The organism is Stenotrophomonas sp. STEN038 (assembly GCF_056759895.1).
Genome location: NZ_JBRRDW010000021.1, coordinates 1 through 57,671, shown reverse-complemented (window position 1 = coordinate 57,671; position 57,671 = coordinate 1). Strand labels below are relative to the sequence as shown.

51 protein-coding genes and 2 tRNA genes (1 of these 53 running past the window's edge) are annotated in these 57,671 nt (G+C 63.2%); 24 read left to right on the top strand and 29 right to left on the bottom strand.

The features are described 5' to 3' along the window. Together ACVOLS_RS10595 and ACVOLS_RS10590 are read left to right on the top strand one after the other, a co-directional pair. Window positions 1–73 carry the end of a phosphoglycolate phosphatase gene (locus tag ACVOLS_RS10595; RefSeq protein ID WP_481545577.1) on the top strand. It extends 617 nt beyond the left edge of the window, so the window shows 73 of its 690 coding nt (coding positions 618–690); its start codon lies beyond the left edge, outside the window; the stop codon is at window positions 71–73. Between the two features lie 19 nt (window positions 74–92). After that, a complete protein-coding gene (locus ACVOLS_RS10590; RefSeq protein WP_481545576.1) occupies window positions 93–773 on the top strand; it encodes a phytoene/squalene synthase family protein in 681 nt (226 codons plus the stop codon). Between the two features lie 292 nt (window positions 774–1,065). On the opposite strand, the gene ACVOLS_RS10585 is transcribed toward ACVOLS_RS10590, so the two are convergent. Genes ACVOLS_RS10585 through yidD form a run of 3 tightly spaced genes read right to left on the bottom strand, consistent with a single transcriptional unit; the run spans window position 1,066 to window position 3,537 of the window. After that, window positions 1,066–1,917, bottom strand: coding sequence for a M23 family metallopeptidase (locus ACVOLS_RS10585; protein ID WP_481545575.1), 852 nt, complete (start codon window positions 1,915–1,917; stop codon window positions 1,066–1,068). Continuing rightward, window positions 1,917–3,263, bottom strand: coding sequence for a dihydroorotase (locus ACVOLS_RS10580; protein ID WP_481545574.1), 1,347 nt, complete (start codon window positions 3,261–3,263; stop codon window positions 1,917–1,919). The genes ACVOLS_RS10585 and ACVOLS_RS10580 overlap by 1 nt, the downstream gene beginning before the upstream one ends. A 1-nt stretch (window position 3,264) precedes the next feature. After that, entirely contained in the window at window positions 3,265–3,537 is a 273-nt protein-coding gene (gene yidD / locus ACVOLS_RS10575; RefSeq protein ID WP_481512077.1) for a membrane protein insertion efficiency factor YidD, read from the bottom strand. A gap of 259 nt (window positions 3,538–3,796) precedes the next feature. On the opposite strand from yidD, the gene dksA reads away from it, so the two are divergent. Beyond that, a complete protein-coding gene (gene dksA, locus ACVOLS_RS10570) occupies window positions 3,797–4,942 on the top strand; it encodes an RNA polymerase-binding protein DksA (protein WP_481545573.1) in 1,146 nt (381 codons plus the stop codon). A gap of 386 nt (window positions 4,943–5,328) precedes the next feature. Then, the gene (locus ACVOLS_RS10565; protein WP_481545572.1) at window positions 5,329–8,256 is read left to right on the top strand and encodes an ATP-binding protein; all 2,928 of its coding nucleotides are present in this window, start codon (window positions 5,329–5,331) and stop codon (window positions 8,254–8,256) included. Between the two features lie 220 nt (window positions 8,257–8,476). Here the strand turns inward: ACVOLS_RS10565 and ACVOLS_RS10560 are convergent, their stop codons facing one another. Beyond that, complete coding sequence (locus ACVOLS_RS10560) at window positions 8,477–9,142, bottom strand: TetR family transcriptional regulator (RefSeq protein WP_481545571.1); 666 nt, start codon at window positions 9,140–9,142, stop codon at window positions 8,477–8,479. A 435-nt stretch (window positions 9,143–9,577) separates the two neighbouring features. On the opposite strand from ACVOLS_RS10560, the gene ACVOLS_RS10555 reads away from it, so the two are divergent. From ACVOLS_RS10555 to ACVOLS_RS10545, 3 genes are all read left to right on the top strand, one after another. After that, window positions 9,578–10,945, top strand: a complete 1,368-nt coding sequence (locus ACVOLS_RS10555; RefSeq protein WP_481545570.1) for a carbohydrate porin — start codon at window positions 9,578–9,580, stop codon at window positions 10,943–10,945. Window positions 10,946–11,142: 197 nt separating this feature from the next. Further along, window positions 11,143–13,464, top strand: a complete 2,322-nt coding sequence (locus ACVOLS_RS10550; protein ID WP_481545569.1) for a beta-glucosidase — start codon at window positions 11,143–11,145, stop codon at window positions 13,462–13,464. 678 nt (window positions 13,465–14,142) lie between these two features. After that, on the top strand, window positions 14,143–16,476 hold the full coding sequence (locus ACVOLS_RS10545; protein ID WP_481545568.1) for a beta-glucosidase: 2,334 nt from the start codon (window positions 14,143–14,145) through the stop codon (window positions 16,474–16,476). Between the two features lie 65 nt (window positions 16,477–16,541). On the opposite strand, the gene ACVOLS_RS10540 is transcribed toward ACVOLS_RS10545, so the two are convergent. The 3 genes from ACVOLS_RS10540 to cysS all read right to left on the bottom strand — a co-directional run bounded on the left by ACVOLS_RS10540 (window position 16,542) and on the right by cysS (window position 19,776). Beyond that, window positions 16,542–17,777 (bottom strand): MFS transporter, encoded by a 1,236-nt coding sequence (locus tag ACVOLS_RS10540; RefSeq protein WP_481545567.1) that lies wholly within the window; start codon window positions 17,775–17,777, stop codon window positions 16,542–16,544. Beyond that, entirely contained in the window at window positions 17,774–18,211 is a 438-nt protein-coding gene (locus ACVOLS_RS10535) for a SufE family protein (protein ID WP_481545566.1), read from the bottom strand. Before ACVOLS_RS10535 ends, ACVOLS_RS10540 begins: the two co-directional genes overlap by 4 nt. 197 nt (window positions 18,212–18,408) lie before the next feature. Further along, window positions 18,409–19,776 carry a cysteine--tRNA ligase gene (gene cysS, locus ACVOLS_RS10530; protein ID WP_481545565.1) on the bottom strand — a complete coding sequence of 456 codons (1,368 nt, stop codon included), beginning with the start codon at window positions 19,774–19,776 and terminating at the stop codon, window positions 18,409–18,411. A 164-nt stretch (window positions 19,777–19,940) separates the two neighbouring features. Between cysS and ACVOLS_RS10525 the strand changes: the two genes are divergently transcribed. From ACVOLS_RS10525 to ACVOLS_RS10475, 11 genes are all read left to right on the top strand, one after another. After that, complete coding sequence (locus ACVOLS_RS10525) at window positions 19,941–20,498, top strand: hypothetical protein (protein WP_481545564.1); 558 nt, start codon at window positions 19,941–19,943, stop codon at window positions 20,496–20,498. Between the two features lie 302 nt (window positions 20,499–20,800). After that, a complete protein-coding gene (locus tag ACVOLS_RS10520; protein ID WP_481545563.1) occupies window positions 20,801–21,811 on the top strand; it encodes an N-acetylornithine carbamoyltransferase in 1,011 nt (336 codons plus the stop codon). Between the two features lie 147 nt (window positions 21,812–21,958). Then, window positions 21,959–23,149, top strand: a complete 1,191-nt coding sequence (locus tag ACVOLS_RS10515) for an argininosuccinate synthase (RefSeq protein ID WP_282269815.1) — start codon at window positions 21,959–21,961, stop codon at window positions 23,147–23,149. A gap of 206 nt (window positions 23,150–23,355) precedes the next feature. Beyond that, a complete protein-coding gene (locus tag ACVOLS_RS10510) occupies window positions 23,356–24,453 on the top strand; it encodes an acetylornithine deacetylase (RefSeq protein ID WP_481545562.1) in 1,098 nt (365 codons plus the stop codon). A 72-nt stretch (window positions 24,454–24,525) separates the two neighbouring features. Next, the gene (locus ACVOLS_RS10505) at window positions 24,526–25,854 is read left to right on the top strand and encodes an acetylglutamate kinase (protein WP_481545561.1); all 1,329 of its coding nucleotides are present in this window, start codon (window positions 24,526–24,528) and stop codon (window positions 25,852–25,854) included. 2 nt (window positions 25,855–25,856) lie between these two features. Beyond that, entirely contained in the window at window positions 25,857–26,465 is a 609-nt protein-coding gene (locus tag ACVOLS_RS10500; protein ID WP_481545560.1) for a GNAT family N-acetyltransferase, read from the top strand. Beyond that, window positions 26,462–27,415 carry an N-acetyl-gamma-glutamyl-phosphate reductase gene (gene argC, locus ACVOLS_RS10495; RefSeq protein WP_481545559.1) on the top strand — a complete coding sequence of 318 codons (954 nt, stop codon included), beginning with the start codon at window positions 26,462–26,464 and terminating at the stop codon, window positions 27,413–27,415. The genes ACVOLS_RS10500 and argC overlap by 4 nt, the downstream gene beginning before the upstream one ends. An 81-nt stretch (window positions 27,416–27,496) precedes the next feature. Beyond that, the gene (gene argH / locus ACVOLS_RS10490) at window positions 27,497–28,795 is read left to right on the top strand and encodes an argininosuccinate lyase (RefSeq protein ID WP_481545558.1); all 1,299 of its coding nucleotides are present in this window, start codon (window positions 27,497–27,499) and stop codon (window positions 28,793–28,795) included. A 404-nt stretch (window positions 28,796–29,199) separates the two neighbouring features. Next, window positions 29,200–29,457: a YciI family protein gene (locus ACVOLS_RS10485; RefSeq protein WP_481545557.1), complete on the top strand. Its 258-nt coding sequence runs from the start codon at window positions 29,200–29,202 to the stop codon at window positions 29,455–29,457. Window positions 29,458–29,460: 3 nt separating this feature from the next. After that, the gene (gene proB / locus ACVOLS_RS10480; protein WP_481545556.1) at window positions 29,461–30,609 is read left to right on the top strand and encodes a glutamate 5-kinase; all 1,149 of its coding nucleotides are present in this window, start codon (window positions 29,461–29,463) and stop codon (window positions 30,607–30,609) included. A gap of 30 nt (window positions 30,610–30,639) precedes the next feature. Then, complete coding sequence (locus ACVOLS_RS10475; RefSeq protein ID WP_481545555.1) at window positions 30,640–31,896, top strand: glutamate-5-semialdehyde dehydrogenase; 1,257 nt, start codon at window positions 30,640–30,642, stop codon at window positions 31,894–31,896. Window positions 31,897–32,106: 210 nt separating this feature from the next. On the opposite strand, the gene ACVOLS_RS10470 is transcribed toward ACVOLS_RS10475, so the two are convergent. The 6 genes from ACVOLS_RS10470 to ACVOLS_RS10445 form a co-directional block, all read right to left on the bottom strand. Next, a complete protein-coding gene (locus ACVOLS_RS10470) occupies window positions 32,107–33,318 on the bottom strand; it encodes a CynX/NimT family MFS transporter (protein ID WP_481545554.1) in 1,212 nt (403 codons plus the stop codon). 80 nt (window positions 33,319–33,398) lie between these two features. Continuing rightward, window positions 33,399–33,475: transfer RNA gene (locus tag ACVOLS_RS10465), tRNA-Pro, on the bottom strand. A gap of 162 nt (window positions 33,476–33,637) precedes the next feature. After that, window positions 33,638–33,714, bottom strand: a tRNA-Pro gene (locus ACVOLS_RS10460). A gap of 60 nt (window positions 33,715–33,774) precedes the next feature. Then, window positions 33,775–33,885 carry a cytochrome bd-I oxidase subunit CydX gene (gene cydX, locus ACVOLS_RS10455; RefSeq protein ID WP_282269734.1) on the bottom strand — a complete coding sequence of 37 codons (111 nt, stop codon included), beginning with the start codon at window positions 33,883–33,885 and terminating at the stop codon, window positions 33,775–33,777. Window positions 33,886–33,915: 30 nt separating this feature from the next. Continuing rightward, a complete protein-coding gene (gene cydB / locus ACVOLS_RS10450) occupies window positions 33,916–35,067 on the bottom strand; it encodes a cytochrome d ubiquinol oxidase subunit II (RefSeq protein WP_481545553.1) in 1,152 nt (383 codons plus the stop codon). A gap of 15 nt (window positions 35,068–35,082) precedes the next feature. Further along, entirely contained in the window at window positions 35,083–36,669 is a 1,587-nt protein-coding gene (locus ACVOLS_RS10445; protein ID WP_481545552.1) for a cytochrome ubiquinol oxidase subunit I, read from the bottom strand. 200 nt (window positions 36,670–36,869) lie between these two features. Here ACVOLS_RS10445 and cydD point away from each other — a divergent pair, with 200 nt between their 5' ends. Together cydD and cydC are read left to right on the top strand one after the other, a co-directional pair. Continuing rightward, window positions 36,870–38,591: a thiol reductant ABC exporter subunit CydD gene (gene cydD / locus ACVOLS_RS10440; protein WP_481545551.1), complete on the top strand. Its 1,722-nt coding sequence runs from the start codon at window positions 36,870–36,872 to the stop codon at window positions 38,589–38,591. Beyond that, window positions 38,588–40,255, top strand: a complete 1,668-nt coding sequence (gene cydC / locus ACVOLS_RS10435) for a thiol reductant ABC exporter subunit CydC (RefSeq protein ID WP_481545550.1) — start codon at window positions 38,588–38,590, stop codon at window positions 40,253–40,255. Before cydD ends, cydC begins: the two co-directional genes overlap by 4 nt. A 66-nt stretch (window positions 40,256–40,321) precedes the next feature. On the opposite strand, the gene ACVOLS_RS10430 is transcribed toward cydC, so the two are convergent. The 16 genes from ACVOLS_RS10430 to ccmA form a co-directional block, all read right to left on the bottom strand. After that, complete coding sequence (locus ACVOLS_RS10430) at window positions 40,322–40,594, bottom strand: hypothetical protein (protein WP_481545549.1); 273 nt, start codon at window positions 40,592–40,594, stop codon at window positions 40,322–40,324. Window positions 40,595–40,632: 38 nt separating this feature from the next. Next, a complete protein-coding gene (locus tag ACVOLS_RS10425) occupies window positions 40,633–41,235 on the bottom strand; it encodes a GyrI-like domain-containing protein (protein ID WP_481545548.1) in 603 nt (200 codons plus the stop codon). 57 nt (window positions 41,236–41,292) lie between these two features. Continuing rightward, the gene (locus tag ACVOLS_RS10420; protein WP_481545547.1) at window positions 41,293–43,266 is read right to left on the bottom strand and encodes a PEP/pyruvate-binding domain-containing protein; all 1,974 of its coding nucleotides are present in this window, start codon (window positions 43,264–43,266) and stop codon (window positions 41,293–41,295) included. Between the two features lie 262 nt (window positions 43,267–43,528). Next, the gene (locus tag ACVOLS_RS10415) at window positions 43,529–44,137 is read right to left on the bottom strand and encodes a DUF1294 domain-containing protein (RefSeq protein WP_481545546.1); all 609 of its coding nucleotides are present in this window, start codon (window positions 44,135–44,137) and stop codon (window positions 43,529–43,531) included. 192 nt (window positions 44,138–44,329) lie between these two features. Continuing rightward, the gene (locus ACVOLS_RS10410; protein ID WP_481545545.1) at window positions 44,330–45,166 is read right to left on the bottom strand and encodes a DNA ligase; all 837 of its coding nucleotides are present in this window, start codon (window positions 45,164–45,166) and stop codon (window positions 44,330–44,332) included. A gap of 92 nt (window positions 45,167–45,258) precedes the next feature. After that, window positions 45,259–46,383 (bottom strand): homoserine O-acetyltransferase MetX, encoded by a 1,125-nt coding sequence (gene metX / locus ACVOLS_RS10405; RefSeq protein WP_481545544.1) that lies wholly within the window; start codon window positions 46,381–46,383, stop codon window positions 45,259–45,261. A 236-nt stretch (window positions 46,384–46,619) separates the two neighbouring features. Further along, a complete protein-coding gene (locus ACVOLS_RS10400; RefSeq protein WP_481545543.1) occupies window positions 46,620–47,636 on the bottom strand; it encodes a tetratricopeptide repeat protein in 1,017 nt (338 codons plus the stop codon). Further along, window positions 47,630–48,088: a cytochrome c-type biogenesis protein gene (locus ACVOLS_RS10395; RefSeq protein WP_481545542.1), complete on the bottom strand. Its 459-nt coding sequence runs from the start codon at window positions 48,086–48,088 to the stop codon at window positions 47,630–47,632. The genes ACVOLS_RS10400 and ACVOLS_RS10395 overlap by 7 nt, the downstream gene beginning before the upstream one ends. Beyond that, window positions 48,085–48,711, bottom strand: a complete 627-nt coding sequence (locus ACVOLS_RS10390; RefSeq protein WP_481545541.1) for a DsbE family thiol:disulfide interchange protein — start codon at window positions 48,709–48,711, stop codon at window positions 48,085–48,087. The genes ACVOLS_RS10395 and ACVOLS_RS10390 overlap by 4 nt, the downstream gene beginning before the upstream one ends. Continuing rightward, a complete protein-coding gene (locus ACVOLS_RS10385) occupies window positions 48,708–50,642 on the bottom strand; it encodes a heme lyase CcmF/NrfE family subunit (RefSeq protein WP_481545540.1) in 1,935 nt (644 codons plus the stop codon). Before ACVOLS_RS10385 ends, ACVOLS_RS10390 begins: the two co-directional genes overlap by 4 nt. Next, window positions 50,643–51,110 (bottom strand): cytochrome c maturation protein CcmE, encoded by a 468-nt coding sequence (gene ccmE, locus ACVOLS_RS10380; protein WP_481545539.1) that lies wholly within the window; start codon window positions 51,108–51,110, stop codon window positions 50,643–50,645. Continuing rightward, window positions 51,107–51,280 (bottom strand): heme exporter protein CcmD, encoded by a 174-nt coding sequence (ccmD, locus tag ACVOLS_RS10375; RefSeq protein ID WP_481545538.1) that lies wholly within the window; start codon window positions 51,278–51,280, stop codon window positions 51,107–51,109. Before ccmD ends, ccmE begins: the two co-directional genes overlap by 4 nt. Beyond that, a complete protein-coding gene (ccmC, locus tag ACVOLS_RS10370; RefSeq protein ID WP_481530683.1) occupies window positions 51,277–52,029 on the bottom strand; it encodes a heme ABC transporter permease CcmC in 753 nt (250 codons plus the stop codon). Before ccmC ends, ccmD begins: the two co-directional genes overlap by 4 nt. A 378-nt stretch (window positions 52,030–52,407) precedes the next feature. Beyond that, entirely contained in the window at window positions 52,408–53,040 is a 633-nt protein-coding gene (locus ACVOLS_RS10365; protein WP_481545537.1) for a TetR/AcrR family transcriptional regulator, read from the bottom strand. Window positions 53,041–53,139: 99 nt separating this feature from the next. Continuing rightward, entirely contained in the window at window positions 53,140–53,835 is a 696-nt protein-coding gene (gene ccmB, locus ACVOLS_RS10360; RefSeq protein ID WP_481545536.1) for a heme exporter protein CcmB, read from the bottom strand. After that, a complete protein-coding gene (gene ccmA / locus ACVOLS_RS10355; RefSeq protein ID WP_481545535.1) occupies window positions 53,832–54,491 on the bottom strand; it encodes a heme ABC exporter ATP-binding protein CcmA in 660 nt (219 codons plus the stop codon). Before ccmA ends, ccmB begins: the two co-directional genes overlap by 4 nt. A gap of 171 nt (window positions 54,492–54,662) precedes the next feature. Here ccmA and ACVOLS_RS10350 point away from each other — a divergent pair, with 171 nt between their 5' ends. The 4 genes from ACVOLS_RS10350 (at window position 54,663) to ACVOLS_RS10335 (ending at window position 57,481) form a co-directional block, all read left to right on the top strand. After that, on the top strand, window positions 54,663–55,811 hold the full coding sequence (locus ACVOLS_RS10350; RefSeq protein ID WP_481515500.1) for a pyridoxal phosphate-dependent aminotransferase: 1,149 nt from the start codon (window positions 54,663–54,665) through the stop codon (window positions 55,809–55,811). 13 nt (window positions 55,812–55,824) lie between these two features. Then, a complete protein-coding gene (locus ACVOLS_RS10345) occupies window positions 55,825–56,136 on the top strand; it encodes a hypothetical protein (RefSeq protein ID WP_481545534.1) in 312 nt (103 codons plus the stop codon). 5 nt (window positions 56,137–56,141) lie between these two features. Continuing rightward, entirely contained in the window at window positions 56,142–56,957 is an 816-nt protein-coding gene (locus ACVOLS_RS10340) for an amidohydrolase (RefSeq protein ID WP_481545594.1), read from the top strand. A 92-nt stretch (window positions 56,958–57,049) separates the two neighbouring features. Further along, window positions 57,050–57,481, top strand: coding sequence for a hypothetical protein (locus ACVOLS_RS10335; protein WP_481545533.1), 432 nt, complete (start codon window positions 57,050–57,052; stop codon window positions 57,479–57,481). Window positions 57,482–57,671: the final 190 nt, after the last annotated feature.

Sequence of the window (57,671 nt, the reverse complement as noted above, 5' to 3'; positions counted from 1 at the left end):
CAGCATTTGCGAGCTACCGCAGGAACTTTGGCAGCCAGCCGCATGGCCAGCTACCCAACCGGCTTCGGCCTGATTCAATAACGAGGTTTGATGTGAGCAGTGCGCTGGACAGCTTCCTGGACAAGTGGCGTGAGCGTTGGCCCGAATGGGCCTTCGTGGAGCGCTTTGTCGACGAGGCCGATCGTGAGCGCAGCGTGGCTTGGTTCGCGCTGCTGCAGGAATTCGACGACATCTTGAACGCCAGCGGCGATACCACGCCGCAGGACGCCAAGCTGGCCTGGTGGGGCGAGGAGCTGCGCAGTTGGGAGCTGCAGCGCTCGCGGCACCCCTTGGGCCGCGTGCTGGAGCCGGTGCGCGCGCCGTGGGCGCAGCTGGCGGACGCTTTACCAAGCTTGATCGACGCGCGTGATCGTGTGGCCGATGGTGCCCAGGCGCGCAAGGTGTTGGCGCAGTACGCGACCGCCGCGTCGGCGGTGGAAGCGACGATGTTCAACAGCAAGCCTTCACCGGCGGCTGCGGAGGCGCTGACCACGCAGATGTTGGCACTGCGCGTGCAGGAAAATGCCGCTTCGGTGCCGCAGGCCTTCAGCAATGAAATGGAATGGGACAAGGCGTTGCAGGCGGCGTGGCCGTCGCGCGTAGCCGGTCCGCGTCCGCGCCGTGTCTATGCCGTGTTGGCGCGTGGGCGCCAGCAGGCGCGCATCCGCGGCGGGGAGTACCAGCCGAGCCCGGCGGGCCTGCTGTGGCGCAGCTGGTGGGCTGCGCGAGGGTAAACCTGGCGAAGCTCGCCGGAGCCACTCCCTTCTCCCGCGAGCGGGAGAAGGTGCCCGAAGGGCGGATGAGGGCAGCTTTGCGCTGTTGATCCATCAGCTTCGCGGCTTACGCCGCTCCCACAAGCAATGTTGGAAACGCCCTGTAGAGCCGAGCCATGCTCGGCTGAGGCTCTACCGGTAAGGCCTTTGCCGAGCATGGCTCGGCACTACAGGTGAAGCCTCTGCCGAGCATGGCTTGGCACTACAGGTGAAGCTCTTGCCGAGCATGGCTCGGCACTACAGTCGCTTTGCTTTATTTGCCGCGCTCCAGCACCAGCAGGGGGTCGATGCGGGTATCGAACCAGTTCATGCCCCAGTGCAGGTGCGGACCGGTCGCGCGGCCGGTTGCGCCAACTGCGGCGATGTTCTGCCCCTGCTCGATCCGGTCGCCGACCTTCACGTCGATCCGTGACAGATGCAGGAAGTTGGAGCTGATGCCGAAGCCGTGGTCGAGTACCAGGGTGCCGCCGGTCAGGTACAGGTCCGGGCCCGCAAACGTCACGATTCCAGCTGCCGGCGCCTTCACCGGCGTTCCGGTGGGCACGGCGATATCCATGCCGGAATGGCCGCTGCCTGGCTGCCCGTTGTAGACGCGGGCATTACCAAAGCGGCCGCTGATGCGGCCCTGTACCGGCCAGATGAAGGTCTGGGTGAAGTCGGTGCGGTTGTCGTCACGCTTGCGCGATTCGGTTACCTGTGCCTGCTCACGGGCAATGCGTTCGGCGATTGCCGGCGGCGGATTCACGGTCTTTGGCGGTACGCCGTTGACCCGTTCCACTGGCCAGTCGCGCGCAGTTACTGCAATTGGAATGGTTTCGCTGCCGCCATCCGGGCGCTGCACCTGTACCTGCAGCGGGCCTTTTTCGTCGCGGCCGATGCCGAGCACCACGCTGCCATAGCTGCTGACCCGCAGCTCGCGGCCTGCATAACGGACGCTACTGCCAGCCGGCACCTTGCCGATCACCATTGCGCCCTGCGAGGCGCTGGCGGGGAACACTACGCGGTTGTCGAGCAGGTTGCCGATGCCATCCTGGGCCTGCGCCGGCAGGGCGGTAAGCAGGGGCGCTGCCAGCAGCAGTGCGCCCATCATCAGGACCGAACGCATCAACGGTCGTAGGTCATGCGCTGGCCGGCCGGTGCGCCCACCAGCTTGCTGCCGTCCCACACCTGCTGGCCGTTGACCCAGGTGGAGGCGATGCGCGAGCGGAAGGTGGTGCCTTCAAACGGTGACCAGCCACACTTGGACAGCACGTCCTCGCGCTTGACCGTGAACGGCACGTCCTCGACCAGCACCAGGTCGGCAAAGTAGCCCTCACGCAGGAAGCCGCGCTCTTCGACGTCAAACAGCTGCGCCGGGGCGTGGGCGAACTTCTGCACCACCTGTTCGCGGCTCAGCTTGCCTTCGTGCACGCGCTCCAGCGCGGCGACCAGCGCGTACTGCACCAGCGGCAGGCCGGACGGCGCCTGCGCATAGGGCTTCTGCTTCTCTTCCCAGGTGTGCGGCGCGTGGTCGGTGGCCAGCACATCGAGCACGTCATCGGCCAGCGCGGCGGTGATCGCCTCGCGATCGGCCACTTCCTTGATCGCCGGGTTGCACTTGATCAGGTTGCCCTTGGTTGCGTAGTCCGGGCGCGCGAAATGCAGGAAGTGCACGCAGGTTTCGGCGGTGATCTGCTTGCGGCTGCCGTCAGCGCGGATCAGCGGGCCCTTCTCGAACAGCGCCAGCTCATCGGCGGTGGAGATATGCAGCACGTGCAGGCGGGTGCCGTGCTTCTTCGCCAGCGACATCGCCAAGCGGGTGGACTTGATGCAGGCCTCGCGCGAGCGGATGTCCGGGTGCATGTCCGGGGTCAGCGCGTCACCGTATTTTTCCTGGAACGCCTTCATGTTGGCGTCGATCATCGGCGTGTCTTCGCAGTGCGTGATGATCGGGGTCGGGCATTCGCGGAAGATCGCGTCCAGGGTTTCCGGATTGTCGACCAGCATGTTGCCGGTCGAGGCGCCCATGAACACCTTCACGCCGGGTGCCTTCTTCGGGTCGAGTACGCGGATCGCTTCCAGGTTGTCGTTGCTGGCGCCGTGGTAGAAGCCGTAATTGGCCCAGGCGCGGCCCTTGGCCAGCGCGTACTTGGCTTCGAGGATGGTCGAATCCAGGGTCGGCGGGTTGGTATTGGGCATGTCCATGAAGCTGGTCAGGCCGCCGGCCACCGCTGCAGCCGATTCGCTGGCGATGTCGCCCTTGTGGGTCAGGCCGGGCTCACGGAAGTGGACCTGGTCATCGATCATCCCGGGCAGCAGCCAGCGCCCGCCTGCGTCCACCACCTGCTCGCCGTCGCGCGGAGTCAGGCCGCTGCCGATCTGCGCGATTCGGTCGTTCTCGATGCGCAGGTCGCCGTAGAAGGTACGGCCTTCGTTGACCATGCGGGCATTGCGGATAAGCGTGGAGGACATGTCAGTGTTTTCCTGTGCAGCGGCAAGAGGGGGAGTCGGCGCGCTCCGGGACCGGATCCAGTCCACCCGGATGGAACGGATGGCAGCGCCCCAGCCTGCGCAGGGTAAGCCAACACCCCCGTAGCGGACCGTGTATACGGATCGCGTCCATGGAGTATTCCGAACAGCTGGGATAGAAACGGCAGCGCGGCCCAAGCAGGGGGCTGATGAAGCGCTTGTAGGAGCGCAGTACGGCAATGAGGAGTCGGCCGATCACGGTTAAATGATAAGCCACTTGGCAAGCGAGCAGGATTTGTCGCAGGATGCGGGATGGCGCCGGTAAACACTACGTGCTTTCCGCTGCCAGCCAGGGGCGATGGCGCGCCTGGTTACGTTCCGAACTGCGCGAAACGGTCCGGTGACGCCACCGGACCTGTACTGCACGGGTCGGGCATCCGTTCACATACGGTGCCCGGCGCGGTTGCTGCTGCTGGTCGGGTAGGCTATAAAGGCCCGCTTTCCCGGGCCCCGGGGGAAACAAGGAAGAGCGTTTCGTGGCTGCTAAAAAACCTGCAAAAAAGGCCGTCAAGGTCGCCAAGAAAACCGCCAAACCTGTAGTCAAGAAGGCGGTGTCGAAGCCGGTTGCAAGCAAGCCGGTCGCCAAGGCTGCAAAGCCGGCCGCGAAGAAAGCACCCGTCAGCAAGGCGGTTGCGAAGAAAACGCCGGTCAAGCCAGCAGCTCCTGCCAGCAAGCCCGTAGCCAAGAAGGCTGCGGTTAAGACGGTAGTCGCTAAAAAGGCGGCCCCTGTCGCCAAGAAGGCTGCGGTCAAGAAGGTGACCAAGCCGGTTGCCGCGCCAGTTGCCAAGAAAGCAGCTGCGCCGGTTGCCAAGGCCACCAAGCCCGTTGCCAAGCCAGTAGTCAAGAAGGTGGCCGAACCAGTGGCTGCCAAAACGCCCAAGACGCCTGTTAAACCCGTGGTCAAGTCCGTACCGAAGCCAGCTGCAAAGCCGGCGGCGGCCAAGTCTGTCTCGGTCGAAGTCGCCAAGACGGCCCCAGCTCCGGCACCTGCGCCGGTTGCTGCCAAGCCGGCTCCAGCGGCCAAGGCCCCGCAATCCAAGAATCCCGTGCCTGTTTCGAAATCCAACGTCAAAACTCCCGTCAAATCCACCGCTCCTGTCGCCGTTCGTCCGGTTGGCAAAGTGGCAGTCGCTGTCACCGCGCGTTCGACCGCTCCGGCGCCGCGCAGCAAGTACAAGGTTGTCGAATACAACGTCGACGAGGCCACTGGCCGTCCGATCCTGCCGGCCGGCTACAAGCCGAGCGCCGACGAGGAGTACATGAGCACGCTGCAGCAGGAGTACTTCCGCCAGCGCCTGCTCAACTGGCGTGCGGACCTGGTCGAGGAATCGAAGCAGACCATCGAGAACCTGCGTGAGGAAGTGCGTGACATCGGCGATGAAGCCGAGCGTGCTACCCGCGAAACAGAGAATTCGCTGGAACTGCGTACCCGCGACCGCTACCGCAAGCTGATCGGCAAGATCGACAGCACGCTGAAGCGTCTGGAAGCTGGTGATTACGGTTTCTGCGTCGATACCGGCGAAGACATCGGCCTGGATCGCCTGGAAGCCCGTCTCACCGCCGAGCGCACGATTGATGCGCAGGAGCGTTGGGAGCACCTGCAGAAGCAGCAGGGCGACTGAGTCCGGCTGCATCTGTTGAACAGGAACCCCGCTTCGGCGGGGTTTTTGTTGGCCGGTGCTTCAGGCCGCTGATCAACGCAGGGTATGGCTTGGAGCTCCTCCCGGCGTGGGAGTGCATTGGCTCTGGCGGCGCAGCCCGGCAAGGTCAGAACCGGGCCGGCTCGCTTGCGGGCATCCAGTTTGAGCGACATGTGGCTGGTGCGCTCCGCCGATCTGCCGCATGGAGACCGTCAGAATGCCATTGAGGGCATCTATGATGAAGCAACTCCCGGCCAAGGCATGGATAGATGGCAGCGCACTCAGTTGGGCCTTCGCACTGTTCCGGCACAGAAGGGGGGGCTTCCTCAGGAGGCAGCCCGCTCAGCCTCCTGAGCAGGCACCAGCGGTTGCTGCTGTACGTTGGCGGGCTGGTGACGTCATTGGTACTGATCGCCGTTACCGTGGTGATGGTGCAATCGCAGGTAAAGGACTACGTCGCCGGTCGGCATACCGAGTATGTGCTGCGCAGGACAACGTTGCGGGCGATGTTTGCCGTGCGTGAAGCGGCGCTTCGTATCGGTGTGCGGCAGGAGGAATACGTTTGGTCGATGCGGCAGGAGCCGGATCCCCAGCTGATGAAGCGCTTTGCCGATGCCAATGGACGGATGGTCCTGCAACGGAACAGCAGCCTCCCGCCTGCACTTGTCATCGGCGACATCAGCCGGGATTACCCGGCTGAGCGTTTCGGTCCCTACTTGCGGATGGCAGACGATGTGAGCTACCAGTCAGGGACGTATTCCCAGGAACTGGCAGCAGCGGGTTATCTCTTCAGCCCCGACCGGCGCTTCATCGTCCTGGGGCCGCTACCTGACGAGGCGGCTGCACAGCAGGCGAAGGAGACAAGCGCTGCCACTCTGCTCGATCGCATCGTGCCGGACCTTGGGGATCTGGGTGAGCCGGCGATACGCGCCCGCCTGCTCGATACCAAGGTTCCCCTGTGGTTACCACCTGAACCGGATCCACTAAGTGGCGTTTCCTCGATACGACTGGTGCAGGGGGCGGCATCTGAGGGCAAACTTTTCGCGGTGTTTGTGGCGTCGTATCCGACCCAGATGCTGGCACCGTTGCTGGCCGGCGAGGATCCGGGCGAGGCATCTCTGATCGTCGACCCGACAGGCGGGCTTCTGCTTGGTTCGGCAGAGGAGGGTACTACCGCAGACGTGTTGCGTGTTTCGAGCAATGTGCCGCGTGGCGAGTTGCAGAGGCTGAGCTATCGCGACGGGTATTTCATCGTCAGCGATGAGATATCCAATTCCGGTTGGAGGCTGTTGCATGCCTTCTCCTGGCGAACGGTCATGGCCGCGTTGTGGCCTCGCCTGGTCAGCTACATCGGTGCTGTGCTGTTGATGATCGGCTTTGTATGGGCGGTGCTCTTACTCATTGACCGGAAGGTGTTCAAGCCAGGCTTCGCGCGCTCACAGCGGATCATCGAGAGCGAAGACCTCAATCGAACGATTGTGACCACCGCACCGTTCGGCTTGGCATTGCTTTCCGTCTCCAATGGTCAGGTCCTGTTGCAGAACGCCACGATGCTCGACTATGCCGAAGCGGCGCGACGAGGCGATCCGCCCTTGCATACGCGCTTTCTTGCGCTATTCAGCAGTGTCACGGGTGGTGGTCATAGTGAGCGGGAGTTCGAGCTTGCGTTGGAAGATGGGTCCAGCTGCGATTTGTTGGTCAGCAGCGTGCGTACCAAATATCTGGGCCTGGATGTCCTTTTGTGCAACTTCAAGGACATCACGCTGCGCAAGAAAACTCAGCACGAGCTGGAGCAAGCCCGCCAATTGGCCGAGGATGCCAACCATGCAAAGTCGGCGTTTCTGGCCACGATGAGCCATGAGATACGGACGCCGCTCAATACCATTCTTGGGAACCTCGAGTTGCTGGAGCGCACGCCGCTTTCGGAAGAGCAGCTGCAGCAGCTGCGAATCGTGGCGTCATCGTCGTCGACCTTGCTCGGCGTCATCAATGACATTCTGGACTTCTCAAAGGTCGAATCCGGCCAGATGAGCATCGAGGCGATCAGCTTCGATATGAAAGCACTGGCCCAACAGGCGGTTGAGTTCTTTATGCCGTCTGCACACGCAAAGGGGCTGCAGCTGGACCTGAGCATTGATGATTCACTTGCGGCGGCTTATGTCGGCGACCCTGTACGCATCCGGCAGATCATCTATAACCTGCTCGGCAATGCCATCAAGTTCACGGAACAAGGTGACGTGTTGCTGGAAATCTATCTGCGCGATGAGCATCGACGTGATTCGGAAGTCGTTATCGGTGTCAGTGATACCGGCATAGGCATGACTCCGGAACAACAGAAGTCGCTGTTCCAGACCTTCAGCCAGGCAGATTCCACCATCACCCGTCGTTATGGCGGCAGCGGCCTCGGCTTGGCATTGTGCCGTCGTCTGGCCGATTTGATGAACGGGACTATCAGCGTGCACAGCGGCGCCGGTGCCGGTAGTACTTTCCTGGTTACCCTGCCTTTGCCGGTAAGTGAAGAAGCTCCTGTGCAGCTCGAAGCCGCTGCCGCAGCCAAACCATCCGAGGCCATTGCTTCATCGGGCTTGCGGATGTTGGTGGTTGATGACCACCCAGCCAACCGACAGCTGATACGCCTTCAACTGCAGACTTTGGGCCATGTGTCGGATCAGGCCGGCGATGGTCATGAGGCGATCCTCCTGCTCGCGGAAAGGCAGTACGATCTGCTGATGACAGACCTCAACATGCCGGGCATGGATGGCTATACATTGGCGCGAAAATTGCGGGAACAGGGTGTTGGGATCCCGATAATTGCCATCACCGCGCATGCTTCAGAGCGGGATCGCCAGCGCTGCAAGGACATCGGCATCGATGAAGTTGCGACCAAGCCTATTTTGTTGGACGCGCTGGACAAGATGATTCGGCGGCGCCTGAAGACCAGACAGTCGCCATCTGAGCATCGGAAGGAGAGCGGCTTGATGAAAGGGCCCTTGCCAGCGGAAGTGCATCAAGCGCTGTTCGGATCATTGGGTGATTCGCTACGCAAGTTGCGCGACGAGTTGGCGGATTTCAATGCGGGCGCGGTCGTAAGCGATGCTGGCCGGGTGCGGATAGGTGCAGAGCTGCATTCGGTCCGTGGCGCGTTTGCGATGATTCATGCGACAGAGATCGCTGATGCGTGTGGAGGTCTTGAGAAGCTTCTCGCTGAAGGGGATTTCAGTTCGCTCGCCGCCGGTATCGATGCGCTCGATGCCAGTTCCCATGCCGTGCTCAGACAGCGCTCACCCTCGGCATGAACGGATGACCATCCATGTGCTTCGTCAGTGTCCGTTCCTGGCCTGACGGTGGCTGCGTGCAGCCATTCGTGCGGCAACAGCGCACCTTTGCCGGCTGGGTTGGAGGCGCAACTCGGAACTCGTGACGCGGATTGCTGGTGTGGGTCGGCTGAACGCGGCTATCTTCCAGCGCGTTGTGGAGTGTGTCGACATTCGCGGCCTTGGACTCGCAGCTGTTGCATCAATGTGCCGCGACCGCCTGCTCCAGTCGTTGAAGGTAGTCCTCGAAGTACCTGCCCAACTCGACTTTGCCAGGGTGGCGCAGCCAGAGCAGCTGCAGGCCATCCATCATTGCAATCAGTTCGGCAGCGATCTGGTCTGGATCAACCGCGGGGTTGATTTCGCCGGACTCCTGGCCATGGCGCAGGCTGTGCGCGATGTAGTGAAGCATCAGCCCTGTGCGCTGGTGGAACCAGCCCTGTGCGGGGTGATCCTCGCTGAGGCTTTCGGCATTGAGCAGCGAGAATGCCTTGATCACGCCGGGAATGTCGGCATTGGCGCTATTGACCAGGCGCAACTGATCCAGCACCTGCGACCATGGAAGCGGTGGCCCCGCTGCGGCATCTTCAAGCGTGTAGTCCTGGGGGTAGCCTGGCAGGCGCGGACTGCGCTGGTCGCGGACTTCCAATACCGCCAGCAGCATGTCGGTCTTGCTGGGGAAGTGATGCAGCAGGCCAGGCAAGGTGAGGCCGACATCGGCTGCGACCTCTGCGATCGAGGCGTTGCTGTAGCCGTCACGCGCGAACACGCGCATTGCCGCATCCAGGATCTGTTGGCGGCGCATGTCGCCCTTGGGCGAGCGCCGGCGTGTGCGGCCGACGGACGAGGTCTGCGTTGAGGTGGGCAAAGTCCAATCCCGCGTCGTGTGATCGCGCAGTGTATCCCCGCTGTCCGCGTGTGCCATCCGCGCTCAAACTGTACCCACGTCACAGTTTTTGACAAACCTACCAATCGATAGGTTTACTGCCGCGGCGTCGGCGCAACGGCCACGAGTCGTATCGCTGCAACAACATCCCGGAGGGGGATTGCACGCAGTTGGACCGCGCCGCCGCAGTGCTGGCGGTGGCATCGCAACGGCCAGCCCCACCTGATGAAGAACGTGCCGGAAGGCCGACGTCGGAGCACCCGGTTGGACCAAGAGGTCCGCCAATGCTTGCCGAACTGTTGTGTCTGCGCGGGCGGCCGCCGGTATGGCGGTGGCCGCTCCTCATCAATATGGGAGAGACAGTTAATGAATACGTACTGTTGTAACGGGAGGGGCATCATCTTCAGCAGGATGGTGTTGACCACTTGTCTGGGACTCGCCGCGTCGACGGCTTACGCGTTGCCTGGTGTCGAGTCTGTTGCTGCACAGTTGCCGGACGAAGCGTCCGCAAGTGAGCCGCAAGACGGCTCCTCATCGGCGTCGGAGTCAGCAACATCCACGCGCCCAAGTTGCCATGACTACGATGCTTTCGTCAGTCGCGGGTCGGAAGCGCCCATCATCACTACCTGCGAAACCCTGTCGCCGGAACTGTTGGGTCTGCGGCCGAGGTTGTACGACAACGGCTGGATGTTCATGGGTTACTACAGCGCCGCCGAGACCTATGATCTGCGCGGCCAGGAAGCGCGCCCGCAGACGTACAACGGACAGCGGCCCAGCTTCAGTGGGACGCTGGCGACCATCACCACCTACGACTTGTCGCGACTGGGTTGGTGGGGCAAAAAGTCGCAGCTCACCTTCGAAGTCAACAGTTGGCGAACCGTGTACCGGGACGCGGGCCTGAATGATGATGCTGCAGTCAGCCAGTTGTCGGTTGAACAGGAGTTTGCTGACGGCCGCGTACGCATCCAGTACGGCTACTACGGAATGCTGGGCCAGTTTATAGGCTTGTTCCTGGGTGCAAGTACGGCATCTTCCGCGCTTGGGCCCACCAGCATCATTCCCAACCTAGCTGGTATGGCAGCCTTCAAGCCCGTGCCGGGCATGGATATCCGCTTGTACTCGAAGAGCGGTCGCTTCTACGACCACTTTGGTGTGGCGCGCTCGCAGAGCCCCGACGGCTTTCTCGCCGACAGCGAGGCCAATCCAACCGGGTTGAAGTGGAGCGTGAAGGACGCCAAGCCGATCTACGTCAACGAAATCGGCTATCGGGTTGCCTCCAGCGCCAATACCCGCATGACCTGGATACGCCAAGGCACGGTTTACAACCGCACGCTCTACAGCGACTTCCGTAATCCGGATAGCAGGGGCACCAACCGCGCCTTCTACCTGGTGGCCGACCATCAGTTCACCCAGCCCGATGTATCTGCACCCTACCGTGGTTGGTATTTCAACCTGAAAGCCAATTACGCCCCGGCCGAGCACAACATTTTCAGCTCCGATTACGCTGTGACCTTCTACAGCCTGGCACCTTTCGCCAAGCGGCCGGGTGACATGGTATCGCTGGGCTATACCCGAACCGAGGTAAGCGACGACGCTCGCCGTTACCTCGCTGCGCAGGGAATGGATCCGGTGCGCTTCAGCTCAACCGCCTCGGCTTCGTACGCCCTGCGCGCATTTCGCGGCATCTACTGGGTCAATACCTTGAGTTATACGCGTAACCCGGTGGTGGTCACGCAGCACCCGGATGCGGTGAATCTGCAGAGCCAGCTGACTTTCTCGTTCTGAGCCGTGTCTGGCCACACCCGCTGGCCGCGCGTTCGCATTGCAGCAAGGCCGCTGCGAAAGATGCGCATGCGACGACGGCGAAGTGGTGCCCTTGATTTTAGCGAGATGACGATCAAGCGCTGCCTGGATGCGGGCGCTTCACTTCCCTAGATGCAGCGCCCAGTGCGGTTGCGCGGGCGCAAACCGGAGTATGCGAGATGGCAAAGATGCAGAAAGCGATGGCTCCCGCACCGCTGTTGATCAGCATGGCAGCGACCATACTGGTGATGAATCCGGCCCAGGCCAAGGAACTTCCGCAGTTGGGCAAAGCGCCGCTTGCACAGGTGGTGGCGGCGATGACCTTGCAGGAAAAGGTTGAACTGGTCACCGGCCAGGGCATGAATTTCCCCGGACTACCGGATGACATGCAGGCGCCGGTGGTGGGTGCCATTGAGGACAAGGTCGCGGGTGCAGCGGGTGCAACCGTGGCTGTGCCAAGGCTGGGCATTCCGTCATTGGTATTGGCCGATGGTCCGGCCGGCGTGCGTATCGCACCGACCCGCAAGGACGCGCCCGGCAAAAGTTTCTACGCCACGGCGTTTCCGATCGGCAGTGCCCTGGCCAGTTCCTGGGACACGGCATTGGTGCGCCAGGTGGGCACAGCCATTGCCGACGAGGCCGCGGCCTACGGTATCGATGTGATGTTGACGCCGGCGCAGAACATCCATCGCTACCCATTGGGTGGGCGCAACTTCGAGTATTACTCCGAAGACCCGGTAGTCAGCGGTGAGACCGCAGCGGCGTTGGTGCAAGGCTTGCAGGAGCGCGGCGTGGGTGCATCGGTAAAGCACTTCGCGGTCAACAACCATGAGTGGAATCGCAATACCATCAATGCAAAGGTAGATGAGCGAACGTTGCGCGAGATCTACCTGAAAGGTTTCGAGATCTCGATGCGCAAGGGCCAGCCGTGGACGGTGATGTCCAGCTACAACAAGCTCAATGGCACCTATACCTCGGAAAGTCCCTGGTTGCTGAGGGATGTGCTGCGCGCGCAATGGGGTTACCAGGGAGTGGTGATGACGGATTGGTTTGGTGGGCAGGATGCGGTTGCACAGATGCGCGCTGGCAACGAATTGTTGATGCCGGGCACCGGCAAGCAGCGCAAGGCGATTCTTGCGGCGGTGGGTGATGGCACGCTGGACGAGGCGGTGCTGGATCGCAACGTCACCAAGGTGCTGGAGCTGGTGTTGCGCAGCCGCGCATACAAGCGGCTCCCGCATTCGGATCACCCCAACCTGCAGGCAAGTGCGGAAATCTCGCGCAGCGCTGCCACCCAAGGCATGGTGCTGCTGAAGAATGAAGCTGCGACCTTGCCATTGCCCGCTGCGGCGCGGCTGGCTTTGCTGGGCCATGGCAGCTATGAGGTGATTGCTGGTGGAACTGGCAGCGGCGACGTGAACAAGGCCTATGTGATCAGCCTGCCGCGCGGCTTGGAGAATGCAGGTTTCAGCAATGCAGATGGTTTGGAGCAGACGTATTCGCGTTACATCAGCGAAGAGGTGGCCAAGCCGCCCAAAACCGAGTGGTACCTGAGCAAGCCGCGCATTGCCGAACGTGTGGTGGCTGATGCAGAACTGCAGCAGCTTGCGCGGCAGCAGGATGTGGCGGTGGTCACCATTGGTCGCGGCTCGGGGGAGTTCGTCGATCGCAAGGTCGAGGGAGACTTCGCCTTGACGGATGCCGAACACGCATTGCTTGAACGCACCGCCACTGCTTTCCATGCCCAGGGCAAGAAGCTGGTGGTGGTGCTCAACATCGGCGGCGTGATTGAGACTGCCAGTTGGAGCCGGTTTGCCGATGCCATCCTGCTGGTATGGCAGCCAGGTCAGGAGGCGGGCAATGCCGTGGCCGATGTACTGTCCGGCGCGGCGAATCCTTCCGGCAAATTGGTCGATACGTTTGCCGTGCACTTGAGCGACTACCCCGCAAGCAACGGCTTCCCCGGCAAGGAGTTGCTTGGCCCGGATCCGAATGCGAAGTCGTTCTTCGGCCAGGTTGCCCGTGCTGCGGAGGTGGAATACGGCGACGGCATCTGGGTGGGCTATCGCCACTTTGATACGCACAAGGTGGAGGTCGCCTATCCATTTGGCTTCGGTCTGTCCTACACCACTTTCGGTTACAGCGATCTGCAGGTTGATGCCAGCCAGCCGGGTCTGGTGCGTGCCAGCGTCAAGATCACCAATACCGGCAGGGTTGCCGGGCGCGAAGCGGCACAGGTCTACGTGAGTGCACCGCAGGGCGCATTGGAGAAGCCGGCGCAGGAGCTACGTGCGTTCGCCAAGACCGGCGAGCTGCAACCCGGGCAATCGCAGGTGCTGCAGTTCGAGATCGACGGCAAGGACCTGGCGTCGTTTGATACAGAAAGGGGCCGATGGGTAGCCGATGCAGGCACTTACAGCCTGCGTGTAGGTGCGTCATCACGCGATATACGCGCACAGCAGACGTTCGAGAAGCCGCAGGAAGCCGAGTACGTACCTTGATGCTGCGCGCTGTTTGAGGTGTGAGCACCGGGGCAGGTGCAATGCCTGTCCCGGTTTTGATCTGCGTGAGGACCCCGTAGATGGTCTTGCCTGCATCGTTGCGGGCCTTTCAAGCGTTGATGTCGGTCAGGGGGGGCGTCGCGCGAGCACCGAGACAGGCAAGCCAGGCCCACCACGCACCGCTTTGGCGATTGTCCGGGAACGCAAACCCCTTCATATGGCGTTGACGCTGGTAACGCCGGTGCGCCTGAGGTAAGCGCCCGTGCCTGCGTCTGAAAGTATGGGTGTACGAGGTGGCAGGCAGGCGCTTGCTTGCCAGCATGGTTCTCAATCAGGGGGCTCGGAATGGAACAGTGCTGTGAAAACAGTTGGTGCGCCATGCGCGACAGCTACTGGCGCATTGCCTGGAACCAGGCGTGCAAGCCAGTGGCCACCGCCATGCGTGGCGACGCGATGCATCGATAGGGCTGGTTGACGCTTTCGTTCTGACAGGAGATCGCGGCCGTCGGCGAGACGGCTGCGATTCCTGCTGCAGCAACGCAGGCGCTCGTTGGCAGCTCCAACGGCAGGTTCCTGCGGTTTTACCGAGGTAGCAATAGCGCGTTGCCGGGAGGGAGCGCGTCACTTTCATGACTATATCGCCCTGCTTTACAGCAGGCCGCAACGTGGAGTTTCCGCATGGCAACAACGAAAAAAAGAAAGCTGGACCCAGCACCGACCTTGCTCGGTCTGGCAGTCAGCCTGTCCCTGGTGGGGCATGTGCAAGCCAAGGAGCTGCCCCAACTTGGACGGGCCCCCTTGGCGCAGGTGGTAGCCGCACTGACCTTGGAGGAGAAAGTTGAGCTGCTCACTGGCCAAGGCATGGTGATGCCTGGATTGCCTGATACCTGGCAGCCGCCGGCGGTAGGCTCGATCGAGGACAAGGTGCCCGGCGCGGCCGGCGCTACCGTGGCGGTACCGCGGCTGGGCATTCCGTCGGTGGTAATGGCTGATGGACCCGCCGGTGTACGCATAGCACCTACGCGCAAGGATGCACCGGGCAAAACGTTCTACGCCACCGCCTTTCCGATTGGTACCGCGCTGGCCAGCACTTGGGACATGCCACTGATACGTGAAGTTGGCTCAGCCATTGCCGATGAAGCAGCGGCATACGATATCGACGTGATGCTTACTCCCGCGTTGAATATTCACCGCTATCCGTTGGGTGGGCGCAATTTCGAGTACTACTCGGAGGATCCGTTGGTAAGCGGCGAAGCCGCCGCAGCGCTGGTGCAAGGCCTGCAGGATCGTGGCGTTGGAGCATCGGTGAAGCACTTTGCCGTCAACAACCAGGAGTGTAATCGCAATGCTCTGAACGTCAAGGTGGACGAGCGCGCATTGCGCGAGATCTATCTCAAGGGCTTCGAGATCTCCGCACGCAAGGCGCAGCCGTGGACTGTGATGTCCAGCTACAACAAGATCAATGGCAGTTTCGCCTCGGAGAACGGATGGCTGTTGACCGATGTGCTCCGCGACCAGTGGGGCTACCAAGGTCTGGTGATGACCGATTGGTTTGGCGGGCGCGATGCTGTGGCGCAGATGCGTGCAGGCAACGAGTTGTTGATGCCCGGCACCGGATATCAGCGCAAGTCGCTGGTCAAGGCGGTCGCTGAGGGCAAGTTGGACATGGACGTGCTTGATCGCAATGTCGCGCGGGTGCTGGAGCTTGTGTTGCGCAGCCGCGCGTTCAAGCAAGCTCCACACTCCGATGCTCCTGATCTGCGCGCCAATGCAGCGGTCTCGCGGCGAGCAGCTACGCAGGGCATGGTATTGCTCAAGAACGAGATGGCAACGTTGCCGCTTGCCACATCACAACGACTGGCCCTGCTTGGAGAGGCCAGCTACCAGATCATCGCCGGCGGCACCGGTAGCGGCGATGTGAACAAGGGTTATTCCATCAGCTTGGACAGAGGCTTCGAGAACGCTGGTTTCAGCAACGATGCTGCGCTTGGTGAACGCTACGTCCGTCATGTCGCGGAGGAGTTGGCCAAACTGCCGGAGACACCTTGGTATGTGCCAAAAGGGCGGATCCCGCAGCTTGCAGTGGATGTTGCCGAGCTGGAGCGATTGGCGCTGCAGCGCGATGTAGCCGTGGTAACCATCGGCCGCACTTCCGGAGAGGCAACGGACCGCAAGTTGGACGATGACTTCATGCTTACCGCGGTCGAACGCACTTTGCTGGAGAATACCTCGCGCGTGTTCCGCGCCAAGGGCAAGAAGGTGGTGGTGGTGCTGAACATCGGCGGCGTGATCGAGACGGCCAGCTGGAGTAGTTTGGCTGATGCGATCCTGCTGGCGTGGCAGCCGGGACAGGAAGGTGGCAACGCCGTCGCTGATGTGCTGACGGGTAGGGTCAATCCCTCAGGCAAGCTTACGGATACGTTCGCTCTCGCTCTGACCGATTATCCTGCTGCAGCGTCCTTCCCGGGCAAGGTTCTGTTGGGCCCGGACCCAACGGTCAAAACGGGGATCGAGATATTCGACGCAATGCCGCGCGAAGCCGAGGTGGAGTATCGGGATGGCATCTGGGTCGGGTATCGACACTTCGATACGCGCAAGGCTGCAGTGGCGTATCCATTCGGGTTTGGCCTGTCCTACACCAGTTTCGGTTATAGCGATCTGGCGGTGAACCTCGGCGCTGATGGTCAGCTCCGTGCCAGCGTCAAGGTCACCAATACCGGCAAGGTTGCGGGGCGCGAAGTGGCACAGGTTTACGTGAGTGCACCGCAAGGTGCCTTGGAAAAGCCTGCACATGAGCTGCGTGCGTTCGGCAAGACCGGCGAGCTGCAAGCCGGGCAATCGCAGGTACTGCAGTTTGCGATCGCGGGGAAGGACCTGGCATCGTTCGATGCGGGTCGGGGCCGTTGGGTAGCCGATGCGGGCACCTACAGCCTGCGTGTGGGTGCTTCGTCGCGTGATATCCGCGCGCAGGAGACGTTCGAGAAACCGCAAGCCAGCGATTACGCGCCGTGATGGATATAGTCGTTTGAGATGCACAGGCCGGGGCAAGTGTGTTGCTTGCCCCGGCTTTGATCTGGCTAGAGATCCTGCAGGTTGTCCAGCTTGCGCAGCTGCGGCGCTTTCCATGCGGTGACCGCGGCCACGCCTAGTACAGCACAACCGCCGATCACCACGGCCGTCACCAGGCCCAGCAGGCGCGCCATGCTGCCGCCGTAGAACGCACCCAGTTCGTTGGACGAACTGATGAAGATGCCGTTGATCGACGACACCCGGCCACGCATTTCATCCGGTGTCACCAGCTGCATGATGGTCGAGCGCACCACCACCGACACGCCGTCGCAGGCGCCGTAGAACACAAGGATCGCCGCCGACAGCCAGAAGCTCCTGGACAGGCCGAAGGCGATCACGCACAGCCCGAAGCCGGCCACCGCAAACAGCAACACGCGCCCGGCATTGCGCCGCAATGGGTGCCTGGCCAGCCACAGGCCGACCGCGATCGAGCCCAGTGCTGGTGCTGCGCGCAGGATGCCCAGGCCCTCCGGTCCGTAATGCAGGATGTCCTGGATGAAGGCCGGCAGCATCGCCACCACGCCGCCCAGCAGCACCGAGAACATGTCCAGCGCCATTGCGCCAAGCATGATCTGGTTGGACAGCACGAAGCGTGCGCCCTCAGCAATGCTGGCGAAGATTGGTGCGCGGGTCTGCGGCGGTGCGGGTTCGCTGACCTTGAGCGAGGCCAGTGCGACCAGTGCCAGCACTGCCATCGTCGCCGCCACGCCATAGGACAGGCCCTTGCCGCCAACGGCGACCAGTACGCCGCCCAGCGCGGGGCCGATCACCATGCCCATCTGGAACACCACGGTGCCGAAACCGGCACCACGCGCGAACTGCTCACGCTTGAGCACGCGGGCGAACAAGGCGTTGTAGACCGGCGACAGGAAGGCGCGAACCATGCCGGTCAGTGCCACCGCCAGATAGATCGGCCAGACGCCTTTGACCGGTAGCCAGCCGGTGGCGACCGCAACCAGCATCAAGGCGGTGGCGATCAGTCCCAGGCAAGCGGTCATGCCGAGCTTGCGGCGTGGCAGGTGATCCACCAGGTAGCCGGCAAACGGTGCCACGCAGAAGTAGGGCAGCACCTCGGCCAGGCCGATCAGACCCAGTGAGAACGGATTGCGGGTGACTTCGTAGATATGCCAGCCGACAGTGACCGCGACGATCTGGTAGGACAGCATGCCAGCGATGCGGTACAGCAGCAGCTGGACGTAGCCGGGCTGGCGCAACAACTCGGAGATGGAGCCGGTGTTGTTCACTGCTTGGCTTGGGCGGTATCGCGGATGAAGGCCAGCATCGCGGCAAGGCCGTTGCTGCGGGTCGGCGACAGGTGCTTGGCCAGGCCAATGGCGGACACATAGTCCGGACCGGTGGCGAGGATCTCAGCGGCCGAGCGGCCCGAGTACACGCGTAGCGCCAGATAGATCAGGCCCGAGACAATCGCCGAGTCGCTGATCGCATGGAACACCAGCTTGTCGGCGTCGCCTTCGGGCACGATCCAGACCATGGACTGGCAGCCGAGCAGGCGGTGTTCTTCGGTCTTCCATTCCTCCGGGAAGGTGGGCAGCTTGCGGCCGAGGTCGATCAGGTACTGGTAGCGCTCGGACCAGTCACCGAAAAAGGAAAACTCCTCGGCGATGGCGGCCTGTGCTTCGGCGGAGGTGGGTTCGAGCGGGAAGGGGGAGTTGATCATCGTTGGTCCTGTGCTTGGCCGGTCGCCTTGGTGGCGAGGGGCTTGGAGTGGGCTGGGGCGCTGTTGCCCTCACCCCAACCCCTCTCCCGGTGGGAGAGGGGCTCAGTGCGCCGCGAGCGGGCGCTATATGTGCAATTGCAGCTTTCGCTTAAGACCCTCTCCCGTTCACGGGAGAGGGGTTGGGGTGAGGGCAAGCCTTATCCGCGCTTCCAGCGCACACCCTGCGGCGTGTCTTCCAGCACGATGTTCTCCGCAGCCAACTGGTCGCGGATGGCATCGGCACGGGCGAAATCGCGCGCCTGCTTGGCGGCAATGCGCTCGTCGATCAGCGCCTGGATGCGCGCATCGTCACCGGCTTCAGCGCCACGACCGAACCATTCGGCCGGCGCCTGCTGCAGCAGGCCAAGCGCCAGGCCTGCGCCCAGCAGCTCGCGCTTCAGGCGCGTCCTGTCCTCGACAGACTCCGCCTTGCGCGCTTCGCTGGCAATGCGTGCAACTTCAGCCAGCGCCAGCGGGGTGTTGAGGTCATCGTCCAGTGCCGCTTCGACACCGGTCGGGATAACACCCTCAGCGCTGACATCAACCAGGTCACGCAAGGTGCCGTACAACCGGTCCAGGGTGCGCACCGACTGCTCGATCAGCGCGTCGGACCACTCCAGCGGCTGCCGGTAATGCGCCGACAGCAGCGCATAGCGCAGCGCTTCCGGCGGGTGCTGGCGAACCAGGTCGTGCACGCGCTCGATGTTGCCGATCGACTTGCTCATCTTGGTGCCGCCGAAGTTGAGCATGCCGTTGTGCAGCCAGAAGCGGGCGAAGGTCTGGCCGCCGTGGGCGCACACGCTCTGTGCGATCTCGTTCTCGTGGTGCGGGAACTGCAGGTCGACGCCGCCGGCGTGGATGTCGATGGTCGGGCCCAGATGCGCCGCGGCCATCGCCGAGCACTCGATATGCCAGCCGGGGCGGCCACGGCCCCAGGGCGATTCCCAGCCCGGCAGGTCGTCGCTGGAGGGCTTCCACAGCACGAAGTCGCCAGCATCACGCTTGTAAGGTGCCACCTCGACGCGGGCGCCGGCCAGCATTTCTTCCGGGTCGCGGCGCGAGAGCTTGCCGTAGTCGGCGAAGCTGCTGACCGAGAACAGTACATGGCCCTCGGCGGCGTAAGCGTGTTCGGTGCTGATCAGCTGCTCGATCATGGCGATGATCTGCGTCATATGCGCGGTGGCTTCCGGCTCGATCTCCGGCGGGGCCACGCCGAGAGCGGCCATGTCTTCACGGTAGGCGGCGGCAAAACGGTCGGTGATGGCCGAGATCGGCACCCCCTGGTCCTTGGCCGCGGCGTTGATCTTGTCGTCAACGTCGGTGATGTTGCGCGCGTAGCGCAGTTTTCCGTAACGGCGACGCAGCAGGTCGGCCAGCACCCCGAATACCACCGGGCCGCGCGCATTGCCGATATGTACATAGTTGTAGACCGTGGGGCCGCACACATACATGGTGGGGGCGGCGGGGTCGAGCGGAGCAAACGGCTCCAGCTGCCGCGTCAGGTTGTTGTGCAGGCGCAGGGTCATGGCAATCCGGGGGTAAACGAACCCGCCAATTCTAGCGGTCCGGGCCGGGTCGGGCATCCCCGGGCTGGGCAATACGCGTACGGATGGGTAATGTTCAGGCCCGGGGCAGCTGTGCTGCCTACACTAGTACCCGTCACCCGCGCCCTGTTCCTGCCGATATCTTGATGAAACCTGCTCCATTGCTGTCGACGATCTGCCTGTTGGCTGGTGCCGCCGTGCCCGCGCTTGCGCAGGAACCGGAGCAGCGCAATCGGGTGGTGATCATGGAAAACGTGCGCTATGACTATGCGCAGGTGCTCAATGTCGAGCCGGTATTCCAGACCCTGCGCGCAAGTCGTACCGAGGAGCACTGCGAGCCGGTGTCGACCCGGACGCTGGCGCCGGTGCAGGTGAAGGGCGAGGAAGACAAGGGCGGTTTCCGGCGCTTCTGGGACTCGGTGCGTGGCATTTTCAGCCAGCACGAAGGGCAGGCCCAGGAAGAAGAGATGGCGCTCGCCCCCCAGGGGTCAGGTGGTTCTCCCGCGCTGCTGACTCCGGAATGCAAGATCGTCGAGGTCGGGCGTGAGTTCCGCCGGCCTATCGCCTATGACGTGGATTACGTCTACAAGGGCATCAAATTCCGTTCGCGGCTGCCGGAAGACCCCGGTAACCGGCTCAAGCTGCGGGTGTCCATCACCCCGGATATCGGCCAGGCACCGCCTGCCGCAAACAGCGTTCCGTGATGTTGCACCGCGCCACTTGCGCCGGCCTGACCTGCGTGCGAGTATGCGCGACGATGAAAGCAACCAGCTTCCAGCACGAAACCAGCACCGCCCGGATGGCCACCGGCATGACCTCGCGTGCCCGCCGACCGGAATCCCACATATTCGCTGGGTGACCGGAGCTTCGTGCTGTCCGTTCTGAAAACCCAGCCCAGGCTGGGTTTTTTCGTTTCTGGTTCGGCAAAAGTTACAAACGCAATGAGCCGCGCGCATGCGCATCCGCCCACCGGCGACGGTGGTTTTCCGCAACAAAGGAAGGATCGATGTCTCTGAAGCACTTTTTGAACACCCAGGACTGGAGCCGCGCCGAGCTCGACGCGCTGCTCACCCAGGCGTCGTTGTTCAAGCAGAACAAGCTGGGTGATGACCTGAAGGGCAAGTCGATCGCCCTGGTGTTCTTCAACCCGTCCATGCGTACCCGCACCAGCTTCGAGCTGGGCGCGTTCCAACTGGGCGGCCACGCGGTGGTGCTGCAGCCGGGCAAGGATGCATGGCCGATCGAGTTCAATCTCGGTACGGTGATGGACGGTGATACCGAAGAACACATCGCCGAAGTGGCCAAGGTGCTGGGCCGTTACGTCGACCTGATCGGTGTGCGCGCCTTCCCGAAGTTCGTCGATTGGAGCAAGGACCGCGAAGACCAGGTGCTCAAGAGCTTCGCCAAGTATTCGCCGGTGCCGGTCATCAACATGGAGACCATCACCCATCCGTGCCAGGAGCTGGCGCACATCCTGGCGCTGCAGGAGCATTTCGGCACCAGCGACCTGCGCGGCAAGAAGTACGTGCTGACCTGGACCTACCATCCCAAGCCGCTGAACACCGCGGTGGCCAACTCGGCACTGACCATCGCCACCCGCATGGGCATGGACGTGACCCTGTTGTGCCCGACCCCGGATTACATCCTCGACGAGCGCTACATGGGCTGGGCCGAGCAGAACGTGGCCGAGAGCGGTGGTTCGCTGCAGGTCAGCCACGACATCCAGAGCGCCTACGCAGGCGCCGATGTTGTGTATGCCAAGAGCTGGGGCGCGCTGCCGTTCTTCGGCAACTGGGAGCCTGAAAAGCCGATCCGTGACCAGTACCAGCACTTCATCGTCGACGAAGCCAAGATGGCACTGACCAACAACGGCGTGTTCAGCCACTGCCTGCCGCTGCGCCGCAACGTCAAGGCCACCGACGGCGTGATGGATTCGCCGCAATGTATTGCAATCAACGAAGCCGAGAATCGCCTGCACGTGCAGAAGGCGATCATGGCGGCAGTGATCGGCAAGTAATGCTCGAAGCCCCTCTCCCGCATGCGGGAGAGGGGTTGGGGTGAGGGCAGCTCCTCGCTCCACGTGTCACCTCAACTTCATTACCCCCTCCCCAACCCCTCCCCCGGCGGGGAGGGGCTCAAGAACCACAGCAGAGATTCCTTCCCCATGAGCAAAGACATCGTCCTCGCCTTCTCCGGCGGCCTCGACACCAGCTTCTGCGTGCCTTACCTGCAGGAACGTGGTTACAACGTGCACACCGTGTTCGCCGACACCGGCGGCGTGGATGCCGACGAGCGTGATTTCATCGAAAAGCGTGCGGCCGAGCTGGGCGTTACCAGCCACGTCACCGTCGATGGCGGCCCGGCCATCTGGAATGGCTTCGTCAAGCCGTTCGTGTGGGCAGGCGAGGGCTACCAGGGCCAGTATCCGCTGCTGGTGTCCGACCGCTACCTGATCGTCGATGCCGCGCTCAAGCGCGCCGCCGAGCTGGGCACCAACATCATCGCCCACGGCTGCACCGGCATGGGCAACGACCAGGTGCGTTTCGACCTGGCGGTGAAGGCACTGGGCGACTACCAGATTGTCGCGCCGATCCGTGAAATCCAGAAGGAACACACCCAGACCCGTGCCTACGAGCAGAAGTACCTGGAAGCGCGTGGTTTCGGCGTGCGGGCCAAGCAGCAGGCCTACACCATCAACGAGAACCTGCTGGGCCTGACCATGTCCGGCGGCGAGATCGACAAGTGGGAAGCCCCGGGCGAGGGCGCACGTGGCTGGTGCGCACCGCGCAGCGCCTGGCCGATCGAGCCGCTGACCGTGACCCTGAAGTTCGTCGAAGGCGAAGCGGTTGCGCTGGACGGCAAGGAACTGCCGGGCGAGCAGATCCTTGCCAAGCTCAACAAGCTGTTCGCGCAGTATGGCGTTGGCCGTGGCGTTTACACCGGTGACACCGTGATCGGCCTGAAGGGCCGCATCGTGTTCGAAGCACCGGGCCTGGTCTCGCTGCTGGCCGCGCACCGCGCGCTGGAAGACACCGTGCTGACCAAGCAGCAGAACCGCTTCAAGCCGGAAGTCGCGCGCAAGTGGGTGGAGCTGGTGTACGAAGGCTTCTACCACGACCCACTCAAGACCGACATCGAAGCCTTCCTGAAGGCCTCGCAGGCCAAGGTGACCGGTGAAGTAGTGCTGGAAACCCGCGGTGGCCGCGTTGATGCGGTGGCAGTGCGTTCGGAGCACATCCTCAATGCCAAGGGCGCGACCTACGCGCAGTCGGCGGACTGGGGCGTGGAAGAAGCCGAAGGCTTCATCAAGCTGTTTGGCATGAGCTCCACGCTGTACGCGCAGGTAAACCGCTAAGCGCACGACGCTCGCCGCTTGAAGCCCCTCTCCCGTTTACGGGAGAGGGGTTGGGGTGAGGGGAGCTTTTGCTTCTGCTGTCGCTCTGCTTTCAAAGCAAACCCCGGCAAATCAAAAGCTCCCCCATCCGCCCTCCGGGCACCTTCTCCCGCACGCGGGAGAAGGGATGCTCCCCCGATCATTGCTGTGATGACCTGCCTGCCACCATGACCAAGCTGCTCCAATCCACCCTCGATCACCTGGAAAAGCTGGTGTCCTACGACACCCGCAACCCGCCGCGTGCCATCACCACCGGTGGCATCTTTGATTACCTGCGCGACAACCTGCCGGGCTTCAATGTCGAGGTGATCGATCACGGGGCCGGTGCGGTCAGCTTCTACGCGGTACGTGGCAAGCCGAAATACCTGTTCAACGTGCATCTGGATACCGTGCCGGATTCCCCGCACTGGTCGGCTGATCCGCACGTGATGCGCCGCCTCGATGACCGCGTTGTCGGCCTCGGCGTCTGCGACATCAAGGGCGCTGCCGCCGCACTGGTTGCAGCCGCCAACCTGACCGACGGCGATGCTGCCTTCCTGTTCTCCAGTGACGAAGAAGCCAATGATCCGCGTTGCATCGCCGCCTTCCTGGCGCGTGGCATCGCCTATGAAGCGGTGATCGTTGCCGAGCCGACCATGAGCGAAGCGGTACTCGCGCACCGTGGCATCAGCTCGGTGCTGATGAAGTTCCAGGGCCGCGCCGGCCATGCCTCAGGCAAGCAGGACCCGTCCGCCAGTGCCTTGCATCAGGCAATGCGCTGGGGCGGCAAGGCGCTTGAGCATGTCGAGTCGCTGGCGCATGCGCGCTTTGGTGGCCTGACCGGCCTGCGCTTCAACATCGGCCGCGTCGAAGGTGGCATCAAGGCCAATATGATCGCGCCCGAGGCCGAGCTGCGCTTTGGCTTCCGGCCGTTGCCGTCGATGGATATCGACGCGCTGCTCGGCACCTTTGCCGGCTTCGCCGAGCCGCAGGCCGCGCATTTCGAAGAAACCTTCCGTGGCCCCAGCCTGCCATCTGGTGATATCGCCCGCGCCGAGGAGCGTCGCCTGGCTGCGCGTGACATCGCTGACGAACTTGGCTTGCCAATCGGCAATGCGGTGGATTTCTGGACCGAGGCCTCGCTGTTCTCGGCCGGTGGTTACACAACCATGGTGTATGGCCCCGGCGATATCGCCCAGGCCCACACCGCCGATGAATTCGTCACGCTGGAGCAGTTGCAGCGCTACGCCGAGTCGGTGCTGCAGATCCTGCAACGCGGCGCCTGAGCCGCTCGTGGCCCGGCGGCTTGCCGCCGGCTCCTTTCCGCGACCTTCAAGGTCGCCATGTAGATACAAGCAATGTCCCCAGCCATGCAGCCGCACCGCCAGACCCGCCAGACCATCGTCCGCCTGCTTTCGAGCATGGCCAGTGCGAAGGAAATCAGCCAGTACCTCAAGCGCTTTTCGCAGCTTGATGCCAAGCGCTTTGCCGTGGTCAAGGTCGGTGGCGCAGTGCTGCGCGACGACCTGGAAGCGCTGACCTCGTCGCTGTCGTTCCTGCAGGAAGTGGGCCTGACCCCGATCGTGCTGCACGGTGCCGGCCCACAGCTGGATGCCGAGCTGTCGGCTGCCGGCATCGAGAAGAAGACCATTGATGGCCTGCGCGTGACCTCGCCGGAAGCGCTGGCGATCGTGCGCAAGGTGTTCCAGCAGTCCAACCTCAAGCTGGTCGAAGCACTGCAGCAGAACGGTGCGCGTGCTACCTCGATCACCGGTGGTGTGTTCGAGGCCGAATACCTGGACGTGGACACCTACGGTCTGGTCGGCGAAGTAAAGAAGGTCAATCTGGCGCCGATCGAAGCCAGTCTGCGCGCCGGTTCGATCCCGGTGATCACCAGCCTGGGCGAAACCCCGAGCGGGCAGATCCTCAACGTCAACGCCGACTTCGCTGCCAATGAGCTGGTGCAGGAGCTGCAGCCGTACAAGATCATCTTCCTGACCGGCACCGGCGGCCTGCTCGATGAAGAAGGCAAGCTGATCGACTCGATCAACCTGTCCACCGAATACGAGCAGCTGATGCAGCAGCCGTGGATCCATGGCGGCATGCGGGTCAAGATCGAGCAGATCAAGGACCTGCTCGATCGTTTGCCGGAAGAGTCCTCGGTGTCGATCACGCGCCCGGCCGATCTGGCCAAGGAACTGTTCACCCACAAGGGTTCCGGCACGCTGGTACGCCGTGGGGAAAAGGTGCTGAAGGCCACGTCGTGGGATCAGCTGGACACCGCGCGGTTGAAGTCACTGATCGAATCGAGTTTCGGCCGGACGCTGGTGCCTGACTACTTCGAGAAGACCAAGTTGCTGCGCGCCTATGTCAGTGAGAACTATCGCACTGCGGTGGTGCTGACCGATGAAGCCGAGGGCGTGTACCTGGACAAGTTCGCCGTGCTCGACGACGCCCAGGGCGAAGGCCTTGGCCGCGCGGTGTGGAACGTGATGCTGGAAGAAACCCCGCAGCTGTTCTGGCGCTCGCGCAACGGCAACCCGGTCAATCATTTCTATTACTCCGAGTCCGATGGCTGCTACAAGCTGGACTACTGGAAAGTGTTCTGGTTCGGCGCCGCCGACTTCGACAGCATCAAGGGCTACGTCGCGCATTGCGGTGAGCGCAAGCCGAGCCTGCAAGGGTGAGTATGGACCTTGCCACCGCCGGGCACTGGAGCCAGGTGCCGACCCTGAAGGGCCGGCATGTGACGCTGGAGCCACTGCAGCTTGAGCACGTGCCTGCGCTGCAGCGTGCCTTGGGCGAGGGCGAGTTGTCGCGCTGCTGGTACACCAATGTACCCACGCCGGAACGCGCTGGCCATTACATCGTCGCTGCGCTGGAAGCACAGGCGCAGGGCAGGGTGCTCGCGTTCGTGGTCAAGGATGCCAGTGGCGAGGTTGTTGGCAGCACCCGCTACTACGCGCTTGAAGCCGACGTGCCGCGTTTGAACATCGGCTACACCTGGTACCACCCGCGTGTACAACGCAGCGGGCTGAACACCGAGGCCAAGCTGCTGTTGCTGCGGCATGCGTTTGAAACCCTGGGTTGCATCAGCGTGGGCTTCGAGACCAGCTGGTTCAATCACGCCTCGCGCACCGCCATTGCCCGCCTTGGCGCAAAGCAGGATGGCGTATTGCGCAGCCACAAGCGTCACGCCGACGGATCGCGCCGCGATACCGTGGTGTTCTCCATCATCGATACGGAGTGGCCGGCGGTGAAAACCCACCTGCAATTCCTTCTGGATTCGCATTCATGACTGACAACAAATTCTCGGTAGGTATCGTTGGCGCGCGTGGTTATACCGGCGCCGAGTTGATCCGCCTGCTGTCCTCACACCCGCGCATCGCGCTGGCCTTCGTGTCCTCGCGTGAGCTGGCCGGGCAGCGCGTGGCTGACCACAATGATGCTTACAACGGCGAGCTGCGTTACGAAAGCCTGGACCCGGAGGCGGTCGCCGCCAAGGGCGTGGATGCAGTGGTGCTGGCACTGCCCAACGGCAAAGGCGAGCCCTTCGTGGCCGCACTGGATACAGCTGCACCAGATACCGTGATCGTTGATCTGTCGGCTGACTATCGTTTCGACAACAACTGGTATTACGGTCTGCCGGAGTTGACCCGAGCCCGTTATGCCGGGCAGAAGCGGATCAGCAACCCGGGCTGCTACGCCACCGCAATGCAGCTGGCGATCGCGCCGCTGCTGAGCCAGCTGGCTGGCCCGCCGACCTGCTTTGGTGTGTCTGGCTGGTCTGGCGCTGGCACCACACCGTCGGACAAGAACAACCCCGAGCTGCTGCGCGACAACCTGATGCCTTACGCGCTGACCAATCACGTGCATGAGCGCGAGGTGTCGACCCAGCTTGGCGTACCGGTGGAGTTCATGCCGCATGTCGCGCCGCATTTCCGCGGCATCACCATGACCGTCAATCTGTGGCTGCAGCAGCCGCGCAGTCGCGAAGAGATCGTCGCGTTGTACCAGCAGCGCTATGCCAACGAGCCACTGATCGACGTGGTCGATGATGCGCCGTGGGTCAGCCGTATTGCCGGCAAGCACGGTGTGCAGATTGGTGGCTTCACCATGGCGCCGGGCAACAAACGCGTGGTGGTGGTGGCGACCATCGACAACCTGCTCAAGGGTGCGGCTACGCAGGCACTGCAGAACCTCAACCGGGCGTTGGGGCTGGACGAGCTGATGGCGGTTCCTTATTGATTTTTGGTGGAGTGGCGGCTGAGAGGTTGCCAGCTTCGCGGCTTACGCCGCTCCTACAAAGCTGCACTTATAGAGATCGACATGACTAATTTGCTTTGGCAGAAACCCGGCGTTGCGGTTGATGCGAAGATCCAGACCTTCCTGGCCGGTGACGACGTCATCCTGGACCGTGAGTTCTTCCTGCACGACATCCAGGCCAGCACCGCACATGCCGAAGGCCTGCAGCATATCGGCATCCTCAGTGAGGATGAACAGGCTGCGCTGAAGCGTGAGCTGGCGATTCTGGCCGAGGATTTCCGCAGTGGCGCATTCGTGCTGGACGAGCAGTACGAAGATTGCCACTCGGCCATCGAAGCACGACTGACCGAGCGCCTGGGTGATGCTGGACGCAAGATCCACACCGGCCGCAGCCGCAACGACCAGATCCTGGTCGCTACCCGCCTGTGGTTGAAGGACAAGCTGGAGCGTGTGGCGCAGATCAGTACCGAGGTCGCCAAGGTTGCCTTGGACCGCGCGGCTGCCGAGCAGCTGCAGCCGTTGCCGGGCTATACCCACATCCAGCGCGCCGTGGTGTCCTCGGCGGGCATGTGGTGGGCCGGCTGGGCTGAAGCCTTCATCGACAACGCCATCCGTGCCCGTGACACGCGTGCGCTGATCGACACCAATCCGCTGGGTACGGCCGCCGGTTACGGCGTCAACCTGCCGCTGGATCGTGAGCACACCACGGCAGCGCTCGGATTCTCGCGGATGCAGATCAGCCCGATCTACGCGCAGCTCTCGCGCGGCAAGTTCGAACTGGCTGCGTTGGAGGCGCTGGGCGGTGCGACGCTGGACCTGCGTCGTATCGCGTGGGATCTGTCGCTGTTCACTACCGGTGAGTTCGCCTTCGTCGCATTGCCGGCGCAGTACACCACCGGCAGTTCAATCATGCCGAACAAGCGCAATCCGGACGTGATCGAGTTGATGCGCGCGACCCATGCCAGCATCGCCGCCGCGCGCACCGAGATCGAGCAGCTGCTGTCGCTGCCATCCGGTTACCAGCGCGACCTGCAGAACTCCAAGGGCGCGATCGTGCACGGTTTTGGCCGTGGTCTGGCAGCGCTGGAGTTGTTGCCGGCCTTGTTGTCGAATCTGGATTGGCGCGATGACAACATTCGCGCTGCGATTGATTCGGGTATGTATGCGACCGACGTTGCGGTGGAGGCTGCGGTGGCGGGCGTGCCGTTCCGGGACGCCTACAAGGCGGCAGCAGAGGCAGCGGATACGGCGGGGCAGGGGCGTACGCCTGAGGGCAGTTTGGCTGCGCGCGTGTCGCCTGGTGCTGCGGCGGATCTGCGACTGGAAGAGCTCAGTGCGCGTTGGAGCGCGTTGCGGGACTGATGATTTGATGCGGGCGCCGAAAGGCGCCCGTATTGGTTTAGGTTTGGCTTTGCTTTGGCTTTGCTTTGGCTTTGGTGTTGGCCGTTGCTGTTGCTGTTGCTGTTGCTGTCGCTGCTGCCGTGGCCGTAGCCGTAGCCGTAGCCGTGGCTCCGGCTCCGGCTCCGGCTGTCCCTTCTCCCGCTTGCGGGAGAAGGTGCCCGAAGGGCGGATGAGGGGGCTTTTGACTTTGGCTAGCTAGAAGCTTCCCCTCACCCCAACCCCTCTCCCGCAGGCGGGAGAGGGGCTTAAGCAACAGCCAAAGCAACAGCCAAATCCAAGACCACAGCCACAGCAAGTTCCAAGCGAAAGCAATCGCACCAACGTCCGCTTCGGCGTGGTGTCATACGCAGAAAAAGGAGAATTCAATGAAGCTCTACCTGGTACTGGCAATGCGCAAACCGTCATTCGACGATGCAGTGATTGCTCCACACATGGCTTTCCTCGACGCACTCGTTGCGAAAGATCAACTGCACCTGACAGGCGGTTTCAGCGACGGCACCGGCGGCGCTTATGTGCTGAAGAACATCGAAACACTCGAAGCTGCCAAAGCGATTGTCGCCACCGACCCCCTGGCCATCCAGGACAGCTCTGAGCTGACCATCCACGAGTGGAATACGCGCTGACCCATGATCCAGACTTCGTTCTCGCCGTTCACCGAGCAAGCACTGCCGCAGTGGCGCCGCGCCGTCCTCAAGGTAGGCAGCAGCTTGCTGGCCGCCGACGGTGGTGGGCTGACTCCGCGCTTCGCGCTCGGTCTGGCGCAGTTTGTTTCGGCCAATGTGCTGGCTGGTCGCGAAGTAGTGATTGTCTCTTCCGGCGCAGTCGCCGCCGGGCGTGCCATCGTACCCAAGGCTGCAGAGGCGGGGGCGGCAATGGCAGCGCGGCAAGCACTGGCCGCGTTGGGCCAGGCGCAGCTGATCGGGCTGTGGCAGCGTTTCTTCGAACGCCCAGTGGCGCAGGTGCTGCTCACCCACGACGACCTGCGCAATCGCCGCCGTTACCTCAACGCGCGCGCAACGCTCAACGAACTGCTGGCGCTCGGTGCGCTGCCGGTCATCAACGAGAACGACACCGTGTCGGTGGATGAGCTCAAGCTGGGGGACAACGACAATCTTGCCGCCATCGTCGCGGCTTTGGTCGATGCCGACGCGTTGTTCATCGCCACCGACATCGATGGCCTGTACACCGCTGATCCGCGCAGTAATCCCGGTGCGCAACCGATCAACGAAGTTACTGAGCTGACCGCGGAAATATTGGCGATGGCCGGTGGCAGCGGTAGCGCAGTTGGCACTGGCGGCATGCACACCAAGCTGCAGGCCGCCGCCAAGGCTGGCGCCGCTGGCATCGATACCTTCCTGTTCAATGGCCGCAGTGGCGATGTAGTGCGTGGGCTGGCGCAGGGGAGGCTGCACGGTACCCGCCTGCACGCCGGGCAGTCACGTATCGCTGCGCGCAAGTATTGGCTGAAGCATGCGCCGCTTGAGCCGGGCGCGATCCTGATCGATGCCGGCGCGGCGCGCGCATTGCGCGACAAGGGCGCCTCGTTGCTGCCCGGTGGCGTGGTGGGCGCGGAAGGCGAGTTCCGTCGTGGCGACATGGTGGAAGTGCGGTTGTTCGATCCGCAGGGGCAACAGCGCGTGGCTCGTGGCGTCAGTCAGTATTCCGCCCTCGATATCCGCCGTATCAGCCAGCACCACACCAGCGAGATTGAATCCATCCTTGGCTACAACTACGGCGACAACGTGGTCCATCGTGACGACCTGGTGTTGCTGTGAGTTTTCCCTTGATCATCGGCAGGACAGAACATGAGTGATATCCGCACCCTTGCATTGCAATGCCGCGATGCCGCGCAGCAGCTGGGCCTGCTTTCCAGTTCCGCCCGCAGCGCGCTGTTGAAATCGATGGCCGCTGCGTTGGAAACCGATGCTGGCAGCATTCTTGCGGCGAACGCACGCGATCTGCAGGCCGCACGCGAGAAGGGCGTTGGTTCGGCAATGCTGGATCGTTTAGCGTTGAATCCAGAGCGCCTGCTCGGTGTCGCCGATGCGCTACGCGAAGTCGCCGCCTTGCCGGATCCGGTGGGCGAAGTTACCCGCGACTACGACCGGCCCAATGGCATACGCGTGCAGAAGGTGCGGGTGCCACTGGGCGTGATCGCGATGATCTACGAGGCGCGGCCGAACGTGACTGCCGATGCCGCAGCGCTGTGCATCAAGGCCGGCAATGGCGTGATCCTGCGCGGTGGCTCCGAGGCCATCCATTCCAACACGGCGATTGCTGCCAGTCTCAAGCGCGCATTGCGCCAGGCAAATTTGCCGGATGCGGCACTCACGCTGGTTGAAGACCTGCGCCGCGAGACCATGCTGGAGCTGCTGCAGCTCAACGACATCATCGATCTGGCGATTCCGCGTGGCGGCGAAGGCCTGATCCGCTTCGTTGCCGAGCATGCGCGCGTACCGGTGATCAAACACTACAAGGGCGTCTGCCATCTGTTTGTCGATGACAGCGCCGATCTGCAGCTGGCTGTGGACTTGCTGGTCGACGGCAAGGCTTCGCGCCCTTCAGCCTGCAATTCGCTGGAGACGCTGCTGGTACATGAGGCGATCGCGGCGCAGTTCCTGCCGCTGGCGGCCACAGCGCTGCGCGAGCGGGGCGTTGAGCTGCGTGGTGATGCAGCGACCCAGGCCTTGCTTGCGGACGTCGTGCCGGCAACGGGAGAGGACTACGCCGCTGAATACCTGGATCTGATTCTCGCGATCCGGGTCGTGCCGGGCATGGCTGCGGCCATCGCCCATATCCAGACCTTCACCTCCGATCACACCGAAGTCATCGCCACCGGAAATCCAGTGCATGGCGAAGCCTTCGTGCGTGCATTGCGTTCGGCAGTGGTGATGGTCAATGCCTCTTCACGCTTCTCCGATGGCGGCGAGCTGGGCCTGGGTGCGGAGATCGGCATTTCCACCACGCGCCTGCATTCCTATGGACCGATGGGTCTGGAAGCGTTGACTGTGGAGCGCTTCGTGGTGCGCGGTGAGGGCCAGGTAAGGCATCCGCTGAAGTAGTTGTGGCAAGCAAGCGCTGTGGCCCGGGTAGGTCGCGAAGCGCCCGTAGCTTGGGTGTGCACAAAGCTCCAGGACTTCGAATGCCGTCAGCCTCGCGGCTTACGCCGCTCCCACAACACGCGGTAATCCGCCGGTGCCGGGCTACGTTGCTTGCGCGAATACGAAGAAGCCGCCGATTCACATCGGCGGCTTTTCTGCATCAATCGCGGCTTACTTCCAGTGATCTTCCAGCTGCTGCGGTTTGCAGGCAAACCACGCGCCGGTCAGCAATACGCCTGAGCAGCAGGCGAGGAAGGCAAACGACCATGCCCAGCCGTCGGTCATGCCATGCAGCCAGCCGAACAGCAGCGGGCCCAGGCTGGCCAGGCTGTAGCCCACGCCCTGCATGAAGCCGGATAGCGCCGCAGAACCCGCCTGGCTGCGGGTGCGAAGATTGATCAGGGTCAGGCCGAGCGGGAAGGTTGACGGGCCAAGACCGGCGATGACCGCCCATAGCAGCGGTGCGCTCATCGGTGCCCACAACAGGCCAGCGAAGGCAATCATGTTCAACACGAACACCATCACCGCAATCGGGAAGGGGTTGCGCATGCGCACCGCCAATGCTGGCACCAGCAGCGAGGGCAGCAGGCCGATGGCCGAGTACACCGCAACCATCACGCCGCCGAAGGATTCGCTGGCACCGGCTTCCACCATCACCTTCGGCAACCAGGTGAACAGGGAATAGGTGCCCAGCGAGGTCATGCCGAACATCAGCGCCATGCCCCAACCCAGTTGCGTTTTCCAGACGCGACCGGCGGCATGTTCGGTGCTGGTGGTGGTTGTTTCCGCACGCGGTGCATTGCGTGCCAGCAGGATCCACGGCAACAACGCAGCTACCGACAACAGCGACCACATGCCCAGCGAGATGCGCCAGTCGAACTGATCGGCCACCGGTACCGCCAGCAATGCAGGCACCATCGTGCCGGCCTGCAACACGGAGATGTAAATGGTGCTCAGCGTGCCCACGCGGTCGGCGAAGTAGCGCTTCACCAGTGGCGGCACCACCACATTGCCCATGCCCATGCCGGCCAGCGCGACTGCCGAACCGAGCAGCAACATGCCGACATCGTTGGCGAAGGCGCGCAGCAGCAGGCCGATGGTAGCCAGCACCATGGTCAGCACGGCGGTGCGTTCCAGGCCGATGGCGCGGGTGATGCGTGGCGTGGCGAGGCCGAACACGGCAAAGGCGGCGGTCGGCATCATGCCGAGCACGCCGGTCATGGTGCTGCCGAAATCGAACACGTGGCCCAGCCGGTCCAGCAACGGGGTCAGCGAGGTGACGGCGCTGCGAAGGTTGGCGGCGACTAGGACGATGGCGGCAAACGCCAGCAGGCGGCCCTTGAGCAGGGGGGGCCGGATGAGGGACTGGGCGGGCGTGGACATTGCTTACTCCGACGCGGTGGGTGGCGGCGTTTGAAACCCACCAAAAACAAAAGCCGACCAGAGGCCGGCTTTTGTCAAATTGGTCGGGGAGACAGGATTCGAACCTGCGACCTCTACGTCCCGAACGTAGCGCTCTACCAGACTGAGCTACACCCCGAAGGAGCCGCCTATGATAGCGGTGAACCTCGTACCCTGCAAGTTCTTTTGTTCAGCCAGCGCTGCCTGCAAGGCGTGGTGCGTTGGCTGCCGGTAACTGTGTACCGCCGAATAAAAAGCCTGGACAACGTTGCCGTTATTCCAGGCTTTTGTTCCGACCCTTTGGTCGGGGAGACAGGATTCGAACCTGCGACCTCTACGTCCCGAACGTAGCGCTCTACCAGACTGAGCTACACCCCGCGAAGGGAGCCGGAAAGATACGCTCAGTCCGGCGTTTTGGCAATACCTTCACGCAGTTTTTCAGCGCTTTGCATCGATCTTGTTTGCTTCGCGCGCTTCAAACCACATGCCGTTGAGGATAGCGACCGTCGCAGCGAGGCCTGCACCCAGAATCCAAGCGAAATACCACATGAGTTGTCTCCTTGATGTTGTCGTTGCGAATCAGTAGGCGTTCGGGTTTTCACCCATCTCTTCCAGCGTGGTCTTGCCCTTCATCACGCGGTACACCCAGGTGGTGTAGGCAATGATGATCGGCAGGAAGATCACGGTGGCCAGCAGCATCACCCACAGCGTCAGGTGGCTGGAGGAGCCGTCCCACACCGTCAGGCTGGAGCCCGGCTGGGTGGAGGAGGGCAGCAGGAACGGGAAGATCGCAAAGCCAACGGTGAGGATGATGCCGGCGATGGAAGCGCCCGAGGCGAGGAAGGCGAGGCCACCACGACGCTTGCGCAGCAGGACCGCACTGGCCAGTGCCCCAAGCAGACCCACCACCGGCGCCAGGATCGTGGCCGGCATGGTGCTGTAATTGTGCAGCCAGCCGCCAGCGGCGGAGAACTCGGCGGTCTTCAGCAGCGGATTGCTGGCACCGTCGGTCACCACTTGCGAGGTGATCTGGTAACCCGGCAGGCCGAAGGCAACCCAGGCACCGGCAAGGGCGAACAGCACGAACGAGGCAATGGCGGCGATGCTGCCGATCTTTGCCGAACGCTCAGCGACCGGGCCGCTGGTCTTGAGCACCAGCATGGCGGCACCGTGCGATACCAGCATCGCCACGCTGACCAGACCAGCCAGCAGCGCAAACGGGGTCAACAGGCCGAGCAGGTTGCCGGTGTAGAACACGCGCTGGGTGTCGTCGAAGTGGTACGGCACACCCAGCAGTACGTTGCCAACCGCCACGCCCATGATCAGCGCCGGGATGAAGCCGCCGACAAACAGCGCCTTGTCCCAGTTGTTGCGCCAGCGTTGGGTCGGCATCTTGCTGCGGTACTTGAAACCGACCGGGCGCAGGATCAGTGCGAACAGGATCAGGAACATCGCCAGGTAGAAGCCGGAGAAGCTCACCGCATACAGCGGTGGCCAGGCGGCGAAGATCGCGCCGCCACCGAGCACCAGCCACACCTGGTTGCCTTCCCATACCGGGCCGATGGTGTTGATCACCAAACGGCGCTCTTCATCGGTCTTGGCCACGAACGGCAGCAGGGTGCCAACGCCAAGGTCGAAGCCGTCCATTACCGCGAAGCCGATCAGCAGGATGCCCAGCAGCAACCACCAGATCACGCGTAGCGTCGTGTAGTCCAGAAGAATGAATTCCATGAGTGTTCTCCTGCCTTATGCCTGGCCGTTGCCAGAGGTATTGGCGTGGTTGGTTGCGACGGCCGACTGCTGCAGCGAAGGCAGGATCTCGTCGGGGCCCTTGCGGATGGCCTTGAGCATCAGCTTGACTTCGATCACCAGCAGCACCGTGTACAGCGCGGTGAAGCCGACCAGCGTTGCCAGGATTTCGTAGACGGCCAGACCGGAAGCTGCATAGAAGGTCGGCAGCACGCCATCAACGGCCCACGGCTGACGGCCGTACTCGGCGATGAACCAGCCGCATTCGATGGCGATCCACGGTGCCGGCAGCGACCACAGGGCAACCCGCAGGAAGGTGCGCTTGTGCTCGAAGTTGTTGCGGCAGGAGTAATAGAAGGCCAGGGCGAAGAAGCCGATCATGTAGATGCCGAGGCCGACCATGATGCGGAAAGTCCAGAACAGCGGGCCTACCGTCGGCACCGTATCCAGCGCAGCCTGTGCGATCTCCTCCGGCGTGGCGTTCTCGATGTCGTCGCGGTAACGCTTCAGCAGCAGGCCGTGACCCAGATCCTGCCAATGGCGGTCGAAGACCTCGCGGGCTTCCACGTCGTTCTTGTCGGCGCGGATGCGCTCAAGCGCGGCGTAGGCAATCTGGCCGCCCTTGACGCGACCTTCGGCCTGCTTGACCAGGTCCAGGATGCCCGGGATCTCTTCATCCAGCGAACGGGTGGCGATCAGGCCCATCACATATGGAATCTGGACTTCGAAGTCGTTGCGCTGTTCCTGCTGGTTCGGGATGCCGAATGCAGTGAACGGTGCCGGTGCCGGGTGGGTGTGCCACATGCCTTCGATGGCGGCCAGCTTCATCTTCTGGTTTTCTGCCGTGGCGTAACCGGATTCATCACCCAGCACAGCGACGGAGATGGACGCCAGCAGGCCGAATGCCGAGGCCACAGCGAACGAGCGGCGGGCAATGTCACGGTGCTTGCCACGCAGCATGAAGAAGGCCGAGATCGACATCACGAACATCGCACCTGCCACATAACCGGCGGAGACGGTGTGGACGAACTTGGCCTGGGCAACCGGGTTCAGCAGCACGGCGGCGAAATCCACCACTTCCATGCGCATCGTTTCCGGGTTGAACACCGCACCTACCGGGTACTGCATCCAGCCGTTGGCGATCAGGATCCACAGTGCCGACAGGTTGGTGCCCAGCGCCATCAGCCAGGTCACGGTCAAGTGCTGCACCTTGGACAGGCGGCCCCAGCCGAAGAAGAACAGACCGATGAAGGTCGCTTCCAGGAAGAACGCCATCAGGCCTTCAATGGCCAGCGGTGCGCCGAAGATGTCACCCACATAGTGGCTGTAATAGGACCAGTTCATGCCGAACTGGAACTCCATCACGATGCCGGTACCCACACCCATGGCGAAGTTGATGCCGAACAGCACGCCCCAGAACAGGGTCATGCGGCGCCAGACATCCTTGCCGGTCATCACATAGACGCTCTCCATGATCGCGATCATGAAAGAGAGCCCCAGCGTGAGCGGGACGAAAATGAAGTGGTACATCGCGGTCAGCGCGAACTGTAGACGTGACAGTTCTACGACTGTTGAGTCGATCATGGCCTGGCTACCTCGTGGGAATTGGGCGTCATGGAGTGGCTGGGAGGGGTTCTATGGCAGCGATACTCCCCGTTCAGGCCTGCCAATGCCTTGATCTGGATCAATGTGGGCTGGCTGTCCAACGCCGATCGTGCAGGGCCGGCAGGCTGGGTACGGCTTGCTTACAATCACCTGGTTCTCCTTCACCTGAGTTGTCAGTCTTGAGCGAAGTTCCACATTCCAACGCGGTGCAACAGCAACGCCGCGTACAGCAGCAGTGGCTGGCGGCTCTGGCGTCCGGAGCCCGGTCGCAGCAGCGTTTGGCGGCCGTGGCCGTCTGTACTTCAGGTGCGCTGCTGATCGTGCAGGCTGGCGCCATTGCCTGGCTGATCCAGAGCATAGTCGTGGAACGGCTGAATTGGGTACAGGTAATTCACGGTTTCTGGATATTGGCGGCCGTGCTGGTGCTGCGCAGTCTGCTGGGCGGGGTCGCCCAGACCGCCGCCGGCAAGGTGGCCGACAGCGCCAAGCTGGCCCTGCGAGAGCAGGTGTATCGGCGTTTGATGGCGCGTGGGCCGCTGTGGCTGCGGCGTCAGCGCACTGGCGAGCTGGGCGAGCTGCTGCTGTCACATGGCGACGCGATCGAGGGCTATTACGCCGGATTCCAGCCGGTGCGGGTGGAAGTGGTGGTGGTGCCGCTGCTGATTGCCGCCGCCGTGGCCTATGTGGACTGGGTAGTGGCGCTGATCTTCCTCTTCACCGCGCCGCTGGTGCCGTTCTTCATGATGCTGGTGGGTTGGGGGGCCGAGGCCGCCGGTCGGGCACAGCTGGGCGAGCTGGCGCGCATGAGCGGTCACTTTGCCGATCGCATCAAGGGCCTTGGCCTGTTGCGCCTGTACGGGCGCGGTGAAGCCGAGCTGGAAGGGGTTGCCGCCGCCGCTGATGGTGTGCGCGAGCGCACCATGAAGGTGCTGCGTATCGCCTTCCTGTCCTCGACCGTGTTGGAATTCTTCGCCTCGGTCAGCGTGGCGATGGTGGCGCTGTACCTGGGGTTGAGCTATCTGGGCCTGATGTCCTTGCACTCGGTGGTGCCGACCTTGGGCACCGGCATGTTCTGCCTGCTGTTGGCACCGGAGTTCTATGCGCCATTGCGGCGCCTGGCTGCGCATTACCACGACCGTGCCAATGCGTTGGCGGCAGCGGCCGAAGTCGAACGCCTGCTGGCTGACGATCAGGATGCTGCTGCGGCGACTTCCGTCGCTGCGTCCCTGGTAGCGCCGGAACCGGCACAGCTGCATGCGCCGCTGGTCTCGGTGCGCAATGTCGTGCTGCGCCCGCAAGGTGCTGCCCATGACGTGTTGAAGGACTTCTCGCTGGAGATCGGCGACGGTCAGCGTCTGGCCCTTATCGGTCCCAGTGGCAGCGGCAAGAGCACCTTGCTGGAAGCGCTGGCCGGCTGGCTGCCGCCGCGCGAAGGCCGCATCGTGGTCCGCGACGGTGTGCGCATCGCTTACGCCGGCCAGCGCCCCTACCTGTTCCACGGTTCGATTGCCGACAACCTGCGCATGGCTGATCCCGCAGTGAGTGCTGCGCGGCTGCAGGCGGTGGCTGAAGTCGCACAGGTGATGCGTTTCGCCAAGGATCTGCCGCTGGGCTTGAACACCGTGATCGGCGAACGTGGATTCGGCCTGTCCGGAGGCGAGGCGCGGCGTATAGGGCTGGCGCGGCTGTTGCTGCTGGAGCCGGATCTGTTCCTGCTGGACGAGCCCACGGCATTTCTCGATCCGCAGACCGAAGCGGATCTATTGCAGGCATTGGCCGCGCATACGCGTGGTCGTACCGTGCTGATGGCCACCCATAGCGAGGCGGCGATGCGCTGGGCCGACAAGGTCATCGACCTGCAGGATTGCACGCAGACTGAAGTGCAGGGAGAGCGCGCATGAGCCCGCAGACGATGCGCGATGTATTCAAGCGTCATCGCTGGCGGCTGGCGCTGGCGACACTGCTGCTGTTCACCACGATGGTTGCCGGTGTTGGTTTGTTGGGCTTGTCCGGTGGCTTTCTTACCGCCGCGGCGCTGGCCGGTGCCTTGGGGATGGGCAGTACCTTCAATTTTTTCTCCCCTTCGGCAGGCATCCGCGGGTTGACGATGGCGCGCATCGCGTCGCGCTATTTCGAAAAGCTGGTCGGCCACGACGCGACCCTGCGGATTGCCCGTGACCTGCGCGTGTGGTTCTTCCAGCGCGCACTGCCATTGGCGCCGGCGCGGCTGGGCAGCAGCCGTACCGGCGAGCTGTTGGCGCGGCTGATCACCGATATCGGCGAAGTCGACGGTTTGATGGTGCGTGCCATCAGCCCCTTGCTGGCATTGGCGGGTATCGCACTGGCAACGGTTGCGGGAGCGGCGCTGATCTATTGGCCAGCGGCGTTGCTGTTGCTGATGCTTGCTGCATTGGTGGGCATTGGCGTACCGGTGTTCGCGGTGCGTCGTGGCGATGCAGTCGAGGCCGGGCGCGCGCAACAGCGCGCCAGTCTGCGCACCTTGGCGTTTGAAGGCTTGGAGGGAGCAGCTGATCTCACCGCCTTGGGTGCCCGCGATGACTGGGCGTTGCGTGTGGATGCAGCAGCGCAGCAGCTGGCGCGCAGTGATCAACGACGTCGTGGCCGTCTGATCGGTGGCAATGTATTGCATTCGGCACTGGCTGGGCTTGGCCTGTTGGCGATGCTGTGGCTGGCGTTGACGGCGTTCCAGGCGGGCAAGGTGGAAGCGCCATTCGCCGCAACGCTGGTGTTCCTGACCGTGGCGCTGCTGGAAGTCGCAGCGGGCAGTGGCATCGCCTGGCAGGCCCTGCAGTCTGCACGGGTCGCCGGCAAGCGCTTGCGGCAGATTGTTGATCAGGCACCAGCCGTGCAGGACCCAGCGCAGCCTCGCGCCGTGGCCGCGGATGCCGCCGCGGTAGTGTTCGAGCAGGTGGTGTTCGCCTGGCCGGGCGAGACGCGGTGCCTGCTCGATGGCGTGGATCTGCAACTGGCGCCGGGTGATCGCATCGCCATTCGTGGCGACAGCGGCTGCGGCAAGACCACCTTGTCGGCCTTGTTGCTGCGGCTATGGGACCCACAGCAAGGGGCAGTGCGCTTCGGCGGTGTCGATCTGCGTGAGTTCGCCCAGGATGATTGGTATCGACAGATAGCCTGGTTGCCGCAGGGCGCGCCGGTGTTCGCCGGCAGCATTGCGGAGAATCTGCGGTTGGGCGATCCCCAGGCCGGCGATGACGTCTTGTGGGATGTGCTGGCGCAGGTGCGCTTGAGCGATTGGGCGCAGCAACAAGGTGGGCTGGGCGCGTGGGTAGGCGAGAACGGTGCCACCATGTCGGCGGGTCAGGCGCGGCGTTTGGCCTTGGCACGTGCCTTGTTGCGCAATGCGCCGATCATGGTGCTGGATGAGCCGACCGAAGGTCTGGACGTGGATACCGCGCATGCCTTGTTGCTCGATCTGGCCGCGGCGCTGGGCCAGCGCAGCCTGTTGATGATCACCCATGACCGATTGCCGGAAGGTGTGGTGCAGCGCGAGTACCGGTTGCAGCAGGGGCGGTTGAGCCTGCAGTAGCCAACGTGGAGCCGGGCTATGCCCGGCTTTGGGGACCTCCGGGCTGGGACGGGCAAGCATGCGTCGTCAGCTGCCTTTGCTTCGACGCCAGCGTTTGAAGCAGTAGGCGACAATAGCGGCTATCGGCACGGTAACCATCGGTCCGAACAGGAAGGCCAGGCCATCCTGCGCGTCGCGATGGCCGGTCACATCCCAGACAAAACGCAAGCCAAGATAGGGGGCAAGCAGGCCGCCGAGAAGGGCGGCAAGCAGTGCCGCGAGCCAGGTGCGGTGACACATGGCGCCGGCTGCCAAGCCAAAGCCGACGCTGACTGCTATTGCGATGAGCCAGAAGGTCATGATGGGTTCCTGCTATGCGGGTTGGTCATCATTGCGACTCATTGCATGGGTTGGCGGATGATGGTCTTCCACTTCTCCGGTGCAGCCCTTCTGATGTCGCTCAAGTAGATTTCATGGTGCTTGCCACGCAATGCGGATCGCTCGCCGATGAAGGCATGCACGCGCTCGATCGTCGGGCCTTCGCTGGTGAAGGGGCCGATATGCAGGAGCTGCGCGCAGCGTCCTTCATGAAAATTCTCAAAACGCAGCTTTGCCAGAGCGGCGAGTGACTTCTTCTGCAAGTTGGCCATCGCAGATTCCACGTCCGTCTCGCGCACGTCCGCCGGTTGCATGATCATCATGGTCCATTGCCAATGCTGCTTTTCATCGCGTTGGAAGGTCGCCATGTCATCGGCCCACCACAGTCCCTCCAGTGGCATGACGGTGTAGTCCAGTCGCCCGGCTTTCTTCAGGGCAAATCTGATGGTGTATGCGGCGGAAAAAAGCGCTTCCACTGCGTCCTTGTAATCAGACGAGGTATTTGGATCGCCTGCGCCATCAATCATCAAAAAGTTGAATGCAGGCACATCGACGTCGGCGACGAACTTGGCCGAGGGCTGGTACAGCTGCTTCAAGTGGCGCTTGAGATCGATCTTGTCCATGGATACTCCTGGATCGGCTGATACAAGACGGTGGCAATGCCGGGCATCGACGGCTCTTCAGCGACCGCTTCCGTCCACATAGGGCCGCGATTGCAGGACGAGTATGTCATCGCCAACAACGGCCCACTCGATGTCCTGATCCACACCGCCCAGCGCCTGTTTTGTTCGGCTGCCAACTGCTGCCAGCCTGGCGATCAAGGCATCGGTCAACACGTGGCGAGAGCCGGTCAGCGGCACCTCGCGCACACCGCCGCTGGCATTGGCGACCAACTGGGTGTCTTCGGCTGAGCGGCTGAGGACCTGCACGGCCTTGGACCAGTTTGAGTACATCACCTGTTCGGCTTGCCGCTTGCCTTCCACTACGCGGATGCCGAGGCCGCGCTTGGCCGAAATGTAGGTGATATGGCGACGTGCTGCATCAAACGGGTCGCGGGTGATCATCACCCCGGAACTGTCCGACGGCGCGGCCAATTGCACCAGTACCGCCATTGCAACTGCATCCTGGCCCAGGCCGGCGGCGCGGCGTGCTTCGTAGGCCTCGAAGTTGTAAACCGACGCCCATACCGTCTGCACTGCGCGCACCAGCGCATCGGCAGCGATCACGTTGGGCACGGTCGTATAGAGGCCGGCACCGCTGAAATTCGGCAGGTCCTCCGAGTTGGAAGAGCTGCGCACGAACACGCCGCGGCTCTGCAATTGGCTATGCCACTGCGATTGCAGGCTGCGGACCAGTGCCGGGTCCGGTGTGGCGCCGCTGATCTCCGCCCGCAGCGCACTGAGTGCGTCACGGCGGGTCTTGGCATCGCTGGCAAAGCCGGGTTGCTGCTGGAGTGCAGCCAGCCGCTCGTTGATGCGCAGTTTCTGCATTGCAGACTGGTAATGCGAGAAGGGGATGCAGAATCCATCCGGGACCCGCGCAGACGGCGGCAATGCGGATCTCAACGTGCCCAGATTGGCAGCCTTGACCCCGCAGTGACTGCTATCCCTGGCACGAAGTGCCGAAAGCGGCTTCAGCGCGGTTACCGATACGTCGGGTCTCGGCAGATTGCGCACGGGGGCCTGCGCGGTTCTCGAGGGCGTGCTGGCCGGACGAAGGGCTGGCCGCACCTTGTAATTGTTGCTTGTGACTTCCAGCTCGATCCACTGTCCGTCGTAGACACGCAAAGCAGCCTGCGCGTCGCGGACATAGACATTGGGGATACGCCACCCCTTGGCCAGCAGGTTGACGTGCGACAACAGTGTCGATGGGCGTTGGGTGACAAGGCCGGCTACCGGTGGCAGCGAGATCGGCACTTCATCCAATACCACGATGTCCTGCGGCGATAGATCGCTTGCCTGCTCGACCGAGCGGATGATGCGCAGGCGGCCTTGTGCGGTGCCCGTGTTCAACGGCAGGAAGGACTGCTCACGCAGCAACGCTTCCTGGGTAACGAAGGCCAGCCCTGCGGTACGCGCGGTTTGTTCGTGCAGGGTGGAGTTGGTCTTGAAGCGGATTGCCTCGTAGAACGATCCGCGCACCAGCTGGTCAGTCTGCGTGAGCAGGGCCGGTGTCAGTTGGTCGCCTTCCCAGAATTCGTAGGTGTAGCCAGGCAGATCGCGCTGCCAGCTGACGGTGCCGAACAGGAAGCGCCGCTGCGGGTCCTTGTACTGCGCGTTGAGCGTAGCCTTGTCCAAGTGCGGAAGCAGCCGTTCGCGGCGCACGAAGTTCTCGTGCAGCTCGTAGCGCGGCGTATTGATGTAGTAGATACGGGCCGGATCGCGGCGGTCGATGGTGAATATCAGGTGGGGCATTTCCAACGGCGTGCCCGGGTTGTAGACCCGCGCCAGGCGCATGAAATCCACACGATTGGCTATGCGTGGCAATTGCGCCGGGGCTTGGGCGTTGTCGGTGGCGTGAGCGGTGGCGCCCTGCCTAGCCTCGTAAGGCGAGGGCTTGCGTGCGGTTTGCGCCAGTGCGATCGGCATCGCAGCGAGCAGGACGGTGCTGAAGGCGACAAGATGCAGGCAAACGAGGCGGAGTGCGGACTTCATACGGGCTCGATCCATGATGCCGTGTTGGAACGTGGGAGCGCAGATGATAAGCGACAGGCATCTGCTCGGCTCGGCTGCGCGGCCAGACCATGATCGGTCCTTGGGCTGGAAGTCGCAGGATCCATTGGCATGGTCGGCGACTTCCTGGCCTGGGAAAGCGCTGCGTCCGTGAGGTTGGGGATGCCTTGGCTGCGTTGAGTGCCCAGCCAGAGTTCCCGGGTGCGCTGCACTTGCCCTTGCAACGCTGGCATTACGGCGGCGCTTAGTGAGGAAGGCTCAGTTTGCCGCTGGCCAGGAACCAGATCGCGGTGACATTGAGCACGACCGTCAGCCAGAACACGAGCTGGAAACTGGACTTGCTGGTCTTGTGGCGAAACAGGCCTTGGCCGATCAGTGCACCCGGCCAGCCGCCGAGCAGGGAGATCAGGTGCAAGGTGTTTTCCGGGGTGCGCTGTTCACCGCGCGCAGCTGCGCCCTTGTCGTAGAGATAGAAACCCAGCGCTACGACGCTCATTCCACCGATCACGGCCACGGTCCAGTCAGGTGCCAGCTTGGCAATCCACAATCCGAGCACGCACAGCAGAGCGCAGACGCCCAGCAGTACATGCGGCAACCGTGCGGTAAACGGGGCGCGCTTTGGTTTGGCAGTAGTGGTTTTGGCTGCGCTTGCCGAACGCACTGCGATGGCGTTGAAGCGGCCGCGTTCATCCTTGCGCAGCGCATAGTTGATCAGCATGCCGTCAGTCGGGCGTTGCGTGCGCTGCTCGAAGGCCTTGATATGGACGAAGGCGCGGTCACCACCGCCGTTCGGAACCACGAACCCAAAGCCCTTGTCATCGTTCCAATCCTGCAGTCGACCTTGATAGCGCATTGAGCTTACCCCTGTTTGTTGCCGCTATTGCAGCGCAAACACGAGGGACTGTGAAGCCCTGCACCGGTTCTGCTTTTGTGGGAGCGGGGTAAGCCGCGAAGCTGGCATTGCCGAGACCCCATGTGCCTGTGCCATCTGATGATGTATGTGCTTCGCGGCTTACGCCGCTCCTACAAGTGGTGACCGCACTGATCAGGGTTCTTCACGAACCCGCAGGAAGCGCGGAAAGCGGGGCAGGCCATGCACCGTCAGCCCGTTGTAGCGATACGTCACCTGGCTGCCGATCGGCGGCGGATTGGCACGCTGCGCATCACTCAGACCGCTGCCGAGACGGAACTGTGCACCGCTGTCGGCACGCACCAGCAGCGCGCCGACCATGCCGGCGTACTTGCCCTTGCCAGGTACATGGCCGATCACGCGCGCCTCGGCATCGTCGTACAGTTTGAGTTTGAACAGGCCAGCGCTGCGGCCGTCACTGTAGCGATTGTCCTGATGATGCAGCATCAGGCCTTCGCCGCCGGCCTGGACGACGCTGCGCAGGTGTCGATGCAGGCTTTCTGTATCTGCGAGGCGGCGCTGCTCTATTGCGAGCAGGTGGGAGTTTGGCTGATTGGCGATGATCCGGTTCAGCTGGGCGTGGCGCTGGGAGAAGCCACCTGTTGCATTGGGCAGATCGAAGGCCATGAAGCGCAGCGTGCGCCACTGCGCCTCGTCGGTCGAGCTGCTGCGGATGAGCGAACTGGTGGCTTCGAACTGACCGCGTGCCATCCACAATTCGCCGTCGATCAGCTGCTTGGGCCAGCCTTGGGTAAACCATGCCGGAGTTGGGATGCGGTGACCGGAGCGGGTCCAGAGCGCGCGGCCATCCCAGCGTGCGCGCACACCATCCAGCTTCTCGCTGACCAGGTACTGCGATACATCCGGCCCGTCCTGCCAGCTGCTGGCCAACATCAACGGCTGCTTCGCAGCGAGCGCTGCATCGAGCGAGCCGCACAGGAAGAACAGCAGAAGCAGGAGCGGGCGCGACATGGCCGGCCTCCGGTTTTCGGAGGCTTCAGCGTGCTGTGCGTCGTGTGCAGGCAGCCATCAGTGACCACCTGCATTCAAAGTCGGCGCGGTCTTTACGCCACTGTCGGCAGTGTCTGCAGGAACTGCGCTACAGCGGGACCGAAGCGGTCGTAGTCAACCAGGAACGCGTCATGGCCCTGCGGCGAATCCATGCCGATGAACTGGGTGTCCGCGCCGCCTGCGCGCAGGCCGTCGGCGATCTGCTGCTGCTGTTCCACCGGGAACAGGATGTCGGTGTTGGCGCCGATGGCGAGCGCTCGTTCAACCCGGATCTTCGCCAACCCGGCCAGTACGTCGCCGTCAGCGTATTCGGCCAGATCGAACCAGTCCATGGAGCGGCCGAGGTAGAGATAGCAGTTGGGGTCGAAGTGGCGCACGAAACGACGCGCGTGGCCTTCCAGATAGCTCTCCACCTGGAATTCGAGGCCGAACGGGTCTTCATCCGTCTGGTCCGAATCCAGCCGCACGCGGCCGAAGCGGCCATCCCATTCCAATGCGGAGCGATAGGTGATGACGCCGAGTTTGCGCGCCATGCGCATGCCCGACTCAGGGTAATACAGTTCGTCGTAGTCGCCGTTGTTCCATGCCGGATCGAGGCGGATTGCCTCGCGCTGCAGTGAGCGGATGGCGATCGAGAACGGCAAGGCGCGGGCGCTGCCGGAGATGTTGATATGGCTGCGGGCGATACCCGGGTGTTGCAGCAACACGGCCAGGGCGGTCATGCCGCCCATCGAGTTGCCGATCAGGCAGGCCAGCTGGGTGATGCCGAGTGCGTGTACCACTTCGGCGGCGGCGTTGGCCACGTCTTCAATCGACAACTCGGGGAAGGACAGTCGGTAGGTCTTGCCGGTGGCCGGATCCAGCGAAGCCGGCCCTGTCGAGCCCTTGCAGCTGCCCAGTGAGTTGACGCAGATGACAAACCAGCGATCGGTATCAATCGGTTTGCCGGGACCAAGCATCGGCTCCCACCAGCCTGTGGCCGGGTTGTCGGCATTGCTGGCGGCGTGCGCATCGGGCGACAGGCCGGTGACGATCAGGATGGCATTGCTGGCATCGGCGGCCAGCGTGCCCCAGGTTTCGTAGGCGACATGGGCGCCGATCAGGCTGCCGCCGCGCTTCATCGGGAACGGCGAGGACAGCGCGTGGAAACGGCTGCCATCAGGAATGAATTCAGTCATCTGCCAATTTTAACGGGGATGCCGGGCGCATCTTCGCATGGATGATAACCAGTGGTTATTTGGGTATTGCTGGGTGCATGGACTCAGAGTGGGCGGGCTTCTGCTTCTGTTGTAGGAGCGGCGTCAGCCGCGAAGCTGGCACATCAATCAGACGGCACAGATGCCATGTGCCCCAGCAAGGTCGGCTTCGCGGCTTAAGCCGCTCCTACAAAGGCAGCGGCAGCGGCAGCGGCGCCTTATTGACCCAGTGTGATGCTCAAGGGCTTGTCAGCCGGCAGTTTCACTTTGACTGGCGCCGACTCGACGTCACCCTCGCCGCGCATGGCGTTGCCACTGGCGGACAGGCGGGCGAAGACTTCCACTTCCTGCAGGTCGGACAGCTTCTGCGTAGGCATTGGGCTGTCGCCATCGTCGAGGGTGATGGTCAATGGCGCTACCTGCGCCGGGTGGCGCTCGACGGCGACCGGCATCGGCGGGCCACCGGGGATGCGGGCGATGACGAACACGGTCTCCTTGCCGGAGGCGGCGCGTGCGGCCAAGGCGGGTGCCAGCGTCACCGTTACGGTGATGCCGGAGCTGCTGGGCGCTGCCGCTGCCGGGGCGCTGCCAGCAGTAGTGCTCGGCGTCTTGCCACGGGCGATATCGATCTGTGCCTGCAGGGCGGTGGCGGCTGCGGGCTCCAACCGGGACAGCAGGCTTTCCCAGGTCTGCGCGGCTTGTTCATTCAGGCCTTGCTGGCGTTGCACGATGCCGGTGAGCCAGGTCACCCGCTCGTTGTCCGGTGCGATCTGGCGGGCGCGGGCAAGCCACTGCCGGGCGGTATCGTCGAACAGGAATTTGGGGTCGGCCTGGGCGCGGGTCTGTGCGGCTTCGAGCAGCAGGCCGGGTTCGTCCGGCGCCAGTTGTACGGCGCGCTGGTAGGCCGTGGCGGCATCGGCGACCTTGCCGATCTCCAGCTGCGAGCGGGCCAGCAGCACCCAGCCGTCGACGCGTTCCGGATTCTGCTTCAAGGCGTCCTGCAGCTGGGCGATGCCTTCCTCGATGGTCTGCGGTGCCGCAGCGGCTTCGGGCTGTGGCTGCATCGCTGCCGGGGTTCCCAGCAACTGGTACAGGCCCAGTGTGGCGACCAGCGACAGCGCAACCAGGCTGCCCCAGATCCGTCGTTTGCCGGCGCGCCACAACGGCCACAAGGTGATGCCGGTGGCTACTACCGCCAGCACTGCAGCACCAGCCAGGAACCCGGCATTTACCATTCGCGTTCTTCCTGACTGGCGTCGTCATTGCCGGCAACGGCAACGGGAACGGCGCGGCCACGCCGCCGCACGTACACAATCAACAACACGGCGCCGGCCAGCAACAGCAGGCCCGGGCCAAACCAGAGCAGGGCGGTGCCGGCTTCCAGCTGCGGGCGGTACAGCACGAATTCGCCGTAGCGATCGACCAGGAACTGTTTGATCTCGGCATCGCTGCGGCCTTCATGCATCAGTTTGAGCACTTCGCGGCGGAGGTCGTGGGCTATCTGCGCGTTGGAGTCGGCCAGTGATTGATTCTGGCATTGCACGCAGCGCAGCTCGGCGGTCAGCGCGTGGAAGCGCACTTCCTCGGCACGATCGCGGTACTGCAATGGGCTGGGGTCGCCGGCTGGTTGTGCGCTGGCGGGGAAGGCCAGGCACAGCCACAGCAGCACGCCAGCCCAGGCTTTCATCGGGCGGCTCCCAGATCCGATGCGCCGTGTTTGCCACCGGCAGCGGCTTCCACTTTTTCCAGTGCTGGAATCAGCTGCTCGTCCATGACCTGCTGGGTGATGGCGCCGCTGTACTTCCAGCGCACGATGCCGCTGCCATCGACCAGGAAGGTTTCCGGCGCGGCGGCGATGCCCCAGTCCAGCGCTGCGCGGCCTTCCTGATCGGCCAACACCACCATGTACGGATTACCCAATTGCTCAAGCCAGCGAAGTGCTTCGCTGGGCTCGTCCTTCCAGTTGTAGCCGATCACGCGTACGCGTTTGGTTTCGGCAAAGCGGGTGAGGATGGGGTGTTCATCGCGGCAGGTCGGGCACCAGCTGCCCCAGACGTTGAGCAGATAGGGCGCTCCGCGCAGTTGCTTGTCGGTGACGTGTACGCTGGGGTCATGCAGCACTGGCAGGGAGAATTCCGGAGCAGGTTTGCCGATCAATGCGGACGGCAGACTGTCGCGATCGGGCTTGCCGGAGCGGCTGACGCCGTACAGCATCAAGCCCATCAGGCCGAGGAAGAACAGCGCGCCAAGGACGATGGCGACCGGCGGCAAGCGATGCTGGGGTTTGGATTCGGGTGATGGATTGGTCATTTCGATTTCTCAGGCAGCCGGCGGAAACGGCGGTCGACGGCGGTGATGAAACCGCCCAGCGCCATCAGCGCCGCGCCCAGCCAGATCCAGCGGACAAAAGGTTTGATCTGTACACGCACGGCCCAGGAGCCGTTGCCCAGTGATTCTCCCAGTGCGACGTAGATATCGCCACCCAGCGCGGGGTGGATGCCGGCTTCGGTCATCGGCTGGCCACCGCTGGCATATAAACGCTTTTCCGGGTGCAGGCGGGTAATCAGCGTGTCGCCGCGCAATACCTGCAGGTGCCCGCGGTCAGAGTGATAGTTTGGGCCATCGGTAGCATCCACACCCTCGAACAGCAGCGTATAGCCGCCAGCATCGATGGATTTGCCCGGTGCAAGCGCGACTTCATGCTGTACATGCAGCGCTTCCACCAGCAGCGCACCGACCAGGAACACTGCGACGCCGAAGTGGGCGATCAGCATGCCCCAGGTTTCGGCATTGAGCCGGCCGCTCTTGCGCAGCCGCGTCCACAGGTAATAGCCGGTGCCGCCGGCCACCCATGCAGCCCCCGCAATGCCGATGCCGGTCTTGAACTTGCCCTGTGGTGCCATCCACCAGCCAATGATGCCCAGCACCACCGCCAAACCAGCCCAAGGTGCCAGCAGTGCCAGCGTGCGCAGGCCTTGCTCGCGCTGCCAGCGGCTGAGCGGGCCAAATGGCAGCAGCACGATCATCGGTGCCATCAGCAGAACGAACAGCGTGCCGAAATAGGGCGGGCCCACCGAGACCTTGCCCAGATCCAGCGCATCGGCCAACAACGGATACAAGGTGCCGAGCAGCACCATCGCGCAGGCGCAGCTGAGCAGCAGGTTGTTGGCCAGCAGCAGGCTTTCGCGGGAGTTGAGCGCGAACGCGCGGCGCGGGTCGTTGCTGTTGCCCCCCATGCCGGGTGCACGTAGTGCATAGAGAAGCAGCGAGCCGCCCACCACGATGCCGAGGAAAATGAGGATGAACAGGCCGCGCGAGGGATCGGCGGCAAACGAGTGCACGCTGGTCAGCACGCCGGAACGCACCAGGAAAGTGCCGAGCAGGGACAGCGCAAACGCGGCGATCGCAAGCAGCAGGGTCCAGCCGACAAACACACCGCGTTTTTCGGTGGCCGCTTGCGAGTGCAGCAGGGCTGCGCCAACCAGCCATGGCATGAAGCTGGCGTTCTCCACCGGGTCCCAGAACCACCAGCCGCCCCAGCCCAGCTCGTAGTACGCCCACCAGCTGCCCAGCGCGATGCCGATGGTCAGGAAGCCCCAGGCTGCGTTGGTCCACGGCCGGGTCCAGCGCAGCCAGCGCACGTCGATGCGACCGTCAATCAAGGCTGCAATGGCGAAGGCGAACGGCACCGCGAAGCCGACATAGCCCAGATAGAGCAGGGGCGGGTGGATGATCAGGCCCGGGTCCTGCAACAGCGGGTTGAGATCGTGGCCTTCGCTTGGTGCTGGCAGCAGGCGCGCGAACGGATTGGAGGTGAACAGCAGGAAGGCGAGGAAGCCGACGCTGATCATGCCCATTACCGCCAGCACGCGTGCCATCACTTCGGGCGGCAACTGCCGCGAAAACGCGGCCACGGCAGCGGTCCATAGCGCCAGCACCAGCGACCACATCAACAGCGAGCCTTCGTGCGCGCCCCATACCGCCGAATAGCGGTAGATCATCGGCAGCAGGGTATTGGAGTTGTCGGCGACGTAGCGCAGCGAGAAATCCTGCCGCACGAAGGCAATCGTCAGCACCACGAAGGCAGCCAGCACCGTGGTCAGCTGCAGCATCGCTGCTGGCCGTGCGATTGCAGTGAGTGCAGGGATGCCACGCTGGGCGCCGAAAAGTGGCAGGACGCTTTGCAGCAGGGCTGCCAGCAGGGCGAGGATCAGTAATACCTGTCCGATTTCACCGAGCACTCAGGGTGTTTCCGTCGTTGGGGTGGTGGCCGGGACCTGATGCTTGTCGTGCGCCACGCCCATCTTGTCGGCCAGCTCTTTGGGCATATAGGTCTCGTCGTGTTTGGCGAGCACGTCTTCGGCGACGAATACGCCGTCGGCCATACGCCCGGTGGCGACCACCGCCTGACCTTCGCGGAACAGGTCGGGCAGGATGCGGTCATAGGTGACGGGCAGCATCGCGTCGCCGTCGGTGACCTCGAAGCGCGCCAGCAGCGCACCGGGTTCGCGCTTGAACGAGCCCTTGGCCACCATGCCGCCAAGGCGGAAACGTGCGCCCGGGGCGACCTGGCCGGCTTTGACTTCTGCTGGCGTGTAGAGATAGGCGATGTTGCGCTGCAGGGCAGTGCTGACCAGGGCGACCGCAGCGCCGGCAACCAGCAGGACCAGCAGAACCAGCAGCAGGCGGCGGCGCTGGGTCGGGCTCATCGGCTCAGTTCCTCGTCAACCACTGTGGCGTTGCTGCGGGTGGCGCGATTGATGCGCGCGCGCGCATCACGCTTCTGCTGGCGGATCTGCAGGCGCGGCACGATGAAATCCCAGGCCAGTACGATGAAGAACACGGCATAGGCCAGCGCCACGTATTTGAAATAGGTCATGCCGATTTCTCCAGCCTCTCGCGCAGCCAGGCCTTGCCGACTTCGCGGCGCAGGTTGTCGGCGCGGGCGCGCGACAGCAGCGAACCGACGAACCAGAACTTGGTGGCCAGCACCATGATCCACAGCGGCAGAATCATGCTGCTGTCCATGCTGGAGTCGCCGAACACGCGGATGGTCTGGCCCTGGTGCAGCGAGTTCCACCACACCACCGAGTAGCGGATGATCGGCAGCATCACCACGCCGACGATGGCCAGCAGGCCGGCGGCGCGGGCGGCGGCGCGGCGGTCATCGATGGCGCCGTACAAGCCCATCACGCCCAGGTACATGAACAATAGAATGAGCTCGGTGGTCAGGCGCGGGTCCCAATCCCACCAGGTACCCCACATCGGCTTGCCCCAGATGCTGCCGGTGAGCAGGGTGATCAGGGTGAATGCGGCGCCGATGGGTGCGCAGGCCATGGCCAGGATCTCGCAGAGCTTGATCCGCCAGATCAGCGCGATGGCACTGTAGAAGGCCATCAGCCCGAATACGAACAGGCTCATCCATGCCGAAGGCACGTGGATATAAAGGATGCGGAAGCTGTCGCCCTGCTGGTAGTCAGCCGGCACCACTGCCAGCGCCTGCCACAGGCCGAAGCCAAACAGCGGCAGCGCGGCGATATAACACCAGGTGGACCAACGGGCGGCGAAGGTGTCGAAGTAGGGCGGTGAGCCCAGCTTGTGAAACCAACCAACTAAACCTTTGAACATCCGCTCGCTCGCTGAGGAAGACGATGACCGGGCCGCGATCAACGGCCCGACCGGCTGGGCGGTGCGGCTGCACCACCGTTGCTGTTTTCAGACTAGCGCAAGATACCGCAAATTCAGCAAACCGGCGGGCCGTGGGCGGTATGCGCCGTGTTGATCCGATGCCTGCAGAGCGCTGCTGATCAGCAGCTTGGCAAGCGGGTACATCCAGACGGTAATGGTCATGCCTGGCGTCACGCTGCATCCCGGTGTTCAAGCATGCCGCATCGGCATCGTTTTGATGCTTTGCACAAAAAGGCGGATGCGGATCGAGTGCGGCCTGGATATCTTTCGATTGCTGCAGATGCGCCGCTGGGTGGCGCTATTGAAGCCGGCTTGGCATCAGCTTCGCGGCAGTGCGCCGGCCATGAACAGGCGCACTGCGTCTCGCGCCTGTTTTTGTGCCTTGGGCAGGTCGCTGAGGACAACGCGACCATTGACCGAACGCAGGACCAGGCCGCCAATCACCAGCATGTAAAAGAAATGCGCGGCTTGTTCGGGGTTTTCGATATGCATGCGCCCGGCCGCGGTTTCGCGGGCGAAGTACTGGCTGAGCAACACTTCCATTGGCGCCACGCCATGGGCATGGAACCAATCACGCAGCGCGGGTTGGTTCATGCCTTCGGAAATCACCACGCGATGGCAGGCAAGGCGTCTGGGCGAGAGGACTTCCTCGGCCATCTGGCTGGCTGCTTCCTCCAGCGCCTCGGCGGGCGGCAAAGGCGATTGCAGCAAGGTGTCCAGGCTGCGGCCGAAGTCGTTGATGCTTTGCTCCATCAAGGCATGGATCAGGCCTTCCTTGTCGCCAAACGCTCGGTACAGTGTGGCCATGGAGCCGCCGGCGCGTTTGACGATATCTGCCAGACGCGCGGCTTGATAGCCCTTTTCGTTGAAGACTTCGGTGGCGGCCGCCAGGAACTTCTCCACACGCAGCTCGCCACGACGTTGCAGCTCGACCACTGGACGGGGTGGCAAGGTAGGTTTGTCTACGCTCGGAACTTCCGTGTGGGGCCGCTCAGCCATGTGTCTGGTTTGATTTGTGAAGTCAGCGTAAAGAATAGCGCTGTTTTGGGCTCAGGAGTTGGCGATGCGGATTGCCGCCGCCGCGGTCACCGGCGCCAGCACTGCACTGACCAGTAAACCGGCCGCCAGCATCAGCAGTGCGCCGCTGGCATCAAAGCCCTGCGCGGCTGCCGCCACGGCGCCGGCCCCGAACACCAGTACCGGCACGTATAGCGGCAGCACCAGTAGCGCCAGCAGGATGCCGGCGCGGCGCATGCCCACGGTCAAGGCGGCGACAACCGCCCCGAGCAGGCTCAGCAGGGGGGTGCCCAGCGCCAGCGCGGCAAGCAGCACCGGCAGTTGCTCGCGCGGCAGGTGCATCAGTTCGGCCAACAATGGGCTGACCAGGACCAGCGGGAAGGCAGTGGTCAACCAATGCGAGAAGACCCGCACGGCGATCAGCCATGCAAGCGGCACTGGTGACAGCAGCCATTGCTCCAACGAGCCATCCTCGGCATCGCTGCGGAACAAGGTGTCCAGCGACAGCAGGCCGGCCAGCAGAATCGACAGCCACAGCACCGCCGAAGCAACGCTTTGCAGCAACTTGGGTTCGCCGCCCAAGGCCAGGGCGAACAGCGCGACCACCAGCAGCGCAAACAGGATCGGTTGCGCAGCATCGCCGCGGCGACGCCACAGCAGTTTCAGGTCGCGTGCCAGCAATGCGCGGGCAGCGGAGAGCAGGGTTGGATGCGGACCTGGCAGGCTCATGCCGCGCCCTCCTGCGCTGCTGCGCTGCGCAAGGTAAGCGTCCGATTGCGGACCGGTGGTGCCGCGTAGGCACCATGGGTGGTCACCAGTGCGCCGCCGCCGCCGCGCAGATGCGCGGAGATCATCCGGTTGACCAGGTTGATGCCGTCCAGGTCGAGGTTGGCGTAGGGCTCGTCCAGCAGCCAGATCGGGGCCGGGGACAACCAGATACGGGCCAACGCCAGGCGCTTCTTCTGGCCAGCGGACAATTGCCGGACCAGCGTGTCTTCATAACCCGCCAGGCCGACGATGGCCAGGGCATTGCCCGGCATCTGCCGCGTGCGGCGGCCTTGTAGGCCGCACAGGAAGTGCAGGTTTTCCAGAGTGCACAGGTCCTGCTTGAGGGCCGTCAGGTGACTCAGGTAGGCGATATAGCGGGAGCGATCGGTACTGCCGGCGGGGCGTCCGTCGATCTCGATCCGGCCCTCATCCGGGCGCAGCAGCCCTGCCAACACGCGCAACAAGGTGGTCTTGCCGGCGCCATTGCTTCCCTGCACCAGCAATGCCTCACCTGCATCCACATGCAGGTCCAGCGGCCCGAATACCGGTTCGTCATTGCGGGTGAAGCGCAGGTCGTGTGCCTTGAGCAGCGGCAGGGTGTTCGCGGTGTCAATCATCGGATCGGGCGCTTCCGTCCTTGGAGAGGTGGCGCAGGCAGGGCAGCGCATCGGGCCGCGCAGTATAGCGCTGGGATGCTGCTGTCCCGGCGCCTGAGGGCACGGTTTGGGGAGCTTGGCGTGCCAGCTTTGCGTACACTCGGTGTTTTCTCCCCCGGCGTGTACGTACCCATGCATCCGCAGACCAAGTTGCCCAAGGTGGGCACCACCATTTTTACCGTGATGTCACAGCTGGCCGCCGAGCACGGCGCGGTCAATCTTGGCCAGGGCTTTCCGGATTTTTCCGCCCCGCAGCGCTTGATCGACGAAACCGCAAAGGCCATGCGTGAGGGCTTGAACCAGTATGCGCCGATGACCGGCGTGGCGCCGCTGCGACAGGCGATCGCGCAGAAGGCGCTGGATTGCTATGGCGCCCAGGTTGATCCGGACAGCGAGATCACCGTTACCTCCGGCGGCACCGAGGCGATCTTCAATGCCATCCACGCCGTGGTGCGGGCCGGTGAGGAAGTCATCGTGCTGGACCCGGCCTATGACTGCTATGAGCCGGCGATCGACCTGGCTGGCGCGCGCGCTGTGCACGTGCCGCTGGACCCGCAGACCTTCGCGGTGGATTGGGACCGCGTGCGGGCGGCCATCACCCCGAAGACGCGCATGCTGATGGTCAATACCCCCCACAACCCGTCTGGCGCGATGTTGACTGCCGACGACATGCAGGCGCTGGCCGATGTGCTGCGCGGCACCGACATCTACCTGATCTCCGATGAAGTGTACGAACACATCATCTATGACGGAGCGCGTCACGAGTCGGCGCTGCGTTACCCGGAACTGCGCGAACGTGCGTTCGTGATCTCGAGCTTCGGCAAGACCTACCACTGCACCGGCTGGAAGATCGGCTACGCCATCGCGCCGCCGGCAATGACCGCCGAGTTCCGCAAGGTCCACCAGTACAACACCTTCACCACCTACAGCCCGGCGCAGTATGGTTTTGCCGCGATGATCCGCGATGAGCCCGAACATCACCTGGAGCTGGGGGCGTTCTACCAGAGTAAGCGCGACCGCTTCCGCGAGCAGCTGCTGGGCACGCGGCTGAAGCCGCTACCGGTGCCGGGTGGTTACTTCCAGCTGGTCGACTATTCGGCGATCAGCGACCTGCCGGACCATGAGTTCGTACGCTGGCTGACCATCGAGAAGGGCGTCACCGCGATCCCGTTGTCGCCGTTCTACGAAACCCCGCCGGCTGGGCAGCGTCTGGTGCGGCTGTGCTTCGCCAAGAACGATGCGACGCTGGATGCGGCTATCGAGCGCTTGCGCGCGCTCTGACCTCATAGCCACCATGGACACTGGTTTGCTCGTTTTCCTGTTGGCGTTCGGCGCATTCCTGCTTGCGGTTGCGGTGAAAGGCTATCTGTTCCTTTCCGTGGTTCAACCCGGCCTGCACGTACGTGGAGTGTCGGTGGATGAGGGACGTTTGGCATTTCGTGGCAGCTTTGGTCGCTATACCCGGGAGTATCTGGCGTTGCTTGATGATGTCGAGCGACGCCAGCCGGTTAATCGTTGGATCGCGCGGCTGCAGTGGTGGGTGCCGGTACTGGGTGCGGCCATGGCGGCCAGCGCTGTTCTTTCTTCATGGCTTTCAGGACGATGACGACAATGCAGGACCTGCGTATTTCCCTGGTGCAGGGTGACACCCGCTGGCACGACCCGGCGGGTAACCGCAATTATTACGGTGCGCTGCTCGCGCCGCTGGCGGGCAGCACTGATCTGGTGATCCTGCCGGAAACCTTCACCAGCGGTTTTTCCAACGACGCGATTGACCAGGCTGAAGACATGGACGGCGCGACCGTTGCATGGATCGCCGAACAGGCGCGCGCGCTGGGTGCGGTAGTGACCGGCAGCGTGCAGCTGCGGGTTGATGGCAGCGTCTACAACCGTCTGCTGTGGGCCACGCCCGAAGGCGAGTTGCACTACTACGACAAGCGCCACCTGTTCCGCTTTGGCGGCGAGCACAAACGTTATGCGGCCGGCAACGAGCGGCTATGCGTGGAATGGAAGGGCTGGCGGATCAATCCGCAGATCTGTTACGACCTGCGTTTCCCGGTGTTCTGCCGTAACCGGTTTGACGTGGAGCGGGCAGGGCAGATGGATTTCGACCTGCAGATCTTCGTTGCCAATTGGCCGTCGGCGCGCGCCTACGCGTGGCAGACCCTGGCGCGTGCCCGCGCGATCGAGAACCTGTGTTACGTCGCGGTGGTGAACCGTATCGGTGTGGATGGCAACGGCCTGCACTATTCCGGTGATAGCGCGGTGATCGACTTCCTCGGCCAGCCGCAGCTGGAGATTCGCGAACGTGAGCAGGTTGTCACCACCACCATCTCGGCGCAGGCGCTGATGGCACATCGCGAGCGCTTCCCGGCGATGCTGGATGCAGATGCGTTTACCTTGGGCGGGCCGGTAGTGCTTCGCTGAACGCAGGCCGGGCGCCAGGTCTGCTGGCTCTTTGCAAGGCGCAGGGGGGCTGTCAGGCTCGGTGCCGGCTCCAATCAAGTAGAGGATGCGCGATGAAAAAGATGATGGCGGTGGCTGCGGTGCTGGCGCTTGGTATGGCGCCGGCGGCGCAAGCGGCGGGCAATATCGACTGTGAGCTGCACTACAACCTTACTGGTTGGTCGATGTTCTACAAGACCTCCAGTGGTACCGGCACGATCACCTGCGACAACGGTGCCAGCATCCCGGTCAAGATCAGCGCCAAGGGTGGCGGTTTGACCGTGGGTCGCACCACCATCACCGACGGTCGCGGCAGGTTCAGTGGCGCGTATTCGCTCAATGATTTGTTGGGGACCTACGCAGCAGCTGAGGCACATGCCAGCGCGTCGCGTGCCAATGATGCGCAGGCGATGACCAAGGGTGACATTTCGCTTGCATTGGCCGGTACGGGGCATGGCTGGAGTATCGGTGTTGGGTTTGGCAAGTTCGTGATTGAGCGGCGCTGATTTTTTTGTGGCGGTGAACCTTAGAGCAAGAGCTCGCCCTCATCCGCCCCTCCGGGGCACCTTCTCCCGCTAGCGGGAGAAGGGCCAGAGCCGAAGCAAGGGCCAGAGCCGAAGCAAGGGCCAGAGCCGAAGCAAGGGCCAGAGCCGAAGCAAGGGCCAGAGCCGAAGCAAGGGCCAGAGCCGAAGCAAG

Coding starts and splice junctions, on each gene's coding strand:
- cydX (WP_282269734.1), bottom strand. CDS start 33,885: ATGTGGTATTTCGCTTGGATTCTGGGTGCAGGCCTCGCTGCGACGGTC.
- ACVOLS_RS10515 (WP_282269815.1), top strand. CDS start 21,959: ATGAGCAAAGACATCGTCCTCGCCTTCTCCGGCGGCCTCGACACCAGC.
- ACVOLS_RS10350 (WP_481515500.1), top strand. CDS start 54,663: ATGCATCCGCAGACCAAGTTGCCCAAGGTGGGCACCACCATTTTTACC.
- ACVOLS_RS10420 (WP_481545547.1), bottom strand. CDS start 43,266: ATGAAGTCCGCACTCCGCCTCGTTTGCCTGCATCTTGTCGCCTTCAGC.
- ACVOLS_RS10430 (WP_481545549.1), bottom strand. CDS start 40,594: ATGACCTTCTGGCTCATCGCAATAGCAGTCAGCGTCGGCTTTGGCTTG.
- ACVOLS_RS10505 (WP_481545561.1), top strand. CDS start 24,526: ATGTCCCCAGCCATGCAGCCGCACCGCCAGACCCGCCAGACCATCGTC.
- ACVOLS_RS10335 (WP_481545533.1), top strand. CDS start 57,050: ATGAAAAAGATGATGGCGGTGGCTGCGGTGCTGGCGCTTGGTATGGCG.
- ccmE (WP_481545539.1), bottom strand. CDS start 51,110: ATGAGCCCGACCCAGCGCCGCCGCCTGCTGCTGGTTCTGCTGGTCCTG.
- cydC (WP_481545550.1), top strand. CDS start 38,588: ATGAGCCCGCAGACGATGCGCGATGTATTCAAGCGTCATCGCTGGCGG.
- ACVOLS_RS10485 (WP_481545557.1), top strand. CDS start 29,200: ATGAAGCTCTACCTGGTACTGGCAATGCGCAAACCGTCATTCGACGAT.
- ACVOLS_RS10585 (WP_481545575.1), bottom strand. CDS start 1,917: ATGCGTTCGGTCCTGATGATGGGCGCACTGCTGCTGGCAGCGCCCCTG.
- ccmD (WP_481545538.1), bottom strand. CDS start 51,280: ATGACCTATTTCAAATACGTGGCGCTGGCCTATGCCGTGTTCTTCATC.
- ACVOLS_RS10550 (WP_481545569.1), top strand. CDS start 11,143: ATGGCAAAGATGCAGAAAGCGATGGCTCCCGCACCGCTGTTGATCAGC.
- ACVOLS_RS10510 (WP_481545562.1), top strand. CDS start 23,356: ATGACCAAGCTGCTCCAATCCACCCTCGATCACCTGGAAAAGCTGGTG.
- ACVOLS_RS10535 (WP_481545566.1), bottom strand. CDS start 18,211: ATGATCAACTCCCCCTTCCCGCTCGAACCCACCTCCGCCGAAGCACAG.
- ACVOLS_RS10470 (WP_481545554.1), bottom strand. CDS start 33,318: ATGTCCACGCCCGCCCAGTCCCTCATCCGGCCCCCCCTGCTCAAGGGC.
- ACVOLS_RS10340 (WP_481545594.1), top strand. CDS start 56,142: ATGCAGGACCTGCGTATTTCCCTGGTGCAGGGTGACACCCGCTGGCAC.
- ACVOLS_RS10425 (WP_481545548.1), bottom strand. CDS start 41,235: ATGGACAAGATCGATCTCAAGCGCCACTTGAAGCAGCTGTACCAGCCC.
- ACVOLS_RS10520 (WP_481545563.1), top strand. CDS start 20,801: ATGTCTCTGAAGCACTTTTTGAACACCCAGGACTGGAGCCGCGCCGAG.
- ACVOLS_RS10500 (WP_481545560.1), top strand. CDS start 25,857: ATGGACCTTGCCACCGCCGGGCACTGGAGCCAGGTGCCGACCCTGAAG.
- proB (WP_481545556.1), top strand. CDS start 29,461: ATGATCCAGACTTCGTTCTCGCCGTTCACCGAGCAAGCACTGCCGCAG.
- ccmA (WP_481545535.1), bottom strand. CDS start 54,491: ATGATTGACACCGCGAACACCCTGCCGCTGCTCAAGGCACACGACCTG.
- ACVOLS_RS10545 (WP_481545568.1), top strand. CDS start 14,143: ATGGCAACAACGAAAAAAAGAAAGCTGGACCCAGCACCGACCTTGCTC.
- argH (WP_481545558.1), top strand. CDS start 27,497: ATGACTAATTTGCTTTGGCAGAAACCCGGCGTTGCGGTTGATGCGAAG.
- ACVOLS_RS10580 (WP_481545574.1), bottom strand. CDS start 3,263: ATGTCCTCCACGCTTATCCGCAATGCCCGCATGGTCAACGAAGGCCGT.
- ACVOLS_RS10525 (WP_481545564.1), top strand. CDS start 19,941: ATGAAACCTGCTCCATTGCTGTCGACGATCTGCCTGTTGGCTGGTGCC.
- ACVOLS_RS10475 (WP_481545555.1), top strand. CDS start 30,640: ATGAGTGATATCCGCACCCTTGCATTGCAATGCCGCGATGCCGCGCAG.
- ACVOLS_RS10410 (WP_481545545.1), bottom strand. CDS start 45,166: ATGTCGCGCCCGCTCCTGCTTCTGCTGTTCTTCCTGTGCGGCTCGCTC.
- ACVOLS_RS10345 (WP_481545534.1), top strand. CDS start 55,825: ATGGACACTGGTTTGCTCGTTTTCCTGTTGGCGTTCGGCGCATTCCTG.
- metX (WP_481545544.1), bottom strand. CDS start 46,383: ATGACTGAATTCATTCCTGATGGCAGCCGTTTCCACGCGCTGTCCTCG.
- ACVOLS_RS10390 (WP_481545541.1), bottom strand. CDS start 48,711: ATGACCAATCCATCACCCGAATCCAAACCCCAGCATCGCTTGCCGCCG.
- ACVOLS_RS10400 (WP_481545543.1), bottom strand. CDS start 47,636: ATGGTAAATGCCGGGTTCCTGGCTGGTGCTGCAGTGCTGGCGGTAGTA.
- ACVOLS_RS10395 (WP_481545542.1), bottom strand. CDS start 48,088: ATGAAAGCCTGGGCTGGCGTGCTGCTGTGGCTGTGCCTGGCCTTCCCC.
- cysS (WP_481545565.1), bottom strand. CDS start 19,776: ATGACCCTGCGCCTGCACAACAACCTGACGCGGCAGCTGGAGCCGTTT.
- cydB (WP_481545553.1), bottom strand. CDS start 35,067: ATGGAATTCATTCTTCTGGACTACACGACGCTACGCGTGATCTGGTGG.
- ccmC (WP_481530683.1), bottom strand. CDS start 52,029: ATGTTCAAAGGTTTAGTTGGTTGGTTTCACAAGCTGGGCTCACCGCCC.
- ccmB (WP_481545536.1), bottom strand. CDS start 53,835: ATGAGCCTGCCAGGTCCGCATCCAACCCTGCTCTCCGCTGCCCGCGCA.
- ACVOLS_RS10415 (WP_481545546.1), bottom strand. CDS start 44,137: ATGCGCTATCAAGGTCGACTGCAGGATTGGAACGATGACAAGGGCTTT.
- ACVOLS_RS10445 (WP_481545552.1), bottom strand. CDS start 36,669: ATGATCGACTCAACAGTCGTAGAACTGTCACGTCTACAGTTCGCGCTG.
- argC (WP_481545559.1), top strand. CDS start 26,462: ATGACTGACAACAAATTCTCGGTAGGTATCGTTGGCGCGCGTGGTTAT.